The following is a 57671-nucleotide window of genomic DNA, read 5'->3' on the forward strand; positions in this document are numbered from 1 at the left end:
GTTTCGACGTGCTGCGCCGGACGGCAGTGCCCTCGCCTGTCATCTTCACCACCGCTTACGACGAGTATGCCATCCAGGCCTTCAAATACAACAGTTTCGATTATCTGCTGAAACCCGTCAAGGCCGACGAGCTTGCCGCCGCCATGGAAAAAGTGCGCCGCGCAAGTTCCCCGCAGACAAACGGCGAAGAGGTGCGCCAGCTATTGGAATATATGCGGCAAAGCAATTACCGTTATCGCGAGCGTTTTCTTCTGCCTTACCGCGACGGCTATATTTCCGTGCAGGTGAAAGATATCAGCCACATCGCTTTGGACGAACGCAATACGCTCCTTTGCCTGAACAACGGCACGTCCGAGACCGTGCCTTATTCTCTCGACGAGCTGGAATCCCAGCTCAACCCCGATGTCTTTTTCCGCGCCAACCGCCAGTACCTCATCCATATAGACAGTATCTTGAGTATCAATAACTGGTTCAACTCCCGACTGAAGATTCGTTTGAAGAAGTATCCCGATGTGGAAATCATCGTAAGCCGGGAAAGGGCGGCGGAGCTGAAAGGATGGTTAGACAGATAAGCTTATGAATACACCTATATTGGAAACCTCCCGCCTGATACTGCGGAAGTTCACGGAAAGAGACATGGAAGCCCTCTTCCTGATACTCAAAGACGAAGAAGCCAATAAATTCCTGCCTTGGTATCCGGTGAAAGACCTCGAAGAAACCCGGCGGTTTTATCAGGAAAGGTATGCGGCGAAATACGGACAGCCGCAAGCCTACGCCTATGCCATCTGCCTGAAAACGGACAATTTCCCGATAGGCTACGTGAAAGTCGATATGGAGGAACACCACGATTTCGGCTACGGGCTCCGCAAGGAGTTCTGGCATCGGGGGATTGCCACTGAAGCGGGCGGAGCCGTCATCGCCCAAGTGAGGAAAGACGGTCTGCCCTACATCACCGCCACGCACGACAGGAACAACCCGAGAAGCGGAAACGTGATGCGGAAGCTCGGCATGACGTACCGTTACTCATACGAAGAACTGTGGCAACCCAAGAACTTCCCCGTGATATTCAGAATGTACCAGTTAAACCTGAATGGCGACAACGAGTTCGTGTACAGGAAATATTGGGACGAGGCAACCAATCATTTCGTAGAAGACTTGTAGCCGGACACGAAGCCTGTTGTTCCGGCGGGACAAGCCATTGCTTTTTGTATGTTTATTCTGTATAACAAGGGGGCTGGCATCCAATCCACACCAACCCCACTCTTTTTTATCTATCGCCGCATAGGCATAAAGCGAAATATTGCTCCTGTTTCCGCTCAGATTAAATGATGTCCAGCTTCATACCGACGGGTCATACTGGGTTGCTCGCCTCACGGGAAACACCGTCAGGCTTGCCCGTAGCAGTCCCAACAACAAAACAAGATGAACAGTCCGACCGTGCAGAGAGAAACGGAGATAATGACGTGAAATATCAGTAGTTTGTTCAATATTGAGATATGCCGCCGAGAACAGCGTTTCGGAAGCGAAAATATTTTGATTCATACCGTGCGAAAATTTTATTTTTTTGATTATTCAATATATTCACCACGAACAGCTACACCTCGCTTTTCAGCCAAGTGTAGACATCAGTATAAACCATGAAAAACAAACTGCTAAATCAGAATCCGTCTCATCCCGAAAATATAATGCTCGCAGGCATTGTCCCAGTTCGGGCTACGGGAAGAGTCATGCACGAGGGTACAACAATAGGTCAGGTTGTTCATGCGGCAAATGAGATACCGCTGTAAAGTTCGGAGAAGATGGGCCGTTTCCACGGATATGTACCGAAGATGCACCCCATTTACCTATGCGCCGGCACGGCAAGCCACATCGGGGATTTCTCCGACTATGCCTGTTATGTCGCTGTCCTTTTTTTGCCGGATAGAGTTTCTGTCATGAAATTGCAGAAAAGAGGCGTTGTCCGTATTTCGGACACAACATTCCTGCGCAGCCGCCACACCGGCCGCCGGAACATGCTGCGCACCGGAACTGCATACCAAAGCCGTCAGTACCAACGATAGAACAACAACGGACCCTTTTATGCTTTAATTTTACTTTCCATAGGGTAAGCATAGCCCCCCTTTCTTACCATTTCCATAAAATAATTAACAAAAATAAACGAGAATTATCTGTATTTTTCATCTGCAAGACTTAATGAGGAAGTTTCTCTGGATTCGGCCAGTGCCGCCACGCACTCTTCGCGTATGGACTTGATGTAATCCAGTACCATTAACGGATCGACACTTTTGCCGTCGAGCTTGCAGGAAATATGCAGGTGTTCACCGGTGCTGCGTCCTGTAGAACCGGTAATGCCGACGACATCCCTCGGCCCGATAGCAGCCCCTTTCCGGGTAAGGATACGCGACAGGTGGCAATAGCTGACCGTGTAGTTTCCATGCCGGAGGGTTACATACTTGCCGGAGGATTTGTCCTGCCCGACTTTCACTACCACTCCCGCCATCATGGCCATTACCTCGTCGCCCCGCGCATGGAGGTCGATTCCGTTGTGAAACTTTCTTTTTCCGGTAAAAGGGTCTTTCCGATACCCATAAAGCGAGTTGATTTTCATCCGGCGCAGCGGATAGCTTACGCTAAGATAGCGTTCTATCCATACGTGCTTGCAGGTGTCGGCAGACAATGCCGGGGCAGCGTCTCCTGACGGTGGTAAGGTGTCTTGGACGGAAAGCGTGTATCCGGGCAAGGTTACCGCATTATCCCTACCGGCAGAAACGACTTCAACCCTGTATCGGAACGGCACGGTCGAAACCGTATTGAATTGTGCTTGAACGGGGCCTGCGACACTTGCAGCACCCGCCATCAAAAACAGTAGTTTCTTTCTCATGCGGCAAATATAACCAGCTCTGCCCAAGATGTCCCGTTTCCACGACCTTTTTCGACCAAAGTACAACAAAAAAAGCATTCAGAGTATGAATTTATGTGTAAAATCATACTTTGAACATAAAAATAAACACTCTTAATACACTAATATTATTCTATTATATACAGCGAAATGAAAAGAATCTATCTTTGCAAAGTATAATTCAAAATACAAAATCAATTATGAATACAGTACGATTTGAACTAATTGAATTGCCCTATCCGACACTGGCCCGATTCGGGCTTACACAGGAGATGATCGAGGACTTGCCGATGCGTGTCCTTGATGAGATTTGCGACGGTCGACACTCTCCCGTGCTTCCGGTGCGTGTCCGTGACGAGAAAGGAGAACTGATAGAGAGCCGCAGCCGCTTCGCCCTTGTCCGCAGGGACGACGGCCGACCGGACGTGGTGTTCTATCCCGTTCTGGAATCCTCGCCGCTGGAACGCTATGACGAGGCGCAACAGAAACAGCTTCTTGACGGCAAAGCCATCATTGCGGACGTGGGGACGGCGGACGGGCGGCACAGCAAGGCATTCGTGCAGATAGACGAGGGAACGAAGCAAGTGATGTATGTTCCCACGCCGATTATCGGGCGCAACCTGCAAGTGCTGGCCGAAATAATGCATCTCGGTCCGGTAGAGGTAAACGGAATGCAGAACGGCGAACCGCTGACGCTGGTCGTAGACGACGAACCCGTCACAGTGGGTATCGACCTGCACGACAAGACCGGCATCCGCTTCTGTTCGGGCGACAGCCAAAAATGGAAAGAACAACCCAAACGCGAGTGGGACAAATACACTTTCGGCGTGTACGGCTGCTGGGTGATGGACGACGACGGCAATCTCGACTACGTTCCCGAAGAGGAATATACCGAGGAACTGTGGAACGAACAGAAGAAAAGCGCCGAGCGTAACCGTGCGGCGGGACTTCACAAATAACATCTTAACATTCATCAAATATGGCAGAACACCAATATTATCCCGAAGAGGTACTTATCGAGAAGATGGAGCGCGGCCAGTACGGCTGGCTTGACTATGTGAATCATTTCTCACCCGAATGGCAGGAGGAATATACCCGCTATTGCAAGGAGCACGGTCTCATGGTGGGCAATGAATCGGCCGCCGAGTTCGTCCACTACAAGGACGAACAACTGGAAGCGGCGATGGAGAGCGGAGACGCATAACGGAAACCTTTTTAACAACGGATTATGGCGATACGAAAGAATACCAACCCCCGAATGATGGACCTGCAACCCGAAATGCAGGACATATTGAGGCGTAACGGTATGCAGGCCCACGTGGTCAGTGACGGCACGGGCTACCGGCTCGTGGTACAGGGCCACGACTCGCCGCTGCTGACCTACGACCTTACCGAGCGTCAGATGTTGGCCCTGACGGACTGGGGGACAAACTCGGCCAACAAGAAAGCCTACAACGTGTTCACGAGCATTGTAGGGAAAGACTTTTATATGCCCAAGAACTTCGTCCATACCCGTAACGCCAACGGCCGTGTCGCTATGGGATTGCACGGCTACCGTATCGGTATGGGCGAATACGGACGTGTGGGACGGCTGGGTATGCCGCCTCCGTTCCTCGGTTGGACGCCACGCCACCAGTGGGGTTTCCATCTGCGGCGGGTCGGCGGACAGCTGTTCTATCCGGGACCACCCATTGTCCCTGAACGGTGGGACGGGCGCATGAAGCCGGGCGAATTGCAATCGGGCGGCTACGGATTTTATTACAAGTACAAGGACGGGCAGCCTATACAGTCCGCACGACAGACCGATGTCCTGCAGGACTTGCAAACGGTCATCACGCCGATAGTCAGCCGTCCGCGCAGTACAGAACCGGCCCGTACCTACAAGGAGTTGATTGCTTCTCCGGTCTATTTTTCCAACGAGAAATGGCAGGAGTGTCTTGCCTCCCACGGTCTTATCGTCGATAAGGAGGCACGGACCCTGACCGTACAGTCCGAAAAGGTGGCCGCCGATATGGTCTATGACCTGACGAAAGAAGAAACGGCCGTCCTGACCTCCAACTCCATCGAGGAACAACCTGTCGAGAAACGACTGGAAGTCCTGAACGGGGTAATCAGGGCGGATTTCGCCGACAAGGTAACAATGGCGGATCTCGACAGCGAGCGGCGTATCGCCCTCGGCTTGCACCCCGAAGTGCAGGAGGAACTGACGCAACGCCAGCAACAGGAGCAGGAAATCCTCTCCCCTCTGGAAAACCAGCTCCGGCAGGAGATGCCGTATGGCGCAACCGCTTCCGTCGATGGACGGGATATTTCCGTGCTCGACGAGCGCAAGGGCTGGTATCGGGAAGAACGGCACGGCAGGGAGGTCGAGGTCGGCGAAATAGCCGTACATCCATCCCCCATAGAGGGCAAGTACAAGATGACGGCCGTCATCGACGGGCAAGTCATCACTCACGAGATCAGCCAGAAGGATTACGATAAATTCCTTGCGGTCGATGACTACCATCGCATGAAAATCTTTTCGAAGATATTCAGCGAGGTGGACATGAAGATGCGGCCGGAAGCGCAGCGCAGTCTCGGCGTGAAAATTTTCGCCGCCCTCACAGCGGGAACGGTCATCACGGCGGGCGTCGTCCACGGCTTGCGGCATCATCATCACGGTCCGGAGTTCTACGGCGAGCGTTTCGGTGGCCCGCCACACCCGTATTTCAAACCCGGTGTCGATACGCCGAGAGACGTGGCCATACGCAATTTCGAGGCACAGATGAATCAGGATATTAACGATATGAGAAGAGGGAGATAAAGACAACTATGAGAGAAGGAGACCTTACCTACGACGACTTCCTGCAAAGGCTGAACATTCAGGACGTGCTGATTGACGCGGGCTACCACCTGAACCGGCGCGACGGCCTGCGCTATCCCTCGTATGTTCGTATAGACAGCGAGGGACGGCGTATCCGCGGCGACAAGTTCATCGTGACGCAACAGGGAAAATGCTGCTTCCAAGCCCAGCAGCAGAAAGTCTATAACATCATCTCGTTCATCAAGGAGCACCCGCAGTTCTTCACGGAATACCGTGTGGGCATGTCCCCCGACCGACTGGTGAACCTCGTGTGCAACCGGCTGCTGAACCATCCTATCGAGGACCGGACAACGCGGATTATACAGCCCAAGCGGGACATCCGCCCGTTCGACATCGCAAACTACGACCTGCACAAGTTCAACCCGCAGGACCGGGAGACACAGAAGAAGTTCTATCCTTATTTCAAGAGCCGGGGTATCGACCTCTACACGCAATATGCCTTCCACCGCCACTTCTGTCTGGCGACGAAACATCGTGAGGACGGTGCGGCATACACCAATCTCGCTTTTCCGCTGACCTTGCCCAAAGGCGACGGTACGGTCGTGGGCTTCGAAGAACGGGGACGTGCAAGAATGGACGGAAGCGGCAGCTACAAAGGCAAGGCCGAGGGCAGCAATTCGAGCGAGGGGCTGTGGATTGCCAGCCCTGCCAAGACCCCACTTGCGGAAGCCAAGCGTATCTATTGGTTCGAGAGTGCCTACGACGCAATGGCTTATTACCAGCTTAACCAGAAATGGGACAAGGAACTTAGAAAGGGAGTGTTCGTCTCTACTGGCGGAGCACCGAGCCAGCAACAGTTCAAAGCCATGATAGAGGCCACTCCACACGCTTACCACCATCTCTGCTTCGACGGGGACCGTGCCGGGCAGATCTTCGCCATCAACTTCGCGCTCACCCATGCGGGCAAGACATTCACCAGTAACGTGACGAAAGACGACAAACTGCTGGTCCGTATCAGTGGCGAGGAGAACCAAAACTACGAAGTAAAACTCGAACCCTTCGACTTTCACAGGATAGTCGGCACGCTTTTACGTCCCAAAGAAATCTATCGGGAAGATGGTACGCTTGACTATCGGACAATCGGCGACGGATATTTGCAGGAGATGAGCATGGTGTGCCAAGATGAGTACGAGATGGCTCTTGCCGAGGGTTCGGCCAGTGAGGAAACGCTGGAGGGCATGAGACAAAATATCATGGCCATAGAGGATGCGATCCGTAATCTTCCCGCTCCCGGCGAGGACAGCACCGACCTTATCGTGTACGAGCCCGCTGACAAAGGCTATAAGGACTGGAACGAACAGCTCTTGGCAAAAGCCAAGCTGCAAGAATCAGTTCACGAAGAGCCGGCCAGAAGAGAAGAACCCGAACAGGAACGGCAAGCACGTTTCCACCGATGACAATGCGGCACACCCCACATGAAACAACAAAAGAGAAGACAATGAATGACAAAGAACTGACACATGACGATTTTTTGCAAAGGCTCGACATCCGGGATGTACTGCTCGATGCCGGTTATCGCCAGAACCGACGCTTCGGTTTGCGTCTCTCTTCGTTTATCCGCACGGACAGTGAGGGAAAGCGTATCCGGGGCGACAAGTTCGTCATCACACAGCATGGGAAGTGCTGTTGCCAGCCACCCCGGCAGAAGGAATACAACGTCGTTTCGTTCATCAAGGAACACCCGCATCTTTTTGCAGAATACCATGAGGGCATAAATCCGGATCGGCTGGTGGAACTCGTATGCTACCGCCTTCTGCATTACCCTATTCCCGAACAGGAAACCCGCACAGGACAACCCCAGCGGGACACCCGACCGTTCGACATTGCGGACTACAACATTCAGAAGTTCGATCCGCAGGACAGGGGTACGCAGGAGAAGTTTGCACCCTATTTCGAGAAAAGGGGTATCGACCTCTGTACGCAGCAAACCTTTCACCGGGACTTCTGTCTGGCGACCCGACACAGCGAGGACGGTCAGAGGCGCACTTGCCTCGCCTTTCCGATGACGTTACCCGAAGATGCGGATAAGATCGTAGGATTCGAGAAGCGAGGACACGCCTACACGGACGGTAACTCCAGCTACGACGACATGACCGAGGGCAACCATTCGGGGGAAGGTGTATGGATTGCCAGTCCTGCCCGGACAGCTCTTTCGGAAGCCAAGCATATCTACTGGTTCGAGAGTGCCAGCGAGGCAATGGCCTACTACCAGCTTCATCAGGCGAAAAACCAAGAGCTACGAAAGGCGGTCTTCGTCTCAACGGGCGGCGAACCTACCGAGAAACAGATGCGAGGCGTGCTTGAGCTTACGATCCCGGCCCGGCAGCATATCTGTTTCGACACCGGTCGGGAGGGGTGGAAGTTTGCCCAAACCCTGCAAAAGGAAATCTGCCGCACGATACGCTCCACCATCGAGGAGACACCGGAGCGGAAACCATATCTCGATTCCATACCGGACGGCAATGATCTGGACGAAGGAGAATTTTATCTGTTGCCCAAAGGCGGCTTGCAAGAGAGCTGCATACGATTCGATGCCGAACGGGAAGAAGCCATATCAATGAGTTCGAGCAGGTTGTGTGCCCCGGAAGATGTGCAGGACCAAATAGATACCATGAGGAAGTGTTACCGTGAGTTCCGTGAGAAATTACAGGATTTTCTCGGTATCGACAAGGAGCATGATGTCGCCATTTCCCGTGAAATGCCGGACTGTCGCTATACAGGCTGGAATGAACAATTGCTGGCAGAGCAACAGCAAGAATCGGTCCGTGAAGAGTCGGTCAGAGAGGAAGAACCTGAACAAGAACGACAAACACATTTTCGCCGATGACTATGCAGCATTCCATACAAGACGAGCGGAATATCCTTCTGCGGCCGCATACCGGGCAATTCGTCATCGACGAACTGCCGCTGATGTTCGTGTGCATGGCGGGGCTGGTGTACGGCGGCATGGAAGGTCTGCCGTTGAGCAGTATGGCGAGAATCGTTTCCTTATTTCTGCTCCTCGTGTTGCTGTATCGCTTCATCTACCTGCGTCGGATACGTTACAGGGTCGGCGAAGAACAGCTTGTCAGCGAACACGGCATTTTCATACGCAGGGTGGACTACATGGAACTGTACCGTATCGTGGACTTTCAAGAACACCAGAGCCTCCTGCAACAGATTTGCGGGTTAAAGACGGTTCGCATTCTCTCGATGGACCGGAACACGCCAAGGCTCGACCTTATCGGCGTCCGATGCGGAAACGACATCGTGGCGATTATCCGTGAACGTGTGGAAATCAATAAACGAAAAAAGGGAATCTATGAGATTACGAATCATTAGTATATGGGCGGTCTTGATACTTGCCGGTCTGCTTCCGCAACTGGCCAAGGCGCAGATTGCCGCCTCAAACCCGCTGGAATGGGCGGCGTTGGCCGAGGGCAATGAATTGATTAACGGCCAGATAGACAAACAAATCAAAGGACAGACGCAGACCGCCTTGATGCAAAACAGTATCGCAGCAGAGTTCAATCGCATACACGAGTGGGAGAAACAGTACAACAGCTACCTCAAGACGGCGAGCGGCTATGCCTCGTCGCTGAAAGCCTGCACGCACCTCTATAATGACGGTGTACGGATTTTCCTCACACTGGAAAAATTGGGCAAAGCGATACGGAACAACCCGCAGGGTATCGTCGCCAGCATGAACATGAACAACCTCTATATCGAGACAGCGACGGAACTGGTCTCCGTGTTCACGCTGCTGAACGATGCCGTGGCCAAAGGCGGCATGGAAAACATGCTCACGGGGGCGGAACGGAGCAAAACCCTGTGGGCTTTGAACGACCAGCTCGCGGCATTCAGCCGGAAACTGCATCTGCTCTATTTGAGCCTGCGCTATTATACCCTGAACGACGTGTGGAACAACATAACGGCGGGTATGATAGACCGCAGCAACGGCGAAGTGGCCCGTCTGGCCATGTCCCGCTGGCGCAGGGCGGCAGCCACCGCCCGTTGAAAAAAGGACAATAAAAAACGAAGAACGATGAAGCGGATAATCTCGATATGGATTCTGTTGCTGTGCGCCGGTATCTCGAAGGTACAGGCGCAGAACGATGCGACCCTTGCGGGAATGATTCTGGTTTATACCAACAAGGCCGAGAAGGAACTGAAAAACCAAGAGAAGGTCATGCTGATGCAAACCACAGGGCATGTGTGGACAAAAGAAGAAGTGGAAGGTACGACGGACTTGCAACGGGAGTTCAACAATTACCTGAACTCGTTCCGTTCGATTGTCTGCTATGCGGCGCAGATTTACGGTTTCTACCATGAAATATCGCAGCTTACGGACAACATGGGCGACTTCACCAAACAATTGAGCAGACATTCGACGGGTGCATTGGCTGTCGCCCTCTCCACGCGGCGCAACCAGATTTACCGGGAGATGATATTGAACAGCGTGGAGATTGTGAACGACATCCGCACGGCCTGCCTGTCGGACAACAAGATGACGGAAAGGGAACGTATGGAGATCGTGTTCGGCATACGTCCGAAACTCCGGTCGATGAACCGGACGCTGCAACGGCTGACTAAAGCCGTGAAATATACCAGGATGGGCGACATCTGGCGGGAAATCGACGAGGGTGCACGCCCTGTTGCGGACAAGTACGACATCGTGAAAGCCGCCCAAAGACGATGGCGGCAAAATGGAAGAAATGTTAGACCCTAAAAAAGAATAAAAATATGGGAGCTTGGGATACGATATTGAAATACGGCGGAAAGGCCATGAAAGGCATGGGCAAGGCCGCCAATGCGACGGGAAAAAGTGCCGGTCATGCGGTACTGCATCCCTCGCAGACCCTTCGGGGAGCCGGGCAGGCGGTCAAAATGGCCACTACCGGAGCTGCCGTCGGCTATGTGGGCTGGGAAAAACTGACCACCGACAAAAGTGTCGCACGGATCGTCAGTGAGGCCGTAGTCGGCAAATCCGCCACGGATGCCCTTGCAGGTACGACCGAAGACATGAAGGAACTGAAAGACAAAGCCGGAGAGACGGTCTCTGCCATAGGCGAGGCTGTGGGAGGCGCGGACTCGAAACTGAACGGGGTGTCGAACTTCCTGCGGGAAGCCTCCGGCGGTGGGTTGTTCAACATGCTCAGCGGCTTTTTGCGAAACCTCGGAGGAGGCAATGTGTCGGGGTTGAACATTGCAGGACTGATTGCGGCGGCGTACCTCGTGTTCGGACGTTCCGGCTGGCTGGGTAAAATCGCCGGTCTGTTCCTGGGCATGATGCTTATCGGCAACAATGCGGGCGTTGTCCGCACGGTTCCCTCGGAAACGGTATCGAGGACACAGACGCCGACACTCTCTCCGGAGGAACAAGCGCAAAGCGGAGGAATGAGAAGGTAGGAACACATAAAAAATATATATCACAATGAAATATACGGAAGAAATGATCCTGCACTCGGACAGCGGTTACTGTATGCCGTTCGAAGAGCCGCGGGGAAAAGACGTGGAACTGTCGCTCGGTTACGGCGAGCAGGTACACCCGACAACGGGAGAAAAGTTCTTTCATCACGGGATAGACTTCAAAGCGCGGTACTACATACTGTCGGCTGTGGCCAGTGGCATCGTGTCGGGCGTGGGAAACGACCCGGTACACGGCATTTGCCAGACAGTCCGTTACGGCGGGTACGAGGTGACATACGGTCTTCTGTCGAATGTGTTCGCACAATTCGGACAACGGGTGAAAGCCGGACAAACGGTGGCTTTGAGCGGTGAACGGCTGCATATAGAAGTCAAATTCAAGGGCGAGGAGCTGAACCCGATAGAGTTCCTGACCATGTTGTACGGCAACATCAAGGCTTTGCAGGAAACCGACGGCAACGGCCCTGCAGGTTTTTACGATGCGGAAACGGGAGTAAAAAACGACTACGAGAAGGACCAAAGGGAAATAGAAGAGCTGATGCTCCGCTTTCTGCCGCTTTACATGGAGGATTTGCAGCGGGGAGCGTACACGGTGCCCGCACATACGGAACAGTCGCTCCGCCACATCTTCACGATGGGAGCGATGAAAGAGTATTTCTACGAGCAGATGCCGAGCATAGCCAATCCCCTCGGACTGGGGCGCAAAGCCATGCCGCTTGCCTGCAAAGTTCAGAACCTGCTGATAGCGGATTTCCTGAACTACCTTGCCCTGCGGCATGAGGTGTACCTCTCCACAATGGGCGGCGAGGTAAAAAAAAACTTCATGACGAAGCTGTAGCGGGCTGCGGACTCATCGACCCGCTGGCGGAGTTGGACATCGACATCCAGAGTTTCGACATATCGAGGATTGTCTCCGTCTATCCCGACCGCGCCGGAGTCCGCTGGTGGACAAAAGCATGGTTCAACAACAGGGAAGAAGGGGAAGCCTCGGTGGAAATCGAACGGGAACAGGCGGTACGCTTCATTCAAGACCGTATCGAAAAAGATGCATGGCTCGAAGAGTTTTTCCCCAAGCAAATGGAAGTGTACCACAACGCCATCGAACAAACGAAGGAACAACTGCTGAAACAGATAAACATGATATAGAAAGATATTGATTATATGGACGAAATCAAACATAGCAGGAGGTTTGCGGAAATAGAGACCCTCATGGGCAGTTATTTCCGCCATCATCTCGTCCCCGTCATGACGCAGACGCAAACCTACCTGACCGAGAAGCAGGGCGAGGAAATGAAGGAGTATTCGACTTCCATAAGCGGCATACTCGGCATGATGGCGTCGGCGGGCCAACCGCTCTCCGACCCGTACCAAACACTCAAGGTAACGGGAGAATGGAACTCCAAAACGACAGAGGACTACATCGAGATGTGCAATAAACGGATTCTCTCGTCGGAAGAAATACAGCACGATCTCGCCTACATGGCCGGAGAGTGGCGCGATACCGTCGTGCAGGAAGTCGGACGCGAGCGTTACGACGAACTGTCGCAGGAATTGGGCTGTGACCTCGCCTACGTTTTCGTGGACTACCGCGTGGAGCAACTGATGATAGACCATCTGGTGAAGGAACGTATGCCCAAGTCCTCGGCGGACTACATCATCCGCAAAGCGGCTGAATCAAGCCTGTTGGGGTTGCCTCAGGCGTTGAGCCGCTCGCCGCTGGCCGAAGAGATAGAGAAACGCGGAGAGGCCGCCTATCGTCCGAGCAAGTTGGAAAAAGGAGCAGGTTGGGTGTTGGGGGCTTCAGCCGATACCGTCATGCTGGGCGGTGCAGGTTCGTGGGCGAGCTTCGCACGGTTCATCGGAGCGGATACAGCCATCTCGGCCGTTGCCGATCACTTCGGGGCAGAAGAGACACAGACGCTCTCTGCAGAGGAGTGTATCAGCAAGGGTGTGTTCGGCAGCGAAAGCAATGTGTTCGAGGGATTCCGTAAGGAAGCAGCGGCGATTCCACCCAAAGAGAACACACTCTTGGCCGAAGCCAACGGAGAGTTACAGAAAAAGATACCGATTATAACATTCGATTTTATGGATTGGTGGAAAACAGACAGTATAAATATGCCGTGGCGGGAAGAAACTGCCGGGGAAGAACGGAAGCGGGCGGAACGGTATAAAGATGTGCCGATGGTGGTCGCTCCCGGACAGGAGGAAGCCTATCTGCAAGACTTGGAAAGAGGGAATACCGAAACGGAACAAGCCGGTCAGGAATCCGAACAGAGGGAAAAAGAGGCGAAAGAAGTGCAGGTTTCCACAGTCTCCACCGAGAAAACGATACGGGAAGAGCCGTCCGGGCAAGAACCGCAGACCATACAGACCAACGAGAACGGTTGGGATGGACTGACCCGTTTCCTCGGACTGGAAGGTTTCAGCGAAGTCATGAGTAATCCGGGCAGTGTGTTGGCCATGCTGCCAGACATGCTATTGGGTATATTCACAGGCAAGACGCAATCACTGGGACTGAAAGAAAACCTGCTGCCGATAGCGAGTATCGTGGCGGGCATATTCGTCAAGAATCCGATGCTAAAGATGTTGCTTATCGGCTTGGGTGGTGCGAACCTGCTGAACAAGGCGGGGCACGAGGCACTGGGAAAAGAAAGGACGGAGAGAAACGGAAATGTGGCCACGACCGACAAAAAGGTGCAGTACAGACGCTATCCCGATGAGCCGCTCAATCCACGTATTGTGAATCCGGTACTGCAAGGCAATACCCTTATTGCCACGATAGACCACGTGCCCTGCACGGTGCAGCTTAATTCCACGGTGGCGGACGCCTACCGTGCCGGTGCCTTGCCGCTGAACACGCTGGCCAATGCCGTGCTCGTCCAAAGCGACCGACTTCGCCAGATGGCTTCGCAGAACTATGACAACGGACAACAGGAGACCATCGTGCGGACACGGGGCATTCAGTAATATCATTTCGTAACCGACAAAAATTTTGGAATATGAAAGAGAAATCGCAGATAGAAAAGAATGCCGAGGAGCGACAGATAGAGTTGCTCTCCACGGCTTTGAACGAAGCATCGAACGCTGGAGGCCACTGGCTCAACGCCGCTGGCAAAGGTTTTCCAAAATTCTACCCGCGCGGTGTCGCCGTCAGCCCGTTCAACGGGTTGTTTATGGCATTGCATTCGGACCGGAACGGGTGCAAGACCAACCTGTTTACCCTTTACAGCGATGCCAAGGCTCGCGGCACATCTGTCCGTGAGCACGAGCAGGGAGTCCCGTTCCTGTTCTATAACTGGAATAAGTACGTCCATCGCAACAATCCGGAGGACATCATCAGCCGAGACGCCTATCTGAAACTGGACGAGGAGGTGCAGAAACAGTACAAGGGCATACATAACCGGGAGATCCGCACACTTTTCAATATCGACCAAACGACACTGCCTTACGTGGATAAGGAGGAATACGATATGGTATTGCTGAAAGACGGCAGTGCCGTGGAACGGGGATATTCCGAGGCCGACGAACGGCGATTGCATATCCGTTTCAACGACTTCCTGCTGAAAATGCGGGACAATCTCGTGCCCGTGCGTTCGGACGGAAGCGGAATGCCCCATTACGAGACAGACCGCGATGCGGTCTATATGCCGCGCCAACGGGATTTCGGACACTACAACGATTATGTACAGGAGGCACTGCGGCAAATCGTAAGTGCCACGGGACACCAGCAACGGCTGGCCCGTGAAGGCATGGTGATGAAAAACGGTATGGGTCCCTCGGAAGATGCCCTCAAACAGGAACGGCTAATCGTGGAGGTGGCTTCGGGAATCAAAATGCTGGAATTGGGACTGCCCGCCCGTCTGTCCGACAAAAGCCTTGAACTGGTGGACTACTGGAACCGGGAACTCAAGGAGAACCCCAACCTGGTGGACGCCCTCGAAAGCGACGTGAACAACGCCCTCGAAGTAATCCATAAGGCAGAACGGGGCGAGAAAATCGAATATGCCACGATGCGCAACCGCCGGCAGACCTCGGACATGCAGGAGCAGTTACCCAAGCATTTCTATGTAGCTGACGAGATCCGGAAACACCCGAACAAGGAGGACAAGACCATTGTCATTGTCATCGACCCGTCCTCGAAATCGGCGGATGTGATACTCCCTGCCGGTGCGTCGCCGGAAGTGGACAATGAAGTGCCGGGCATGAACAAGGCCCGTATCGGCAGGGCTTTGCGAAGGGAAGGGATCGAAAACGTGCGTTTCTTCAATCCTGACGGCGCATGGGGGTATAGGCCCGATGATACTTATTTCGCCCAAAAACAGGTGTCACTGGCCCGGCTGAAGAACTGGGCGCTGGAGATGCTCTCCACATTGGACGTAACGCCTGCGGTCAAACGGGCGGACGAAATCGGCTTCGACCAAGTACAGATGATTCAGGACGACAAGAACCGCTGGGCACTGTATCTGAAGCCCGAACATCAGAGCGGGTACAGTATCTATCCCGACAAGGACGACCTGAACCGCTTCTTCTCCACCCTCAAACAGTCGATGGACAATATCGAAAATGTACGCATGGAGCTGGCGCACAAGTATTATGCGCTGGCGGAAACACAACCCGACCTGAAAGTGGACCTGTTCAGCAGCGGGGCGCAGGACATTGACCTGAACCGGATTCAGCGGGTGTCCGTGTTCAAGACCAAACAAGAAGGGACTCTGTGCGTGGCGACCATTGACGGAAAGAAATTACAACCCCGAAGCGTCACCCGGCAACAATGGCAACGCATGTGGGTGGCGGAGGACCGTGCCAAATACAAATGCCATCTGGCGGCCACGCTTTTCGCCGACGTACTGCGCAAAGGACAGACGCAGGAAGAGAGTGCCGGAAAGAAACAAGGAGAAGAGGATACCCAGCAGCAGGATAAAGACAAGAATCCTAAACAAACCGCCGGGGAAGCCCAGAAAGCCGGTTCATCCCTAAAAGAGTTGTCCATAAAAGATATGCCGGAACAACTGTATGGCAAGTATGAGCAAATCAAAGAAGAACAACCGGAAGCGGTCGTCCTTTTCAAACATGGGAACAACTATTATGCTTCCATGTATGATGCGGAGACCATTGCGAACGAACTGAACCTGCCTCCGAGCAAAGAACGCGTTCCGTATGATGCAAACAAAATCATATTGGTATTCGAGCATGACAATGAGGAAACAAGGCAGCAAATTCATGCGCTACGGGCATACGTGATGGATTGTGACGGTATGTCCAAGGCACAGCAAAACGGGCCTGCAGAAACAACCGACGAAGAGAACGAACAACGTCCAACCATGAGGAGGTAGAAATATGGCAAACAAGAATCAAGAATATACGGAACAATATGCAGACTATGCGATGGAACAGATGCGGCGGTACGGCATTCCGGCCTCCGTGACGCTGGCACAGGGCATACTGGAAAGTTCCAACGGACAGAGCCGTTTGGCGCAGAATGAGAACAACCACTTCGGTATCAAGGCCACGCCCGAATGGATTGCCGAGGGTGGCCGGTACAGCCTGTATTCCGATGACAAGCCGAACGAGAAGTTCTGCAGTTACGACAGTGTGGGCGATTCGTATGAGCATCACTCACGCTTCCTGAAAGAGAACAACCGCTATGCCCGTTGTTTCTCGCTCTCTCCCGACGACTACAAAGGCTGGACGCTGGGGCTCGAAAAGGCGGGCTATGCCACGGGCGGGCATTATGCCGACAGTCTGCAACGTATCATCGAGCAGAACGGGCTGCAAAAGTACGACCGTCAGGTCATGCAGGAGATGGAAGCGCAGGGAAAGCGGTTCGGTGTGGAAGAGAACCCGCTCCGGGAAGCCGGAAATGCAGTGGACTATTCGTTTCCGGTGGAACGGAAAGAGTTTCTTTTCGTCACCTCACCGTTCGGTATGCGGCAAGACACCAAGGACGGGACAAAACGAATGCACACAGGCATGGACATCCGATGTAACAACGGCGATGCAGTGCTGGCGACGGAACAAGGCGGCAAGGTCGTCGCTGTCGGAAACAAATCGCTCACGGTGGAATACCCCCGTGCGGACGGCTGCAAAATACAGTGTACCTACAAAAACCTCGGCGAGGTATTCGTGAGAACCGATGATACAGTACAGGCCGGAAATCGGCTCGGTAAATCGGGCAAGAGCGGGGAACACCTGCATTTCAGTGTCCGGCAAATTCATGCGGACGGTACGCAACGGGACGTCGATCCGGCAGCGTATCTGGCTGAAATCGCACAAAAGGGCAACATCAAACAACAAGTGTTGCATAACGGCAACGACCTGTTCGCCAAATATAAAAGTCCGGAGAATGCCAAGGAAAACCTTTCACCCGATGCATGGATGAAAAAACTGCTCTCCTCGGAGGACAGCGGCGTGGGACTGTCAGGGTGTAGCGACCCTATCGTGGAGATGGCCATGACCGCTTTTACCTCCCTGATGTTGCTGGCGACGCAAATCGACAGCAAAAACGAGGAAGAACAAAAGGCGGCCATTTCCGAGGCGATGGACCGCCGGGAAATCGACCTGACATCGCTGTTGCCCGGCATGAAAAGTTGCGACCTCGTGATCGGGGAAAACGGGCGGGCTGTCCTGCAAGCGGACAACGGAAGCGTCCAGGTATCGCGGGAACTGACCTCTGCCGAGTTAAGCCGCCTGTCGGTGACGCTTAACGACGGTTCTCTTTCGGAAGAAGCCAAACGACTGCGTGTGACTGGACTGTTGAACACGGTCATCCTCTCGGAGGCAGCCTCGCTGAATTTCGAGCAGGGAATGGCCGAGCAACGGGGACAGACGGAAATCCTGAAACGATAAAATCCGAAAGCCATGATAAAACGCGTGATGATACGGTTATGCGGGTATCTATTCGGACTATCCGTCTGCGTCCTGCACATTCTGCTCTGTTACCTGCTGCTGGGCTGGGTGACAACGCTCGTCGTCATGGGGGTGCAGTTGCTGATTGCAGCAGGATTCATCTACATAAGGATACGTGCTCCTGATTAGGGCCGCCACCAGTCTGTTCAACTTCAATTCATAGGACCCTGTTTGTCAGATGGTATATGTGTATCATTAAAAGACAAAAGCAAAATGATTAAATGTAATGTTACGGTATGCGGCACGATAGGCCGCAATGCTTCGGCGAGAACAAACAAGGAAGGAAATTCGTTTCTGTCTTTTCCGCTACGTGTCACGATTCCGGACCGAGACGGTCAAAACGAAGTTATCGAAATCAGTGTCAGCAAAGACGGCTCCCAAGAGGAGGCATCAGGTTATCGGAACGGTTCGCACGTGGAGATTACAGGAACGCTGTTTCTGAAACGCAGGGGTGACAAACTCTATTTCAACCTTTTTGCAGACCGTATCGATCCGGTTGCCTCAGACACGGCGGATTTTCTCAAAGGAGATATGGCATTTCGCGGTAAAGTGGGCAAAAATATCGAGGAACGGAAAGACAGGAACGACAAACCCTACACGATGTTCTCGGCATTCAGCATCAAGAAGGTCGATGAGAATTTCGAGTACCAGTGGGTGCGCTTCTTCTGCTTCGACAGGCAACGCGAAGAGTGGTTGCAACCGGGTGTCAAGGTAGAGGCCAAGGGCGAACTGACGGTCTCGGTACATAACGGGAAGCCGGACATCTCCTGCCGAGTGGAAGAATTGATGCAATATGTTCCCGAATCGGATAACTCCAATCAGTAGCAGTCATGGCCGGTTATAGAAAGCGAAATACAGAGGGACCGAACAGCGAGGATAAGGCGCTGGACCTCTTTGCCGAGATGATGATCGAGAAAATCGAAAGCATCCAGAAAGATTGGCACAAGCCGTGGTTTACCGAGGGTGTACTGCAATGGCCGCGTAACCTGTCGGGGCGCGAGTACAACGGTATGAACGCCCTGATGCTGCTCCTGCATTGTGAGAACGAAGGGTACAAGATTCCCCGTTTCTGTACGTTCGACTGCGTGCAGCGGCTCAACAAACCCGGTAAGGACGGACAAGAACTGCCAAGGGTATCTGTGCTGAAAGGCGAGAAATCCTTTCCCGTGATGCTGACCACATTCACCTGCATACACAAGGAGACAAAGGAAAAAATCAAGTATGACGATTACAAGAAGCTCTCCGACGAGGAGAAGGCGCAATACAACGTCTATCCCAAAATGCAGGTGTTCCGGGTGTTCAATGTCGCCCAGACCAACTTGCGGGAGGCACGACCGGAGTTGTGGGAGCAGTTGGAGGTAGAGAACGGGAAAAGGATCGAAAACGGCGAACATTTCAGTTTCGCGCCCGTCGATACGATGATTCGGGATAACCTTTGGATTTGTCCTATCAAACCGAGACATCAGGACGAAGCATACTACTCGATTACGAGAAACGAGATAATCGTGCCCGAAAAAGAACAGTTCCAGTCCGGAGAAGCCTTTTACGGAACGCTGTTTCATGAAATGGTCCACTCCACCGGCGCCGAGGGTGTTCTCGACCGCCTCCAGCCGACATCTTTCGGCTCGAAAGAGTATGCCCGCGAGGAACTGGTGGCCGAACTCGGCAGTGCACTGATCGCACAACGCTATGGCATGACCAAGCATATCAAGGAAGACAGTTGCGCATACCTCAAAGGGTGGCTCGATGAATTGAAGGAATCGCCACAGTTTATCAAGACGACGCTTCTGGACGTGAAAAGGGCTTCGTCAATCGTTACTCAAAAGGTGGATAAGATTGCACAGGAGTTGGAACAAAATGTTACTGAAGAGCAAGAGAACAAACACTCGACCAAGGAACGTATCTTTTACGCATCGGTGGCTTATCTCCAATCCACCGATGACACGACGCAACTGGACGAATTGAAGGACAAAGGCGACTACAAGGGATTGCTGGCACTCGCCAAGGAGTATTACGACGGCAACGGTATGGACGAGCAGCATACATTCGCTTCTCCCCTCCAGAACCGGGGAGATGATCTGCTAATCGAGGATAAAGACTTTGCCGTAGTGTACAACGGAAGTGTCGGGGGCACTTACGACATCATGCTGAAGTACACGGAACAGGAGGTGCGAGACCATATCCGGCGTTACGGAACCGACCGCGCCAGCGATGATGTGAAAGAGGTGGCCAAGGATATGGCGGCGGAAGAGTTTGATGTCCTGAAACATCAGAAACTCCCGATGTTCGAGATGCCGAACGGAAAACATCTGTTCGTCTGGTATAACAGGGAAACCGACACGCTCAATGCCGGACCGTTTACCGGTACGGATATACCCGACAGACACCGCTTCGCTTACAACCATTGTCTGTCGATGGAAGCCAACCTGCAAAGCGTGAACGAGAAACTGGAGGGTATGGAAGAATACCAGGCCGAAGTGCAAGAGGAAAGCTACATCAGCGGTCTGCACCGATAACGGAAACGAGTGTGAGGTGGCGTTGAAGTGAAGCCACCTCACATTCTTATACATTACATTAAGACAACAGTTTGTCAATCATTGACTGTAGCTGTGACATATCGCAATATTGATTGATACCACCAGTATAATCCTTTACGTGCCGGGCAGTCCGTATCAGGAACGAATCAAGTTCTATCTTTACCCCACCGTCCATCCGCGCATCCGAAGAATGGCTTATGTACACGAATTTACCGTTACGCTCAATAAAGCAACTTGTAAGGTAATGCCCCTTGCTCTCGGCTACAACTGCCGCATCCACGGCTTTTGCATATTTGGATATTTCACTCAACAACGCCGTTTGGAAGTTATTGTATTCCTTTGATACATAATTCCCTGCATCTGCAAGGACAGAAGATTGCCATTTGGTATAAAAAGTCTGTGTCATATTCTTTCAATTCTAATTCTGTAAATAAATTAGGCACATAGCAATAAAAGCATTGAATTTATAGTATTCAATTAACGACATTTAAGCAATTACCATGATGTTTTCAGAGACCAAAGTTACGGAGATTTATCGTATAGCAGATGATTTTTGCAAAGAAATTGCTCAATTTCAGGGAAAATATATGGTTGAATGAATATTCCATGCCCCGCTCCTTTAATACAACTTTATTTCCAACTCCCTTTCTACCATAACAACATACTGTTTTTTGAAAGAAGCCCGCCATTGATGTATGTTTTTCAAAGACGGGCAACTGGCTATATTTGAATTATACTCACGTTAAATAGCTTTCCCAGTTCTCTTTGTCGATAGTTAATTTGTTCATTTCCCAATCGTATTCCACTTCCGGCATATCAGCATAAGGGAAATACACGGTATAGCCTATCTGTCCGTAGGAGCAATGTAATGGTATGACGCAAATATCCTGACCACAGTAAGGTTGTGGCGTACAATATTTCTTCCAATCAAAACGGCCTGCAATTATATTGCAGCAGAGTAATTTTAGAGCCATTATACCTTTCCAACTCTGAAAATCCGTCTTACAACTTGTCCTTTCCATAATGAATATCATTTAATGTGCTATGTTATAATAAATTTCGGGTTCGCTCGATACATTGTAGATGTAATTGCCACAACGTACCAAAAGGGCGTTTTTGCCATAATACAGTTCTTTCATTCCGGTGATGCTTCCTGTCTTGTGGAAATTTGGAAAGCGGCTTATTCCTGTCCTTTCCGCATCTTTTGTGTAAAGTGTTTTCATTCTCATGCTATTGCTTTTTTTAATGTTTCATACAGGGTTTCTATCATTTTCTCGGCTTCTTCCATATCGGTTACGATGTCTTTGATGTGGTAGGGCGCACCGTTTTTGCCGTGCCCGTCATTGCCTATCCACAGGTAGGTTTCATAGTCGGGGTCGAAGCCTTCGTAGAAATTTTCCAATTCACACAGAAACCTGTCGAAATCCCCGTCTTTCATTTCAACAGAGACGTTGAAATCCTGCCCTTTGGGCGTATATTGCTGAAAATCGAACACCACTCTATTTTCGTACTTCGTTGTCGATGCTTGCCAGCCCAATCCTGTGGCTACTGCGATAATTTGTTCTGTTGTTGTCATCGTTTCGTTTTTTTATTTCCCTTTGTTCCGAGCTTTTCAGCCCGCCGCAGGGTCGGTTTTTATGTGCGATACCCGACGGCGGAAGCAAGAACCGCAAACAAGGAACCGCCGATGAAATTTTATGAAATACCGGGATCTGTGATTTCGGAAAGTTTTCGTCAAATTTCAGCAAGGTAGCTCTGCGATACTTGGTCAGCCGTTCGTCCGCCGTACCTTTGCACGGTAAAAACAGCCTGTGGCGGTGACGGGCTTCGAGGAAATGATAATCCGACGGTATAAAAGGGAGAAGCAAACTATAAACGTCCTGCCTGCTCATGGCATATAAATGGCTGATTGGGCTATTCAAGTGAAGATAGCTGCCTACAAAAGTATGCGGCAACGGCCGGAATATAAACAACCACCTGTCCCGATTGGCAGGTGGTTGACCGACAGCAGCCGGTATCAGGCGGTCATACGTTTTCGGACAAGTGCGATGTTCTTATGCACAAGGTTCATAATCCGTTTATGGTATTTCGTATTTTTGTTACACAGCCCTCTCGACTGCAGCACCTTGAATGTTTCGAGGCTCAACTCTACGGTCTCGACCCTCTTGTTTTCTATCCGTGCGGAGAATACCAGCGTATTCGGCTTGAGGTAATACTCGCACTGTCCTACGCAGTGATGCAACGCATTGCCCTCGTCGTAGTAGGCTTCCACGCTGTCCAGCACACGGACGACTATCGTCCCGTCCGTGAACTCCAGACCGAAGAACTTGCCTTTCAACTCCCTGAAACGTGCCTCGTTTTCCCTTGCCCGTTTCATCTGCTCCATGCGTTTTTTCTGCTCTTGGAGAATACGCACCTTGTTCTGGTACTTGTCGTGTTCGGCTTTCAAATCGGCAGGGCAAACATAGTGGGCGTTGTGCAAGTCTTTGCCGCACCTGTCGAGCATACGGAGATAATCTGTCCATATTCCCATGTCTTTTATCCGATACTTCTGGCGTAACACGATTTTGTAGGACGGCCAACAGAAATCCAAATCCTGCGGGTGGTCTATAAAATACTTGAGGTCGCGTTTGCGTCCGCTTTTGAGTATCGTTTCCACACGGCTGTCAGACAGCAGAGCTTTCATCAGCTTTTGCGGGGCGATGTCGGCGAACGAACCTTTCAAACCATTGCGTCGTAATTTCGGAATAGATGTATATCTCGGATAAACGTAACAATCCGCAATATATTTATAAACATAGTTGTCGTTCCGCAGTTCCAATCCCGACCCGTACAGAAAACAATCCAAGTAACGTCCCATTGCCCGTTGTAAGGCCGTCAGAGCAGTTTTACCGTTCTCGTCCAACCAATACCTGGCCACTTCGCACACGTCCGTCCGAGCTTTCCGGCTCTTGTGATAATAAACGGTCATTCTGAAAATCCGCTGTACCTGAAATCCGTCCTGTGTGGTGATGACGGAAAAATAACTTTTCTCGTCCGTCTTGCGGCAAAGCGTGTCTTTGAGCGTCAGTTTGGCATGGCAGTTCGGACAATGGCAATGTTTAGTTTTCGTCTCGTTCCACCGATACCCGCAATCGAGGCAGGTCGTTTGTCCGCTGGGCGTGCGAAAAGCGTAATGTCCGACGGTATGACGGAACGCCCATTCTGTTTGCTTCTCCGTGATAGGCAGTAACCGCCTGTTGGCGGCTACTACCTTATGTTGGAATTTCGTTCGTGCTTTCATGGTCAGAAATCGAAAAGTGAAAGTTCTGTTTGGTTGCTCTGTGCGGCTTTGGCAGTCGGCTTCGGCTTGCTGTGGCGTTGCTGTATCTTGCGCATTTCTTCCTCCTGATAGGCTTTCAGCGCCTCCTTTCGTGCCTGTGCCTTTTCTTCTTCGGTCAGTTCTACTTTGTGGTTGACCACGACACCGCAGCTAATGGGGTTTCCTACGTCGATGTTGTCTTCATCATAGTAATGAATGGCGAGCGACCACACCTCGTCGTCAGTCATTCCGCAACAGCCGCTTGCCTTTACTTGATTGAGAATAAACGTGATACAATCGTCCAAGTTCTTGTTTTCTTTGGCATAGGAGACAGCAAAAAGTTCGTCTGTCTGCGCCCTGCCGTCCAAGTATTCCTTGATAGTCTGTTTGAAATGTTCCGTACCTTTCATCGTTTTGCATTTTGAGGTTAAAAATGATAGTCGATAACACCGCCGATATAGAGTAGCGTGCCGGGTTCAAATTCGCATACCTGCCGCAGGAACTCGTAGGATTGCTCGGCGTGGGATTGCAATCCCTCTTCGTCCATGTAGAACCAGTAGGCGGTATCGAGCGGGTTTTTCAGAAATTTTTCAAGCTGATAGACCGGGCCAATCCATTCCTGTACGCTTTCGGGGGTAATGGCTTCCGCCCTGCTTCGAATGTCTGCGACAAACTCTTCTCTCCATTGTGCCGCACCGCCATTGTAGCGTATGGTATCGTCGGAAACAAGTTCGAACATGCCTTTGGGCAGAATGTTGTTTACCAAGTTGTCGATATGGTACTGGCGTTCTTCGTCGTCAATCTCGGCACAATAATCGAAAAAGCTGTCATCGCCTTGCATGAGGGTGTCCTCGTTCATGTAGTCGTCCTTGTCCACTCGTGTTCGAGTAATTTGAAAAATCTTGCTGTGCATAACCTTGAATTTTAATTTGTTGAACTTGCTTTTCTTTTCCCTCCCTTCGGAAGCCTTTCGGCTTTCCTTGCCGGGAGAGATTTTACATGCAAGCCAGACAGCGGGGAAAGGACGGAAAGGCAAGCAAACGGCCGGGAATTTCACGGAATACCCAACCCGACAGGCACGGCATGTCGGGGAACTGAAAGGCCATCTTTGATTTGCGGAAGGCTGCCGGGCAAATTCAAGAGCCGTTAGCACAGTGGTGCTTGACGCCGGACGACCGCTGTACCTTTGCATGGGAAAATCTAACCGGCGAGGGAGCGACGACAGGATAGTAAGAGGAATGTAATATGGTTAGAATAACCACATAAAAAAGTGGCAAATTGTTTGTGAATTGATATAACCCTGTTATTGTTAAATTCTGCGTACCATTTTGTTGTATGGTAATAAAGTAGTATTTGCATAAAATTAATGATTATGGTTATAACGATTAAGAATATTCCGGTTTTGGAAGGTGCTACGGCAGAAGATTTCGTGCGTAATGCAGAAAAGAATGCCGTAAAGGTAACTCCACAGTTGTCCGTGGCGGCCAAGAAACGGCTACAAAAGGTATTGGAGAAATCCCGTTCATTCCGATTCAACTAACAATGGACGGGATTTCTTTATACGATGATTGCGTCATGCCTGCCTATATAGGGAAGTGCGGGAAAAGTGTCTCCCTTTCACTTGCGGCGAGGATGATCTTGATGATTTTTTCCTTCATGATGCCGATTTATATGCGGATGAACTTTTAGGGAAAACTTATTGTTGGGTGACGACTGAATTTCCGCACCGTATTGTAGCGTTGTTTACCTTGGCTAATGACAGCATCAAGACCAAATTAATCTCTTCCAATGACAAAAATCGTTTGTAACGTAATATCGTAAACCCAAAACGTGGGCGTAGCTACCCGGCTGTACTGATAGGAAGACTGGGGGTAAACCGGGAATATCAGGGCACACCGAGCCATGTAGGACAGCAACTGATGACCTTTATAAAAGACTGGTTCCGTCACGAGGACAATAAAACGGGATGCCGCTTTATCGTAGTGGATGCGTACAACGAGGAAAGGGTGCTTAAGTATTACGACAAAAACGGCTTTCTTCCTCTATACAAGACAGAAGAGATAGAAAAGCAATATTTATGACATTCCACAAGACGCACCTTTGAAAACGCGCTTGCCATATAAAGGACTGATATAACTTGAATTTGACAGAAACGGTCTCGGAATAATCATTCGAGGCCGTTTTTTATGTGCATATTATGCAGTCGCCAAATGCGGTCATAAGGTTCAAGTTATATAATTTACTGAATAGCAATTTCTTTTCTAATCAGGAAAAGAGTTTATTGATAGTTTTTTCGTATATTTGATGCAGTTAGAATATATTTAACTGGCTATTAGTAGATTGGGAAGAACTCACACGAGAACGGGCAACGGATAAGAAATTGGAAAGTGTTTAGAACCACTATATTTCTCAATACTGTCAAATAACTCTTAATCTGAGGCAAAAATAAGTAATTCAAACGGAAGAACCAAGAGTACAAGCGGTAAAAACGAAAAAAAGTAATTACTTCATGAAAGACTTAATCGGAACTATTCGAGGAAAGGGTATTAGAGGGAGAATGGGAGGTAAGTAACTGTAAATGAGTGTGATTATCGCTATATTTCGGTGGTTTGCACAGAGGGGTAAATTAGAATTTCAGAACTACTGTTTTATCTCACACACCCGTTTTTGTAGAAATCATACCATTTGTCAATCTGCTCGGGGTTGTCGGCTCCCAGTAACAGAAGCATCTCACGGGTAAATTCCAAGTGTCCTACACCGTTTGCCGTAACGATGTTCTTATCACTGACAGCTTGTGCTTCCACATAATTTTCTACGTTAGTATAAACTGTACACCCCATTTTTTGAGTTGGTCAATACCGTTGCCCGTATGCTTTACATGGTTCAGAAAACCGTGCGAACACAAGAACGAAGCACCGTTGCATATCGCCCCGACGATTTTGTCTTTATCCAAAGCCTCTTTTACCAATGGGGCGACAAGTTCCGCTTCGGGAGAATCCCAACGGTTGCCGCCGATAAGCACCAAGGCTGCATAGTCTTTCGGCATATTCTCAAAAGAATAATCGGGCAAAGTTCTGAAACCGCCGATAGGACGGACAGTGTCCAATGTCGGTGCAACGGTATGCACTTCGTACTTGATTTCACCATCCGGTATCACGGCCACATGAAGGGCCGTGGAGAGAAAAGCCCCCCAGTCTGCGTACCCATTTAACAAGACAAATAAAACTTTCTGTTTCATTGATGTATCTATCTTCTTAGTTTAATAACTTCGCCGCAAGTTTGTAGGTAAAGAGAATTCGGGGATTGGACAACTCCCATCGCTGAACCTCATCCCGTATCAATTCTGCGTGCTCCTTGCTTATGTCTCTCAAGGCATTTCCCACGGATTTCCTTAAATACTTGCTTTCATGTGCCTTGTGCTTACCGATCAACGCAATGGCAATTGACGGATTCTCCTTGAAGAACGGACGAGTTGTCCAAATCCTCAACCCTTCAGTTACGGCACGGATAACATTCGGATTGTCGTCATTCAGCCACTCTTCGATGAGCGGTAAAGACGCTTCATATCCTCTATACTTGCAAACTTCATCGAAAGCCATTGCAAGCATTTCCTGTACACGCCAATTCTTGTCTATACTGACCGTCTCTTTCAGAAAACAAAGAGCATTATTATTCTCTGTTGCCAATCTACCCAATAGCGTTGTCGCCAGCATCCTGAATTGGTAGGCTTCATGCCTGAACAGTTCGAGGGCAAGTTCAAAAAATTGTTTCCTCGGGTATGCGGAAAGGATTTCATTAGCCCCATCAAGGATGTGGTGAAAACCATGCTCTATTTGCCGTATCTTGTTTAATAAGTTATCGATATTCATTTGTTGAGTGTAAAATTCTTCATTCTTCCATTTTTCTTATCGGGTGCCGGATCACAGTCCTTCGCTTTTCGGGAGCGACTTTCCGGGCGTCACTGAGATAGATTTCATGATGCATGCGCTTATCCGTAATGTCGAGGACGTAGCCCCGGCTCTTCATGTATTCGTGCATAAGTGCGACAGTAACCGGCTCGTCATCATAAGAACCGACATGCATGCATTGGACGCATAAGCCCTCATCACAGGAGAGAAACTCAACCTTGGCAAAATCGGTTTTCTTTTTCTTCGTTGCTTCCCGGATTGCCCACTCGAAATCTGCTTTTGTCACAAAGTCCGGAAGACGGATGACCGATATCCACTTGAAGCTTTCCTTTCGGGCATAGTCGATCCCTTTTACGCCATCCTGCCACCAGAAGCCTTCGAGCGGCGGCACGACATAATCGAAATACCCTTCGATCCGATGATCGCCTTTTTGGCTCATTTTGATGGTAAACGCGATTCCATACAAAAGCCCGATCGACTGTTTGTATTCTCCCTCCTCTGCATTCGGGTCTCCCTGTCCTCGAACGGCTATGTAGTTCATGCTTGGCACGGTAATGATACCGGGCTTGCTGGGGGGCATATAGAATTCCCTGTATTCTTTTTTGTAGTCAAAAGCCATTGGTTTATTCCTCCATCTTATCTATTTGTTGCTTGTTTTGATATGCATCCTTATCTTCCTCATCGCCCAGTCGTAATGGCTTGCCGTTGTCGAAACACAGTAAGCACCGAGTGTGGAAGTGGAAGTGGAAGTGCCAGGCCAATCGAACGCCCCCTTGACAAAGAGTTCATCGTTGGAGAATTGCCCTATCAGAGTCATTACCTCCTTGTGACTCTCTTTTAAGTTCGCTTTTGCTTGTGTCAATGGCGTGCTTTGATGCTTCTTCCAAAACTCCACGTTCATTGCCGGGTATGTGTTCCAGTTGTACGGTTCGGGCAGGACGGTTTTGTACCCGCCGTCAAGCTTGGCTTTTATCCACCTTAGTAGCAGTTGATGCCACTCGTACAGATATACAAGCACATCACGCAGGTTCCTGTCCCTGCTCCAATGTGTTTCTTTCCCGGCCGTTGCCATTTCGTCGGCAAAGGCTGCCTTCTGCCGTTCTTCGCTCATACTGTCGATGAGTTTCCACATCTTGTCGAATTGTCCGTTGGCAGATGTTATCAAATCCCCTTTTGTCGTTGCTCTTGCCATAGTCGTTATTATTTATCATAGAGTTCCTTGCTAAAACTCCGGCAATGCCCGTTGGGGGCTTCAAAAGTCAGCAATTCGCCGTATAGCTCTTCTCTGATGTTGCCGATGATCTTCACATTTTTGCTTCTCAACTCATCCCGGACAAGTTCGATATCCTCCGCCTCCAACATAATCCTTGTCTTGCCGGCAACAACTTCACCTTTTCTCTCCGGTTCTTTTCAGGATGGCAAACGATGTCTCGCCCAAATCGAACTCTATCCGGTCGCCATCAATGGCTTTTATCTCAAACCCTATATTGCGATAGAATTTTTTCGACCGTTGCAAATCACTGACATAAATCCAACAGGCATATATTTTTTAATCTTCATTCTTATCGTGTTCTTTTTCCGTACTCCGTGCAAACCTTGTCGTGCAATGAGACAATGCCGCCACATTCCGTGCAGGTGTATCGAGCGGGGTGTGTTTCCATGAAATGAAATAAAATACCCCGTTTCCCTTTACAATCTCACTATTTTCGACCGGACTTTCCTTGTAACGGCTGTTGTAACTTCTTTCGAGGTTTCTTATAAGTCTACAAGGGAAGTCGCCACACTGATAGTAATAAGTAATCTCTTTCAGCAGCACGCAGTCCTTTATCCTGCCTTGCGACAATGTTCCGGTCTCCCTTTGCCTTCCCGCGTACAGCCGACGCAAGTTTTTTGCGTTTTCCGTGTATGACAATGCTTATGGCAGACCATACAGTTCATACCGCAGGGAGCGAGCATTTCTATGTCAATGCAGTCAATTCGCATATCTCTTTCCCCATTTATTCTATGCTGCAAAAATAATAATTTTCTTTGTACCGTCGTGCTTTTATTGTTCTATTAATTCCTGTATCTCGTTAAGATGCAACTCAATATGTCCCAAATATCCATCAATCACTTGGCGAAGAGTTACAGCAATACCCTCGAAATTCTGCCATGAATTTTCAAGCTTAGTATGGTCAACCGATTTTATCACTTGAATCATGTGCAGATTGTAATACTTCTACAACTGAATCGTAATATTCCAATCAGCATTTTGATAATCCTGTAAAGCGATCCACAAGTCATTATCCTGTTGATAATCGGGAAAGTCAAGTTTATCGTTGTACTGTAATCGAACCACGCGTTGGTGATTATTTGCAGCAGAATCAACCAAATGATCCAGTATCTGTTTGATAGTCCTGTTTTGTTTATTCCTCTTTTTTGTAATTGTATCAACTGGTAAATCAATCAATTTTTGCTCCCAAGTATCAATATACCGTAGAATCCCATTTGTAACATTTGAAAAATCCATTTTTATTATTTGTTTTATTGAGTCAAAAACAGTAAAACATTCAACTCCTCAACGTCAGGCAAATCAGATGAGTTTGTACTTTACTCTTTGCGATGATTATTAGAATCGTCTTCATCCTAATTTCGTTGCACTTCGGTTTCTTTGCATACGAGACAACATGAGCTAGGCACAGTTTTCACCTTATATCCAATTCGCTTGATTAAAAATCACAAATCTTTTAGCAGACCATTCTCATCGTATTCGAACATAGGCCCCCACACCACCTCCCAATAATACCCGTCAAGATCGGAGAAGTAGGCATGATAACCGCCCCAGAAAGTTTCCGCGGGTTCTTTCGCGATTCTGCCTCCTGCTTTGCATACTTTTTCTATAACCACATCCACCTCTTCACGTCTTTCCACATTGTAGGCGAGTGTAATTCCCGCAAAGCCCTCGGCAATTTTCGGTGGATTCGTTTCACTGATGTCTTTGGCGAGCAGCCCCAGCGGATAAAGCTCAAACTTCGTACCTGGTGTATTGAAGAATATAACCTGTGGTTCATCTCCTTTCTCGCAGGTTTCGAAACCGAGTCCATCACGATAAAATCTTATTGCAAGGCTCATGTTGCGGACACCAAGGCAAATACAAGTAATTTTATTCATATTCACATGATATTTTAGTTATTGTGTGTCGAATCTATACTCCTGGAGTTAACAGTATTTCACTTGTTTATCCGTATATCAGGATCGAAACTGTAGTTTCGCTTGCCCTCTATAACCGTGGCTTGCAGAAATAGTGCCCTGAAACGGTCGAATGTGTTTCTTGCGACGCCGTACCTCCCGCATATCATGGCGATCGTCCGCCCGTCATTTAACAAGCCGGCTATTTCTTCTCCCGCGTCGATCAGGCGTTGGAGCTTGGTATAGCTTCCCCTCCTGCGACCCAGTATGACGCCTTGTTCCCGTCGTGCCGCCAGGGCCTCTTTGGTGCGGGCGGATATGAGGTTTCGCTCGATCTCGGCCACCAGGCCGAACGCAAAGCATAACACCTTGCTGTTGATGGTATCGTCAAAAGAATAGCGATCCTTGGTACTGTACAGGAACACGCCTTTTTCGAGCAGTTCCCCCACGATCGTCATAATATCGGTAAGCGTGCGGCTTAACCTGGAAAGTTCTGTCACGATCAACGTGTCCCCGGCTTTTAACCGCTTTACCGTTGCCCCGAGTTTCCGGTCGCGTCTTTTCTTGCTGCCGCTCACGACTTCCGTGACCCAGCAATCCACCACCATGTTTCTACTACCGGCAAATCTCGTGATCTCGTGTCGTTGGTTAGTCAGCGTCTGCCTTCCCGTGCTGACCCTTAAATAAGCTACTACCATAGTCGGAAAAATTAAAAAAGCACGAAATTGCCTTTTCCCGACAATTAAACTGGTGGATATCCTTTTTCAACATGCGCTGTTTGCGAAGTCCGGTAGCTATCTTAACGGCATTCTTCTTCAGGCAAAATCCTATCTTATCCTTAATCTCTTGTGTGAGCCGGCGAGGACGGCGTCTGGAACTGTCATACCTGGGCTGGATGGTAAGCAAATCACTCAAAGCCTCTTCTGGATTGTCCGTGCGGATGGCTGATTCGTACTTTGAAAGAATATTGTCAACGGTATGACGGCTGACATGAAGTTCACGAGAGATACGCCGTTTGCTATAACCGCATACTCTATACATGTGTATTATTGATTGTCTTTCTACCATAGTCTTCATTTTACCTTTGCATTTGGATTATACAAAGGTCATTATACTTATCCTATGGTGGCGCAATTTTCAACTGGAATATTGGCGCACTTTTCAATTAGTATCTACAGGCATAACCTTTAGGGGTACATTCTAAAAGGTGAAGATTTAACCTTTTTATTATTTCTTAACACTCAAAGAGCGGTGGTAGAGGGTATTTTCCCTCTTTTCGGTACTTTATTGATGGTTCGATGTTCCCATCTTTCCACATTGCTTGGCTCGTTCGCACAAGCCACTACAAAGGTACTACAATTTCCAATAAAGGCAAGAGGACAGCAATTCAAATCTATTATTTTTGAGGGAGTGAAATCTGCCGCTTGCCAAATTTCTCTCTGTCGAAAATAATAGTCCTCTGAAAAGAATGAAAACAGCATTGATAAAATTGCCTTATTAAGGGGGGGCTATGCTGTTTTATGCTATTATTTCGTCAGTCGTTTATCTCCGTTGCCGGATGCAGTTTTCAGCCAAGCCGATGAATAAGAAAAGGTTTTGGAGCTGTTTACTCTCCAACGGAGGACGAAACTGCTCCAAATGGTTTACCGCTTGAACTTTTCGTTTTCTAAAAGAGGTTTGGCAACCTTTGCATCCGACAAAAGGAGATAAATGACCAGATATATAACAGTAGTATTACATTAAGGTAAAGAACAACCATGGTATAGTATTATTGCAATTTAACTATTTAAAGTTTGTTTATAATCAAATCATTTAAAGATTTTTGTCCTTCTATGATTTTTTGTATTTGATAAATGTCGTAATTAAATAAAAAATATCACGCATAATGACTTTTTCTTTTTTCTAAATTTCTTCAAATGACAAATTATTGTTACATTTGTAATGTAATATAGTTAATGGTTGCGCTTATAAAGTCCTTGGAAAGGATTTATGTATAAAAGAGGTAGATGTTTACTCTGTTCTTGCCTGGATTATCAGCATCACTGATATGAAATAACAGAAAAAAATATACAATGGCTAAGCGGACGGACAGGCAGGGAAATAGTACAGATTCCCAATCCCCCTCTTTATAATACATTGCGTATAAGATTTATTAACTGTCTGGTCTGGGGAATCTACAGAGATTTAACGAATCAAGATGGGAAGAGTCAGTCTTTGTCTTGTCATAATGTTCTTCATCTGTAGTGCTCAAAAAATTGATGCACAAGTACAGAATATCAGAGAGAAACAAGATACCATTTCGGCGACTAAATCATTAGAGCATATCAGGCCCGAGAATATCAAGAAGGGACCATTGAATAATGCTTTGGATGTATTGAGTGGTCAGTCTGCCGGTGTGAACGTCACCACTAATGGGACTGACAGGCTCGCTATGCTGAATAGTATCCGTGTGCGTGGTACCACATCCATTATGGGTGGCAATGACCCGTTAGTAATTATTGACGGAGTGACATCTGACATCGCTACGCTATCTACCATATATCCCGCAGACATCGAGAGTTTCACTATTTTGAAGAATGCTACCGAAACGGCAATGTACGGTTCCCGTGGTGCTTCAGGTGTAATTGAGATTAAGACCAAGAAAGGAACGGGGCGAGGTTTCGAAATATCATATGATGGCAACTACGGATTCGAGTCAATGTATAAACATCTGCAAATGCTCAACGGCCCGGAGTATATAGCTACAGCAGAGGCACTTGGATTAGATTACAATAATGGTGGCTACAACACCAATTTTCACGATGTAATTACTCGTACGGGCTTGATACATCAGCATCACTTGGCTTTTAGCGGTGGTTCGGAAAACTCAAACTATCGAGCATCGTTCGGTTTTATGGATCATAATACAATTGTCAAAGTTAACGATTACCGAAATTTAGTGGTAAAACTTGATGCTACACAAAAGGCTTTCGATGGTCGCTTAGTTGGCGATTTTGGTGTATATGGCTACTCGTCAAAGATACACGACATTTTCGATACACGAATGCTGTTTTACTCGGCAGCTGCACAGAATCCTACATATCCAGCAGGAACTGATGTTAATGGCAACTGGGTGAAGAACTCGGCTGCATCACACATCAACCACCCCGGAGCACTCCTCTATGAGAAAAATGACTCCGAAGAACGGAATTTCAATACACATTTGGGGATGAAATTTAATATCCTTGACAATTTGATATTGTCGGCTTTCGGCTCTTATTCATATTCATCTACGGGAAATGCTCAATTTTGTCCTACATGGGTGTGGGCGCAAGGCAATGTTTATCGTGGAGAGTTCAAGGGTGAAGACTACTTTACAAATGTGTCCCTCTCATATAACAATGCTTGGGGAGACTCACACCTTGATGCTGTTGTTGGCGCAGAATATCTTAAACAGGTAAGGACTGGTTTATGGGTGCAGGCAAAAGGAATAACAACAAATGATTTCTCCTATAATAACATCGGAGCAACATCATCGCGTCCTTTCGGTGGTACGAGCAGTAGCTATGAAGACCCGTCACTTGCTTCAATAATGGGTAGTGTCACATATAGTTACAAGGATAGATATTCTATTGCGGCAGCACTCCGTGGAGATGGCTCTTCAATGGTAAGCGATAACAATACTTTCGGATTCTTCCCATCAGTATCACTGGGTTGGGATGTAAAAAAAGAAGGCTTCCTCTCTGATACTGACTTTATAACAATGTTGAAACTAAGAACCGGATATGGTCGGTCAGGAAATCTTGGAGGTATAACATCCTATACAACACTTAATACCGTAAAGGAGAATGGTATCGTATCCATCAACGGTGCACCTACCGTAACAATGGGAAGTATACGCAACACGAATCCGGACCTTAAGTGGGAGACTCGTTCAACATTTAATATCGGTTTTGACTTAGGTATATGGGATAATCGGTTGATGCTTACCTCGGAATTATATTACTCAAAGACAACGGATATGCTCTATGAGTATGATGTTCCCGTTCCGACCTTTGCGTTCGATAAACTGATGGCAAATATCGGCTCGATGTCTAACCAGGGTGTCGAACTAGGAATCTCGGTAGTTCCCATTCAACGAAAGGATATGGAGATGAATATCAACTTCAATATGTCCTACCAGAAGAATAAGTTACTTTCGCTTAGTGGAGAGTATAATGGTATGCATATGACAGCTTCAGATATTACTCCGATTGGCTCGCTTTATGGTGCAGGTCAGAACGGTGGAGACAATAATGTAGTATATCAGATTGTAGGTCAGCCATTGGGGGTATTCTATCTACCTCACTGCAAAGGGCTTAAAGAAAATGAACTTGGTGGCTACAGTTACGATATTGAAGATTTGAATGATGATGGCGAGATTGATTTTAGCGATGGCGGAGACAGGTATATAGCAGGTCAGGCAACCCCCAAGGTAACTATTGGATCAAACATCAGTTTCCGTTACAAGTCCTTTGATATTGCCATGCAGATAAATGGTGCTTTCGGTCATAAGATATTCAATGGCACGGGCTTGGCTTATACCAATATGTCTATATTCCCTGACTACAATGTATTGAAGGGTGCTCCTGAAAAAAATATTATTGATCAGAATGTTTCAGACTATTGGTTGGAAAAAGGTGACTATGTAAATATTGAACATATTACCATAGGCTACAATATTCCAATGAAATCCAAGGCTGTGAAGTCATTGCGTCTTTCGGCAGGCATTAGCAACCTTGCAACAATCACAGGCTATAGCGGTCTTACTCCAATGATAAACAGTTATGTAGTAAGCAACACTTTGGGCATTGACGACAAACGCACCTATCCTTTATATCGTACCTATTCGTTAGGTCTTAGTATTCAATTCTAACCGCTTACAGTTATGAAAAGATATATAAACATATTGATGGTTGCTTTGGCAACGATGATGACCTCTTGTCTTACTGAAGACCCTAGAGATCAACTTTATGAAGAAGACATTTACAACAATGCCAACAACATATATATTAATGCAGTGGCTGTGCTCTACAATTACATTGGTGGCAGTGCAGACAGTGAGGGTTTACAGGGGACCTGTCGTGGGATTTATGACTATAACACACTTACTACAGACGAAGCCATGATACCTATTCGTGGTGGCGACTGGTACGATGGAGGTTTGTGGACGAATATGTATCAGCATAAGTGGAGTCCTAATGATTTACCACTCTACAATACTTGGAAATACCTCTACAAGGTTGTTGTGTTATCGAACAAATCTCTGCATATCATCGATAAGTATAGCCATAACCTATCTGAGGAGCAGAGAGTGGCCTACGAAGCTGAGGTGCGAGCTCTGAGAGCACTTTTCTACTACTACATTATGGATATGTATGGCAGAGTGCCCATCGTAACATCCTATGAACAACCGCAGGATGAAGTTGTGCAGAGCGAGCGTAGCGAGGTTTTCCGTTTTATCGTGAATGAGTTGCAGGAGGTTGCCGAGTTGTTGCCAAATGAGCGTAGTAATAAGATGGGTAACTACTATGGTCGTATAACAACACCTGTAGCTAATTTCCTTTTGGCTAAGTTGGCTCTTAATGCCGAGATATATTGTGATGATAATTGGACTGATGGCGTTCCACGGAACGGTAAAGAGATATTTTTCACCGTCGATGGTGAGAAACTCAACGCTTGGCAGACCTGTATCAAATATTGCAATAAACTTGCCGAGGTAGGTTATCGGTTGGAGGACGATTATAGCTATAATTTCTCTGTGCATAACGAGAACTCCAACGAAAACATATTCACCATTCCGTTGGATAAGAACCTCTATGCTGCGCAGTTCTGGTATCTCTTCCGATCACGACACTACAACCATGGCGGTGCGTTGGGGGGCTCATCGGAAAATGGTACCAGTGCCAATATCTCAACAGTCTTAGCCAACGGATACGGCACAGATGATGTAGATGCTCGCTTTGAAAAGAACTTCTATGCCGGCATCGTAGAGGTTGATGGAAAGCCTGTAATGATGGACAATGGACAGCAGTTGGAGTATTTCCCATTGGAGCTAAAGTTGAATCTTACGGGAAGCTCCTATGTCAAGACAGCTGGTGCTCGTATGGCAAAATATGAGGTTGATAGGACCTCACATTCCGACGGTAGACAACCGGATAACGACATCGTGCTATTCCGCTATGCCGATGCTCTCCTGATGAAGTCCGAGGCAAAGGTACGTAATGGTGAGGATGGCTCGTTGGAGTTGAACGAAGTCCGAGGTCGTGTTGGTATGCCATATCGAGAAGCTACGCTTGAGAACATATTGAAAGAGCGTTTGTTGGAGTTAGTATGGGAAGGCTGGCGACGACAAGATATGGTGCGTTTTGGAGTTTATCACAAATCATACGATCAGCGAGTCCAACTGGCTGATGAGAAAAATGGGTATACCACAGTTTTTCCTATTCCACAAAAAAGTATAGACTTGAACCCAAAATTGAAACAAAATGTTGGATATAAATAACTTTAGCCTATGAGTATTCAATTTGACATTGCAAAACAGATTATAGCTGAAACATGCCCTAATCGCAAACTTAAGTTGGAGAATATTCGCCTTTTTGCAGATATTATTCAGCCTAAGAAATATCAAAAAGGTGATATAATTCTAAATGAAGGTGATATCTGTAATTGCCTATTTTATATAGAAAAGGGATTTATTAGACAGCACTACCTAAAGCATGATAAGGATGTGATAGAACATTTAGCATGTGAAAAAGATGTTGTCTGGTGTATTGACAGCTATTTTAACCGAGAGCCAACACATCTTATGATGGATGCTGTAGAAAACAGTGTTTTATGGGAAATTCCGCGTGATATAATGGAAGAACTTTCTGATGCTAATGGTGATATAGCTTATCTATATCGGAGTTTTTTTGAAAATTCCTTAATGTTATCACAATTAAAGGCTGACATTTTACGTTTCGAATCAGCAAATGACAGATACGCTAGATTACAGCAACATTTTCCTGAAATAACTAGAAGAGCACCTTTGACAATGATTGCTTCATATCTTCAGATGACATTGGAAACATTAAGCAGAGTACGTGCATCAATAGCTAATGCTGAGAGCAAATAAAGCAAACTAACTATTAGGACTTAACTAACATCAAAAACAGGTCAGGATATAGCGTCCTGACCTGTTTCTTTAATAAACTTAAAAGCTATGGATTAATGAGATGTTAGTCATCGTCATCATCATCGAATTCATCCTCATCGTCGTCATCATCATATTCTATTGCTTCACTTTCTTCAATAATGTTACTAAAAGCTCCTGTTAAATCAAAATGATAGTTCTTTTTATTGTTAAAAAATTCATACGTGATAGAGCCGAAAGTATTCATAATATGTAACTGATGTTTATGACTCACTCATCTTATTCGAAAAATAAGGGCAAACTAAAAAGTGTATGTTTACTATATTGAAGTCATATCTTTTGAACGACAAAAAGTAAATACTTATATAGAACAACTTCCAACATAATAATCACTTTTTAGCATGCCGCATACATTGTTAACCTTAAAAATCTTTTTACCTGTTGCAAGTAAATCTTACATTTACTATGCATAAACTAAACCCTATTTACTTTCCTCTCTTGCTTGACTTTAAATTATAAAAGACAGGGATCATACCAGTGGGGCACACATGTACCTTGCAAATTTACACACCTCATTTTTATGTAATTTAATATATCCCACTTTTAGCAGGATATTACTTTACAGTTGTTAACTCTTTTAAAGTGTCTGTATCTTCACTCCGATTGCTAAAAATTGTTTTCCTGTTTTCCATCCGATAGCTGTTTCTTGACAGTTGTATAATCTCACAACAGTAGAGCAGTCTGTCAAGCAATGCCGCTGCGACAGCTTCCTCTCCCGGTATTGCCAGCCACTCTGTAAGGGAGTAGTTGGCTGTAACGATAAGCGATGTCTTTTCCTGAAACTCATTCACCAGTTTGAACAGCAACATGATATCTTCTCTTTTCAAGGGAAAGAGTGTGGCATTGTCAATGGCCAGCAGCTGTGCCTTCATGATCCGTTTGTAGGTTTTCATCGCATGCCTGGAAACATCCCTTGTCTTCAGACAGGTCAGAAGGTCCTCCAGCGTAACCATATATGCCCTGTATCCGGCTTTCACCGCCTCATGGACAAGTCCGGCGGCAATATAGGTCTTTCCTGTTCCGGAACCGCCTGCCAGAAGCAGGTTGTATGCCTGTCCCACCCATACCAGCTCGCGCAGTTCGCGCAGCTTTCTGGAGTCGATTCCTTCCGTCCGGGTAAAGTCGTAACGGTCCAGATCATGCCTTGCAGGAAGCCCGGCCGCTTTCAAACGACACAAATATTTCCGGTTCTCCCTGGTCCGGACCTCCTCCCTGAGGCAGGCGAGTAGAAACTCCGGATAGGTCAGCTGCTTTTCCTGGGCCTGATGCAGCAGTTCCTCCAGATGTTCGGTCAGATTGCCCAGCTTGAGCATACGTGCACATTCCATGAGTTCCTTCTTATGTCTTGTCATAATCCCTGAGTATTTCGTTATAAGACTGTATCAATCCGCCTTGTCGGGGCAGGTGATCCTCCAGTCCGTATATTTCTGTTCCATTTTCCTTTCCCCTGCACACATATTCACACAGGCTTTTAACCGAGTCCCCGTTATAGATGCCTTTGTCCAGACATATCCGTATGGCCTCTATCAGTGTATTCTTGTCATATCCGGGAATTATGCGCAGGATCACCTCCAGATTATCCCTGTAATAAACGTGAGTTCGAAATAAAATCAAAAAATAGCAAGTTGTCCGTCATTGACAAACTTTACGTCAATGGCGGGCTTTTTTTCAAAAAAGCAGTATGCCGCGATAGCCGACAAGGAGTTGGCTATAAAGTTACTGAATGAACGATGTCTTGAGTGTTCAATCTGTGCGATGTTCTTCAGTTCGTCATTGACCGTTTCAATCAAGGCTCTTTTTCTTAGCAAAATCTTGTCGGCAATACTCATCAGTGAGTTCCTCATATTATTTTTAACTTTAGTAACAAGTTGTATGCCATTAAGGAAAAGGTTTTCAAACAGAGCCTGACCTATATATCCCTTGTCTGCACATAGTTTTCCTTTGATGTTTTCCAGAAACCTACCCTGTTTCAACGGTTCCCGGTCATCCACGTTTCCAGGCGTGAACATGAAATTGAGGATTTCACCCTTGTCATTGATTATCAGATGCAGCTTGAATCCGAAGAACCATCCCATAGAACATCTTCCACGCTCGGCAAGCCCTTCAAATGTCTTATGAATCAAGATTCTTTGGTTACGACATACACATAAGGGAGTGGAATCAACGAAACTGATGCCGGTACAAGTTCCCAGCAGTACTCTTTTGATGAATATGGTCATGGGAAGCAATACTTCCTTCTCCAGTTCCACAAAACGGTTATAAGAAACCTGACGAGGAAAAAGGTGTTTCAGATGTTTACAGACATACTCCTTGTAGTAATGCTTGAAACAACGGAAACCACCGGAGTGAAACAGGATTAGAATAACCATAATCTCTGCATCACTCATACGGTTGGGTTTGTTACGATGCATGGTCTTCATATCCTTAATCATATATTTTTCCTGTTGCAATGTAAATTCCTTGCAAAAATCATCGGCCATACAATAAATCTCTGTAACTTTAGACTCTGGAAACATAGTGGTAATCGTTTAAATGTTATAATTCAGCACTATAAATTTAATACTTTTATCGCTATGTTTCTAATTATAAGTGAAATATATTTATTCTTATTTCGAACTCACGTTAATAACGTTCCTTCCTCCTTTTCAGATTATCCATCCACATGGCTACCTCCCTGTTGCCCGACACATGGACAAGGATGCGTTCGGCTATCTTCACTCCGGCGTTTCTCGGTTTTCTGTGGGAGTCGTCATAAACGGTCCTTCCCTTTCTGGTACAGAGCGCATGCCGGCAGATGAGTTTCCCCGTATCCTTGTTGTACAGCTCCACATTCCCTTCCGTTTCCTGCAGCCAGACGGTTGTCTGCCCGCTCCGGTAAGTTCCGTATGGCAGGCTGTAATAATTCCCCCTGTACTGCACTGTATTGTCCTTGCGTACATGGTATTCCCTCATCTCCTCCTGCGGTGGTTGTGGCGTCCCATGATAGGGCATGAGAAAGCCTTTTTCCACGGCAAACTCTTCCCGGGGAAAAAGACGGGTGGTCCCGTGCACCTTCCCGTTCCCCGTCCTTTCAAGCCATTCGAGGGCCTCCCTGTTCAGACTGTTCCTGCATGATTGATGCAGTACTCCCCGATTTGTCTGTGAGCAAGCATGTTGTACTCTATGGATTTGTCAATCTTCGAACGGCTATGATGTTGTGGACTTTTCTTTCTCCTTTGTTGTCGAATTTCTTGTTGTCGCTTGGGTGGTTGACCACTTGACCATTCACCCATAAGGTGGTAGAACCGCCTCCATCCAGATTAAGTGCGCAATGTGCCTTCAGAATTCGCAAAAGATAGGCAAGTTCTGCAATGGACATTCCATCTGCGTGCCCTTCTGTCCTTCCATCTACCGCTACCAGCATTATGTCACCTTCTTTTGTGAGTGCAATGGCACTTCTGGGATGTCTGGTCTCTGAGAATTCCCGATCTATCGTCGTGAAGTCACACGTCTTGCCGTCCTGCATCAAGAGCGGTCCGGACGCAAGTATATCCCCATCCAGCGGGAACCCTTTCTTCTCATTTTCGTCGTTCCATGGTATGATCCGGATATTGTTATCCACCATGTGTACGGCACCATTGACACGCAAATGCCTTTCTTCGGTAGTTGTCGTATCTATTACCGCTTCATTTTTACGGAGGTAACAGGTAGAGAAGCCTTCCTTGATACTGAAGTACGACCCGTTTATGGCTGCAGAAGAACGGCTTTGTTCAGCCAATTGGCTAGTGGTGGTCAGCGAGTCCGTCGTAGCAATAAAGGCTGTATAGCCTTCCGCTCTTCCAATGGTCAGGATGCTGATGGATTGCTTGCCTCCAAACAGGCCTTCTATCGAAGCTTGTTTCAACTGGATGCCTTGCAGTGAAGATGTTCTCTCCCATTTGGCCGATACGATGGCCAGGGAATCCGATGGATTGCTGGCTTTGGAAAGCTGTACGCCCGTGAGTGTGAGCACTGAAGCAAAGATGAAACTGAGATATTTATTCATGGTTTTCAGATGATTTGATGACAATGAACGAGGTTACTCTGCGTTGTCCCGCATGGTCGAATTTCTTGTTGTCAGTCGGATGGTTCACGACCCCTCCTACTCGCTGCTCTGAAGAGGCAATCCACATGGTAGTGGACCCTCCACCATCCAGGTTCAAGGCTGATTGGGGGCAGAAGTAAGTAAGTAGAAATCGGGTCAGTTCGTTTGCAGACATTCCTGCCGCCTGGGTACTTCTTCCGTCAACGGTTATCAAAAGCAGTTTCTTATGCTCTGTAAGTGCTACCGCTGTCCGCGGGTGTCTCACTCCCTGGTGCCTTCTGAAGTCTTCGTAATCAAGCTTGTTCAGGTCCATTCCTTCTACGTTTCCGGTAAAATTCAGCCCTACAGGATCGTTGTTGTCTATCAACATGGGAGCACCGGATAAAATGTTTGCTGCGGGGTGTGAAAGAAAAGTCGAGTCGCTGGCAAATCGGATGTCGATGTTCTTGTTGTCGTCATCGAACAGGAAGGCACCTTCGTGTTTCCAGTATCGAATGTGTGTGCTGTCCAAACGGTTTTGGGCAAGGAGTCTACCTCCGATTTTGATGAACGATGCTTCGGCCTCGTAGGTTCCGTTGATGGCGGCAGCCGCATTGTTGCGTTCCGCTACAGAAGATAGGGAATCCCCATGCTCTTCGTAAACAAGCTGTATATCATAACTTGGGGAGGTCAGGTCGACCTCGAGAACGTCTACATTTTGGTGCGCTTGGCTGATGGAGTCATATCCGGCGAATCGGTAATGTATCAGTGCCGGCGCAATGGTGTCTGCCACCCACCCGTCCGAAATACGCAGTACCGGGTTTGAAGCTGATCCCTTGTTGGATATTGTCATGCAAGACAAGCACAGTAGGGAAATAAAGGCGGTTTTCAGTTTTTTCATGAGAATCCATTAAAAGTTGGGCGTTGGGGTATTCCCAACGCCCGATAGTGACTATTTCCGTTGCCCTTCACATTCCAATCGAAACAGAGGTTGGCAGGCTGTCCCAACAGAAACCAACAGTATCCCGACCGAGCAGGGCAACGATGAATAACAGGGATTGGTTTATCAGTTATATTCGTTGAGGTTGGGATTGTATTGCACCTCTGATTCCGGCAAGGGAAGATAAAGGTTTGTCTTTCCGTTCATGGACACTACCTCTTCGGAAATCTTGTTGGTACGAATCAGGTCAAAAAACAGGAAGCCCTCACAGTAAAGTTCCTTTCTGCGTTCCAGGGCTACTTTCTTCTGGTAGTCTTCCTCCGAAGCAATATCCGAGTTGTTGTACGGATTCAATCCTCTTGAACGGCGCAGCTCGTTCAGTCTATTCAGTCCGTTCCGTCCTTGTGCTTCCGCACTAATCAGGTACATTTCTGCAATACGTGAAACGATGAGCGGCGTAAAATCTCTGAACTTGTTCATGATGATATAGGTTTCGGAAACGCTCTCCAGCGTAGTGATGCAGGTGTTGTTGCGCGTATCAGCCGGATCCTCGAACAGTTTCTCCGATTCGGGAGACGGGCAGAGAAACCAGCTTCCTTTCATCGGTGAGTTGTAGGTGGTGAACAGGGCGTACAAGTTCTGGCCTCCTTCGCTAGTGTTGTTGCGGAAACTGAAGATTATCTCGCTGTTGTTGGTTGTCGTGAAGATGTTGTCGTAGTTTTCGCTGAGTTTGAATTTGGGATTTGCGATCAGCGTTTCAGCCATATTTTTGGCCGTTTCCATATCTCCGGTTGTCAGGGCCAAGCGTGCCATCAGAGCTTGGGCTGCTTCGAGGCTTACCGTGAAGGGTGCGCCCGAAGTTTCACCAAAAGGTTTCAAATGTCCTTCATCGATACAAAAACTTAACTCTTCCTTGATGAAGTTGAACACAGCGGACTGTTTGTCACGCTTTACGTTCTCCAGGGTATTGTCCTTGATGATGGGAACACCATCCCAGCGTGTGGCCAGACAGTAATAGGCGTATGCCCGGAGGAAACGAGCCTGTGCCTCTATATGGGTGTTCTTTTCACTGGGCTCCAAATTGGAAAGGATGGAAAGGGTGGTATTGGCATTGTAAATGGCCTTGTAGTAACCACGCCACATCGTAAGCAGCGTACCGTTATTGGAGGGTATCTCGTTGTTTACAAAGTCATTGGAACCGCTCAGGTAGGTATTGATCAGATTCTCGCCCCGCATGTCAAAGAGTACCCAGGTGTCGCGACCCGGGTCGTTCTGTAACGAGCGGTAGGTACCGGTTAGCAGTTGTTCCACTTCACCTTGTCCGAGAATGGAGGGTGAGACGGCCGTTGCAGGTTCCAGATCCAACCAGGAGCAGGAACTGGTACCCAACGCGGTGCCCAGCATTAATGTATATATCAGATGATTTAGTTTCATGATGAATATCGATTATAAATGAATTATATTTAGAAAGTAAGATTGAAGCCGCAGACAAACGTACGCAACTGAGGAACGGTCATGGCATCCTCGCCCATTGTCTTGGAATTGTTGACTGAGTAGCTGACTTCAGGGTCATATCCAGGATAAGAGCTGATGGTCCACAGATTCTGTGCGGACAGGTACACACGCATATTGCTGATGTTCAGCTTCTGGGTCAGGTTTGACGGAAGGGTATACCCCAGTGTCACATCCTTGAATTTGAAGTATGAGCCATCATGAAGCAGGTAGGTAGATGCCTGTGTGTTGTGCGTGCTGATCATGGCACGAGGTATCGAGTTGTTTGTGCCGGGGCCGGTCCATCGGTTGGCAGCAATGTCCTTACGCATGCCGTAGTTGTTGTGTCCAACGGCATCAATACCACCCATACCGGTAGCATAGACATCGTTGCCAACGGAGAAAGTGTTGAAGATGGTCAGGTCGAAATTGCCGTATCTGAACCGGTTGGTGAGACCACCGAAGAAATCCGGAAGGGGCTTTCCGACGATTTCCTTGTCGGCGGGTGTCAAATCACCATCATTGTCCTTGTCTGCATACTTGATGTCACCGGCACGAACCCCCTTGGCATAAAGTTTTTCAGGAACCTCTTGATTATCTTGATAGATACCATCCATTTTATACATGTAGAAGGATCCGATGGGTTGTCCCACCTGAAGGACATGGTTGCCTACAGGAATGGGCTTTTCATCAATCAGTGAGGTCAGCTTGTTCTTGATCGTTGAGATGTTGAACTGTGTATCCCAGCTGAACCGGTCGTTCATGATGTTGTGACTCTCTACATTGAATTCGAAACCGGTGTTTCGCATGCTGCCGATGTTTTGGGTAATGGATGAGAATCCAGTTGTAGTATGCAGCGGGCGGTCATAAAGCAAGTCTTTCGTGTTCTTGATGAAATAGTCCATACCGACAGTGACTCTGTCATTGAACAGCGACAGGTCCAGACCGATGTTTGTCTGGTCGGACTTTTCCCATTTCAAGTCCGGATTGGCCAGGGTGGTGATAGCAATGCCGTCCTGGCCGTTGTAGTTGTGTCCGCCATTTGCCAGTGAACGGGAGTCATAGTTTCCAATTCCTTCCTGGTTACCGGTCATACCCCAGCTGGCACGCAGCTTCAGGTCCGAGATGATTCCGTCTTTTGGAAAAAAGGATTCGTTGCTGATGCGCCAAGCACCTGACACCGATGGGAAGGTACCCCATTGGTTACCGTCAGCGAACTTGGATGAACCGTCTGCACGGATAGAGAAGGTGAAAAGGTATCTGTCCGCATAACCCATGTTCAATCGGAAGAAGGTAGAGATGAGTCGATTCTTTCCTCCGGTGGTAGAAGCGCTGTTGATTCTACCTGCCGCGTTGATGTAGTCAAATTGTGAAGACGGGAAGTCCTTGCCGACAATAGAACTGGCATCTGTGTTGATTTCTTGCATGGAGTACCCTCCCAATGCCGTGAAATTGAAGTCCTTGATCTGTTTGGTATAAGTCAATGTATTATCGATCAGATAATTCTGCATCATCGAACGATAGTCTGTAATCTCACCTTTCGGACTGCCGTAGGGATGGTCCTTAGTCAGCTTCAGATAGTCGTTTGAATAGCGGATGTCTCCGCTCAGGCTGAGCTTGTATTCCAGTCCTTCCAACAGTTTGATGGTCAGGTAGGCGTTGGCCAGCACTCTGTACCATTCGTTTTTGGACTTTTGTTCATTTAGGACCTGGATCCCGTTGTGTCGTGGAATATCCACGCCTCCAATCATGTATCTTCCATCTTCTTTGAACGGCACATCAAACGGCCGCTGCTCGATGGAGCGTGTAAAGATGCCGTTGCCGACGTTGTCATTGGGAACGCGGTTGTTAATGGTTTTGCTGAGTGCAATGGACACCCCAGTCTGGAAGGCGTTGGAGATGTCGTGGTCGACATTGGTGCGGAGTGAATATCTCCGGAATCGGTTCGTAAGGATAATACCTTCCTGGTCGAAGTATCCCAAAGAAGAGTAGAAACGCGTCTTTTCGCTACCGCTGGAAACCGAAACCTCGTAGTTTTGTACGGCTGCTTGGTCGTGAGTAATGAGATCGATCCAGTCTGTATCGGGTTGTCCCGGACGGGGGTTGACTTCCAGAGTCTTGTAGAGGTTGTCTCCCGGTTTCAGGTTGTTTTGGGTATTGTAGTTGTTGACGGCTTCGTTACGAACAGTAAGGTAAAGATCCGAGTCAGCCATTTCGATTTCCTTGGGAAGTGACTGCAAACCGTATGAAGCACTAAGATTTACGGTTGTCCGTTGGCCTTTCTTTCCTCTCTTGGTGGTGACCATCACAACACCGTTGGTAGCTCTCGAACCATAGATGGCCGTTGCCGCTGCATCCTTCAGTACGTCTATTGACTCGATGTCGTTGGGATTGAGCATGGACAGCGGATTCTGCACGCTACCACCAAAGCGTCCGTTGACGCCTGAATTGTCCGAGTTGCTTACAGGTATACCGTCAATGACGAACAATGGTTCGTTTGAGCCGTTGATAGACCCTACACCACGGATGCTGACACGGACAGCTCCACCGGGCATACCTGATGCGTTCGTAATGTTTACACCGCTCAGGTTACCTTGCATCATCTGGTCCAAGCTGGTTGTTACCGAAAGCTTTTTGTCGCTGGCCTTGAGTGAGGAGGTTGAACCGGTCAGTTCTTTCTTTTTCTGGACGGCGTATCCGACAACGACCAACTCATCCAGCGCAACTGCATCTTCTTCGAGCACAATTTTCTCGACCAGCTGGTCTCCTTTCAGTTCCTGTGTCTTGTATCCAACGTAGGAGATGACAATGACAGCATCCCGATTGGATAGCGAGAGCTGGTATTGGCCGTTGAAATCTGTGATACATCCGTTGTCTGTACCTTTCTCAAAGATGGTTACTCCAATCAGTGGGTTTCCATCCTTGTCAACAATGGTACCGTTGACATTCTTCTTTGTCACAACATACTCTTTGGTCAACATCTTGCTGTAAGTCTGTGATGCAAGAGCAGGATGAGACATCCCTAAGTGACAGCATGTAATACAGATAGACGATGCAATCTGTAAGTAACGTAATTTCATATAACAATATTTAATAACTAAAAATCCTTTGTTGACAAGTAGTCAATAACTCTTAAAAACGGTCGCAAAGTAAGGCATATCCGTATTACAGGGAAAGCGAAACTGGTTAAGTTCCAAATTCGAAAGCGTCAAGAAAATGTTACATAAAAAAACCGGTAAGTCAAAGATGACCGCTCGTATATATTAAGGTATCGTTGCCAAGTATGAGGAGTTCGGGGAGAGGTTCCGGGTAGGTGGATTGTAATCGATTAATGTAAAAAAACGTACTTTATTTTGTCATTGAAACGTTTCTGCCACTTAACTGCTATGTAATATGATGCCGGTATTTTTGCCACCATATCAATAACAGGCATATATCATCAAATACATGAATCATAGAGCAAAAGTCCTTTCCGGCATGGGTAGTGTGCCACTTTTATCCGTCGCTGCGCCAATGTCTTTTTGGAGAGGATGTGGATTGATGGAGCATTCAGTAATCAGCCAAATGGAACTTTGTCGGTATGCGGATAATCCTGCTTTATTGCCTCTAAACCCTGCTTGGAAATAGTAAATTCATCATTTAAATTAATAGATTATATGGAAGTAAAGAAAGTATTGGTGAGTGCATTCCTTTTGACCACTTGCTTGATGAGTGGACAGGCGCAACGCCGGAATGAAATTCAGGTTCCTGATTTGGACGGATATACCACGTTGAAGTGTGACTTTCACATGCACTCTGTGTTCTCCGATGGTCTGGTTTGGCCTACCGTGCGTGTAGATGAAGCCTACCGGGATGGACTGGATGCCATTTCACTGACAGAACATATTGAGTACCGCCCTCACAAACAGGATGTTGTTTCGGATCATAACCGTTCGTTCGACCTTTGTCGGGAACAAGCTGAGAAGTTGGGGATACTTTTGATTAAGGGCAGTGAGATTACGCGAGCCATGGCACCCGGACACTTTAATGCCATCTTCTTGTCTGATTCCAATCCATTGGAACAAAAAGACTACAAGGATGCTTTTCGTGAAGCCAAAAAGCAGGGCGCTTTTATGTTTTGGAACCATCCCGGATGGGATAGTCAACAACCGGATACGACCAAGTGGTGGCCAGAACATACAGCACTCTATCAAGAAGGCTGTATGCACGGTATCGAAGTGGCAAACGGTCATTTGTATATGCCTGAAGCCATTCAGTGGTGTTTGGATAAAAACCTTACGATGATCGGTACTTCCGATATTCATCAGCCGATTCAGACTGATTACGACTTTGAGAAAGGAGAACACCGTACCATGACGTTTGTCTTTGCGAAGGAACGCTCTTTGCAAGGTATCCGCGAAGCTTTAGACAATCGCCGTACTGCTGCTTATTTTCATGAGTTGCTGATAGGACGAGAAGACTTGCTTCGTCCCTTTTTTGAAAAGTGCGTGAAGATTGAAGAGGTAAGTCGTAATGAGCAAGGAGTGACGCTCTCTATCACCAATGTGACGGATCTTGTTTTGAAACTGAAAAAGACAGCGCATGACACTTTATTGGTGTATTTCCGGGATATGACCTTAAAGCCACATACGCGTTACACTGTCCGTATCGGGTTTAAACAGGGTATCAAAGGTGGCGATGTAAATTTCGAGGTAACGAACTTTATTGTGGCTCCCGATAAAGGACTGAAATATACCATTTCTCTGTGAGATGCTATCGATAGTAATTCATGGACTGATCTTTTGCCTGCACGCTGTTCCTACTCTTTTGAAGAGTTAGAATAAGCAATAACGGTGGCATGAATAGCCAAATAGATTGTGATGGCCATGAGTCAATTTATTGAATTTGAGGATTCATCAGACTTGTTCTTTATATTTTATCTACATTCAATCAAATTGATATCAAAAGTTTGAATATCTAATTTAAATTATAGGTTTATATAGATATAAATCAACAAGAAGGTGTGTCGTAATGCACGATGCACCTCTTTTTTGTTCATCACTATACAAATCTGTTCATTTTCTTTAAGCTGCGATCTTTTGAAGATTTCTTTGATTTATGCAGCGGGTGGAGAGAATAAGACTTTTATCGGTTCGGCGGACTGGATGCCGCGCAACTTGGATAACAGGGTGGAAGTAATCACTCCCGTTTATGATTCTCGAATCAAGGAGGATTTATGGAAAGTCATTGATTTTGGACTCCGGGGTAATTGTCAGGGTAGCGTTGTCGACGGAAGCGGTAAGAACTGCCTTTGGACAACGGATACCGAAGAATCTTTTCGCTCGCAAGAAGAACTATATAAGTATTACAAATCACATATAACGAATGACTGATAGTAAATGTTACGCAGCTATTGACATCGGCTCTAACGCAGTGCGGTTGTTAATCAAAAAGGTGAAGAATAATGAGAATCTAGCCAATAAGCGCCTTTCCAAAGTGATGCTCCTGCGTGTACCTCTACGTTTAGGCTTTGATGTTTTTTCCTTGGGAGAAGTGTCGGATGCAAAGGTGATGAAATTGCGCAGGTTGATGAAGGCTTTCCGACAATTGATGAAAATTTATGAAGTGACAAACTATAGGGCTTGTGCCACTTCTGCCATGCGTGATGCCCAAAATGGCAAGTCTGTAATCAAAAAGGTATGGAAAGATACGGGAATCAACATTGAAGTGATTAACGGTCAAGAGGAAGCACGTATGATTTATAACAATCATATCGAGTGTTTGGAAGACCGTGCCGGAAACTATATATATGTAGACGTCGGTGGGGGAAGTACGGAAATAAATTTTCTCATCAACGGAGAGTTGGTACAGTCTCTATCATATAATATAGGTACCGTCCGAATGTTGAGCAATTCTGTAAGAGAAGGTAGTTGGGAACAGATGAAAAGTGACTTGACTCGTTTAACTGCTGATTTTCAAGGTGTCAATATTATAGGTTCGGGTGGAAATATTAATAAACTTTATCGTCTTGCTGATAAAAAGGATAAGAAACAATCACGTTTGCCAATCACTTCTTTGCAGGAGCTGTATGATAAGTTAAAAGTTCTAACTCTTGAACAGCGCATGGAAGAATTTAATCTGAAAACTGACCGTGCAGATGTTATTGTTCCCGCCGCTGGGATATTTCTGATAATTGCAGGTATTGTCAAAGCTGAGTATATCCATGTTCCGGTCATTGGCTTAGCAGATGGTATTATTGACAATTTGTATGCCATAGACCTGAAAACGGAATAAAAGGAATTGTGCATAGCTGTTTTAACTAGGGATATTCAGTAAATCCTATAAAATTAGCCAACTAATTCATACTAAAAGTATTGCGAATTAGTTGGCTTTTTTGTATCTTTAGGTATTTCCCCTAAAATTTTGAAGAACGATTGACAAATGCTTCAGCGGAGTCGTTCAATGCTAAAATCAAAGCTCTTCGAAGCCAGTTAAGAGGGGTGGCTGATCTGAAATTCTTCATGTTCAGACTGGCTAGGCTATACGCTTAAAGGAAAGCTTGCCAACCGGAAAAATCCGCTGCCCCCAAGTTTGTGTTTCGGGCATACCGAAACGGCTTGCTCCCATACTACTTTAAGTAGTGTGGAGGCATATCATCCCGTTGGTCTTAATAAAACAATCTCGCTCTGCAATAATAAACTTTTTCATATTTCTTTCTTGATTTAAGACGCAATTGGTTATCTTTGCAACAGTCCTCGACTTCTTTCTAAGCTCATCCTTTCAAAAGAGGTTGTGTATAGAAAGGCTGCTCACGCCGGGCTGTCATCCCCCTAAATGGATAACAGTGGGCTATGATGGGTCGGGATTGAGGACAGACAAAATGTGAAGGCGTTTACTTGACGCTTTGTTCTTGACACATAGAAATCTGGCAGTTTCGAATTGTTAGTCAAATTCAAAGCAACGGTAGATGTCCATGGGTATGTTATATCCGATTGATTGTATGCAGGCAGACCTTGTCGGTTGTTTGCATCATATTCGTTTATATACATATCGGCGTGGGCTTCGGCGTTGCTCGTTTCGACTAACAGGGCGATGCCAGAGCCTCTATGTGTGGGACGAGTAACAAGCATGATTCCCACGCTTTTCTTTTGTCTAAATCTTTTTGTGTAACAGCAGGCTTGCCGGGAATCAAGTCCGCACTTTGACTCGGCAATGAAGCAGAATGAACGTGCTGGTATTATGCGGATAGTTTCAGACATTGTGAAAGCTGATTCTATTATCGACTTACGAGAAATTGATTACTTGGATGGAATCAAAGACAAGTACCGCATAACGAAAGATGATGAAGCTATGGGCGATTCCATGACTTTGTCCGATGCTGTTTGCCTGTTAAAGAATTTATCTCCAGGTCTAATCCATGACATTATTGGAGATTTTTACAATTTGGCCTTGTCAGACAACGCTTTTAGTCGAGAAGAGGGGCTTATTGTACTTGCCATCATAGCTTGTTTGTCTGAAAAATATTTCACACAAGCTGAAATATATTCGACAGTTTTACCCAATAACACGTTAGCCGAAAAATCACAGATACTTTATATTGAAGGGGAATATTACAAGGAGGCAAATAAAGAAATCTCTGATGCTTACAGGGAAATATCCAATGAATTCCGATTGATAGGTTTGAATTTTGTCTATCTCCCAAAGGTATGCGAGCATTATAAGTCATTGCCACAAAGCAAATTATTATCATTGCTTTCATTTCTGTATCCTAAAATTTCAGAAAAACAGATGGGAGATATGATACGGCAGTTAACCTCGTTGAATACTTCTGATTTCTGCAAGGAAGGCATTGTCGGGAAAATGAATCTCAAAGACTTGAACGAATCGTTACCGTCGATGCTTTTGTGTATAAACGATTCGCTTGTTGAAGGTAAGATATACTCAAATTTTCTTTCGATAACTCTCGAAAAGGACGCTCTCAATATAGCAAGGGATTTTACAGACTTGTTCATGAAATTGTATAAGCCAAGAGTATTGAATCCTTCTTTTGAAGGTAAGGAAAGATTTGTTTATCGCGGTTACTACAAGCAGGTATTTGACATATTTACAGATAGAAAAGGCGTCAGAAGCAGTGTTGTTATAGACCTGCTTCATGGAGAGATTCTCTTGCCTGAGGCCGAAATAAAGTTATCAAAACTTCATAGAAGAGAGAAAGCCTTGTATGCCTTATTTTTGTTGGAATCAGGAAGTGGTGGAATAAATTTCAGTAAACCAGAAAATGTAAAAGCTCTAAAAAGATTTGACCACCGTATGCAACTCATACAGCTAAAGTATGAGATGATTTATGAAGGTTTTGGCGGCGATAAATCTCGTGCACCGAAAATATATCTTTCGGAAAACAGGTTGCCAATGTTAAGTTTGATTAAACAACAAATTCGCCAAATCGGAGAATTATTAAGCAATGCCGATGACTACTTGGTTCAACGAAATCTTTTTGGCAATTACTGTGTAGCCATTCCTCCGGAACTGTGTCTATGTTACGATATGCAAGCAAAGCAAATTTGCCGTTTTGAGGATTCTGCTTTTTGGAGCCGGGTATTGGCCTTATAACCTTGCAACTTTTTGCAGACGATTTTTTCCTTTATCGGGTGTAATATTGCAGATTTCTGTAAATCAAATACTTATTGCCTAATTTTGCGTAAAAATTTAAGCAAATACGATTATGGCAATTACATTGGAAAAAGGACAGCGGATAGGCATAGGTCTATCTAAAGTTAGTGTAGGTCTCGGATGGGACCCGAATGAAGGTACAGGTTTTGATTTCGATTTGGATGCCTCTGCATTTATGTTGGGAAGCAACAAGAAAATTCCCAATGACAATTATTTCATATTCTACAATAATCCGAAATCTCCAGACGGAGCGGTGGAATCTACAGGTGATGACACTACTGGAGGCAATAGTGACGGAGGGGATGATGAAACATTGAATGTTGACCTGCAAAAAGTTGACCCTTCCATTCAGGAGATTCTGTTTGTTGCTACAATTTATAAGGCAGACGAAAGGAAACAGAATTTTGGGCAGGTTAGAAACTCTTACATCCGCATCTACAATTCAATCACCAACGAAGAAATAGCACGCTATGATTTGGACGAGGATTTCTCTATTGAAACAGCCGTTGAGTTCGGGCGTTTGTATCGCCGTGGCGGAGAATGGAAGTTCGAAGCTATGGGTATAGGTAACAAAGGTGGATTGCAAGCATTGGTCAACAAATATCAATAAACCATGCCTATAAATCTTGTAAAAGGACAGAATCACGTGCTCAACATGAATATTTTTCATGTTGGGCTTGGATGGGACGTGAATGAAGGGGCATCACCATATCCATTTGACCTTGATGTGTCTGCATTCATGATTGGAGCCAATAAGAAAATACTCAATGATGATTTCTTGGTATATTATAATAGTGAACATAGAGTTCTGCCATCTAATTTGACACGGTTCGAACCTTTTTCTGCAAGTAAATATCCACCTTATACTGATACTCAAGGCTGCTATCATTCGGCTGATATGCATTGGAAAGAGGAGACAAGACCCGTTTCACCGGAATTTTCAGTTATAGGGTCAATAGATGACCAAGATGGTTCTACCTCAGAAGATGGCGATGATGAAATTATGGATATAGATTTATCAAAAGTGTCAAATGACATTCAAGAAATTGTAATCACAGTAAGCATATATGACTACCAAAACCGTAAACAAAACTTTGGTCAGGTAGAACGTGCTTATGTCCGTCTTTATAAGCAGGGGCAAGAAACCGAAGGTCAGGAAGACTTCAGATATGATCTAAATGAGGATTTCTCAATATGTGCTTCCATTGAATTTTGCAGGTTATATCGCTACAAAGGGGGATGGAAAATTCAAGCGACAGGCATTGGGCATCATGGCGGTCTTGAGGAATTAGTTGAAAAATACAGATAACTTCATTTCTATGGCTATAGTTCTTGAAAAAAGTGGCGACCAACATCGCATAAACCTTGAAAAAGGTGGGGCTTCCTCTATGGGAGAAATCATTATAAATCTCAATTGGAGTAAGGGAAGTTTGATGAAACAAATTTTTGGAAAGCCCATAGACCTTGACCTCGGATGCTTTTATGAGCTTCGGGATGGAAAGAAAATGTTGATTGATGGATTGCAATTCTCTCATAACAGAGGAGGAAACCGCCATCAGCAAACAAGGCAGGGATGTTACGATTACGCGCCTTACATTTGGCATCAAGGTGATGACAGAGGTGGTAGCTCTTCTTCTGGGGAAACAATCTATGTAAACCCTAAGGGGGTCAATGTGATAAAGCGTATAATCGTCTATACTTTCATATATGAAGGCGTGGCAAAATGGTCTGAAACAAATGCCGTTGTTACGATTAAAGTACCAGGGCATGAAGATGTAATCGTTGAAATGGGAAAACAATTTTCAAATAAAACATTCTGCGCCATAGCTCAATTGGATTTTGGTGGTGATGATTCCATTACGGTTAAAAGACTGATTACGTTCCATGATGGACATAAGGATTGTGACATGATGTATGGATGGGGATTTAACTACTCGCCAGGAAGCAAGGACTAATGTTGAATAATTTATAAAGAAAATATTTTATGGCAATACGATTAGAAAAAGGACAACGCATTAATCTTGAAAAAGATAATGGTGCGAAGCTACAAAGCATCTGTGTAGGTGTCAATTGGGGTGCAATTAAGAAAAAGAATTGGTTGGGTTTTACTACAACTGAAGCGGTAGATTTAGATGCCAGTTGTGCTCAGTTTGATGCTCAAGGTAATATCATTGACAAAGTTTGGTTTAGACATCTCGCTTCTAATGATGGGGCAATCAAACATAGTGGCGATGATTTAACAGGAGATATGGATGGAGACGATGGGTTGGACAATGAAGTTATAACTGTTGATTTGCACAAAGTTAATCCACGAACAGATAAGATTGCCTTTGTATTGAACAGCTTTCGTGGTCAAGATTTTAAACTAATTCCTTTTGCGTCTATTAGAATTTATGAAGGAACTCCTACAAAGGTACGGGAAGTATTTGCTACTTATGATATTGCGAATGACCCAACTTTTGCGGGGAGTGTATCAATGGTAATGGGAATTTTCTATAAACGTAATGGGGAATGGAAATTCAACGCCATTGGTGAACCGACAAGAGATAGAGATTTCGAAAGCACTTTACAAACTGTCAAACAAAAATATTTATGAGAAGATTACCCGTTTACTTGTTATTGGATACATCTGGCTCTATGTACGGGGAACCGATAGAGGCGGTCAAAAATGGAGTCCAGACACTTATTTCAACCTTACGAGGAGACCCTTATGCCCTTGAAACAGCATATATTAGTATCATAACTTTCAATTCTGTGGCTCAACAGGTAACACCTCTTACAGAATTGTCGGCTTTTCAACAACCCCAAATTGAAGCAAGCGGATGTACTGCTTTGGGCGAAGCACTGACCTTGCTTGCACAAAAGGTTGATACCGAAATTGTCAAAACCACACAAGAAGTCAAAGGAGATTGGAAGCCTTTGGTTTTTCTTATGACAGATGGCGAACCTACAGATGATTTGCAGAAGGGGCTTGACGAGTTCAAGAAAAGAAAATTCGGTATGGTCGTAGCTTGTGCCGCAGGGCAAGGTGCTAACACGAATACGTTAAAGAAGATTACAGAAAATGTCGTTCAGCTTGATACAGCCGACAGCGCAACAATTAAGGCGTTCTTCAAATGGGTAAGCGCAAGCATCAGTACAGGCAGCCAAAAAGTTGAGGATACTCACGGCGATGTTGCATCGATGAGCGAGCTACCTCCTCCACCTCCAGAAGTAAATATCGTTGTGTAAAGAAACAAAGCAAAGTGGCACGAAACAGTTTGTGCCACTTATGCTATAAAGTTTATCAAGAATGAGACATTTACCTGTATATATTTTGATTGATACCAGCGGGTCTATGAAGGGTGAACCGATAGAAAGTGTCAAGGTTGGCTTGTCTGATATGATTGCAACTCTCCGTCAAGACCCGTATGCGTTGGAAACTGTTTGTATAAGCATAATAACTTTTGACAGGGAAGTAAATCAGATTTTACCTTTGACCGAACTTGCCGATTTACAGATACCCAATATCATCACGCCGGATTCAGGCCCGACATTTCTTGGAAAGGCATTGGAAATGCTTTGCAATCGGATTGAAGTTGAAGTTCAAAAGGGTACACCTGAACAAAAAGGCGATTGGCGTCCATTACTCTTCGTGTTAACAGATGGCAAGCCTTCCGACATTCAGGTTTATGAGAATATCATCCCCAAAGTAAAAAATAAAAATTTTGCAAGTATAATCGCTTGTGCAGCCGGTCCCAAAGCAAAGATAGAACCGCTAAAAAAGCTCACAGACCAAGTGTTTACACTTGATACAATGGATGCCACATCGTTTAAGAAATTCTTTGTGTGGGTTTCTGATGTTATAGGTGTAGGAGGAAAAAGTGTGGGAACAACGGATTCTTTGGAATTGCCAGGACCACCTGCGGAAGTGAATATAGTAATATAATTGTTTATGAGAAGATTACCGATATATTTTCTGATTGATGTTTCAGAATCAATGGTTGGAGAACCAATCATTCAGGTAGAGAAAGGCATGAGGAATATCATACAAGAGCTAAGGACTGACCCGTATGCTCTTGAAACAGTATTTGTGTCTGTCATCGTTTTTGCAGGAAAGGAAAAGGTCTTGTCTCCTTTAACTGAGTTGTACAAGTTCTATCCACCGCAGTTTCCTATAGGCGGAGGAACATCGTTAGGCACTGCTTTGGACTGCCTGATGAACGATATTGACAAGTCCGTAAAGAAAACAACTGTTGAAATGAAAGGCGATTGGAAGCCTATCATTTTCCTTTTTACTGACGGGATGCCAACCGACAATCCACAGCAAGCCTTCAACCGATGGAACGCACATTATAAGAGAAAAGCG

Annotated in this window: 53 protein-coding genes and 8 pseudogenes (2 of these 61 only partly in view); 35 read left to right on the plus strand and 26 right to left on the minus strand. The window is 46.7% G+C overall.

Going from position 1 to position 57671, the window contains the following annotated elements:
* Both CI959_RS00485 and CI959_RS00490 read left to right on the plus strand, forming a co-directional pair.
* Positions 1–572, plus strand: the 3' portion of a protein-coding gene (locus CI959_RS00485; protein ID WP_004289379.1) for a LytTR family DNA-binding domain-containing protein. Its footprint begins 187 nt before the window's first position; the window shows 572 of its 759 coding nt (coding positions 188–759); its start codon lies off the left edge, out of view; it ends in the stop codon at positions 570–572.
* Positions 573–576: 4 nt separating this feature from the next.
* A complete protein-coding gene (locus tag CI959_RS00490) occupies positions 577–1161 on the plus strand; it encodes a GNAT family N-acetyltransferase (protein ID WP_004289380.1) in 585 nt (194 codons plus the stop codon).
* Positions 1162–2164: 1003 nt separating this feature from the next.
* Here the strand turns inward: CI959_RS00490 and CI959_RS00505 are convergent.
* Positions 2165–2959, minus strand: a complete 795-nt coding sequence (locus tag CI959_RS00505; protein ID WP_004289384.1) for a M23 family metallopeptidase — start codon at positions 2957–2959, stop codon at positions 2165–2167.
* 140 nt (positions 2960–3099) lie between these two features.
* On the opposite strand from CI959_RS00505, the gene CI959_RS00510 reads away from it, so the two are divergent.
* The 16 genes from CI959_RS00510 (at position 3100) to CI959_RS00590 (ending at position 20590) form a co-directional block, all read left to right on the plus strand.
* A complete protein-coding gene (locus tag CI959_RS00510) occupies positions 3100–3858 on the plus strand; it encodes a DUF4099 domain-containing protein (RefSeq protein WP_005776166.1) in 759 nt (252 codons plus the stop codon).
* Between the two features lie 20 nt (positions 3859–3878).
* A complete protein-coding gene (locus tag CI959_RS00515) occupies positions 3879–4103 on the plus strand; it encodes a hypothetical protein (protein WP_004289386.1) in 225 nt (74 codons plus the stop codon).
* A gap of 24 nt (positions 4104–4127) precedes the next feature.
* Positions 4128–5702 (plus strand): hypothetical protein, encoded by a 1575-nt coding sequence (locus CI959_RS00520; RefSeq protein ID WP_004289387.1) that lies wholly within the window; start codon positions 4128–4130, stop codon positions 5700–5702.
* 8 nt (positions 5703–5710) lie between these two features.
* Complete coding sequence (locus CI959_RS00525; RefSeq protein ID WP_004289388.1) at positions 5711–7159, plus strand: toprim domain-containing protein; 1449 nt, start codon at positions 5711–5713, stop codon at positions 7157–7159.
* 41 nt (positions 7160–7200) lie between these two features.
* Entirely contained in the window at positions 7201–8589 is a 1389-nt protein-coding gene (locus CI959_RS00530; protein WP_005776169.1) for a toprim domain-containing protein, read from the plus strand.
* Entirely contained in the window at positions 8586–9083 is a 498-nt protein-coding gene (locus tag CI959_RS00535; protein WP_004289391.1) for a PH domain-containing protein, read from the plus strand. The genes CI959_RS00530 and CI959_RS00535 overlap by 4 nt, the downstream gene beginning before the upstream one ends.
* The gene (locus CI959_RS00540; protein ID WP_004289392.1) at positions 9064–9759 is read left to right on the plus strand and encodes a hypothetical protein; all 696 of its coding nucleotides are present in this window, start codon (positions 9064–9066) and stop codon (positions 9757–9759) included. Before CI959_RS00535 ends, CI959_RS00540 begins: the two co-directional genes overlap by 20 nt.
* A 27-nt stretch (positions 9760–9786) precedes the next feature.
* Complete coding sequence (locus tag CI959_RS00545; RefSeq protein WP_004289393.1) at positions 9787–10470, plus strand: hypothetical protein; 684 nt, start codon at positions 9787–9789, stop codon at positions 10468–10470.
* Between the two features lie 14 nt (positions 10471–10484).
* Positions 10485–11150, plus strand: coding sequence for a hypothetical protein (locus tag CI959_RS00550; RefSeq protein ID WP_004289394.1), 666 nt, complete (start codon positions 10485–10487; stop codon positions 11148–11150).
* A gap of 25 nt (positions 11151–11175) precedes the next feature.
* Positions 11176–12006 carry a M23 family metallopeptidase gene (locus tag CI959_RS00555; RefSeq protein WP_004289395.1) on the plus strand — a complete coding sequence of 277 codons (831 nt, stop codon included), beginning with the start codon at positions 11176–11178 and terminating at the stop codon, positions 12004–12006.
* A 23-nt stretch (positions 12007–12029) separates the two neighbouring features.
* On the plus strand, positions 12030–12314 hold the full coding sequence (locus CI959_RS00560; RefSeq protein WP_029429260.1) for a hypothetical protein: 285 nt from the start codon (positions 12030–12032) through the stop codon (positions 12312–12314).
* Positions 12315–12329: 15 nt separating this feature from the next.
* Positions 12330–14135 carry a hypothetical protein gene (locus CI959_RS00565; protein WP_004289397.1) on the plus strand — a complete coding sequence of 602 codons (1806 nt, stop codon included), beginning with the start codon at positions 12330–12332 and terminating at the stop codon, positions 14133–14135.
* A gap of 32 nt (positions 14136–14167) precedes the next feature.
* The gene (locus CI959_RS00570; RefSeq protein ID WP_004289398.1) at positions 14168–16501 is read left to right on the plus strand and encodes an ArdC-like ssDNA-binding domain-containing protein; all 2334 of its coding nucleotides are present in this window, start codon (positions 14168–14170) and stop codon (positions 16499–16501) included.
* Positions 16502–16505: 4 nt separating this feature from the next.
* Positions 16506–18014, plus strand: coding sequence for a glucosaminidase domain-containing protein (locus CI959_RS00575; RefSeq protein WP_004289399.1), 1509 nt, complete (start codon positions 16506–16508; stop codon positions 18012–18014).
* A gap of 273 nt (positions 18015–18287) precedes the next feature.
* Positions 18288–18899, plus strand: coding sequence for an OB-fold nucleic acid binding domain-containing protein (locus CI959_RS00585; protein WP_004289401.1), 612 nt, complete (start codon positions 18288–18290; stop codon positions 18897–18899).
* 5 nt (positions 18900–18904) lie between these two features.
* Positions 18905–20590: a zincin-like metallopeptidase domain-containing protein gene (locus tag CI959_RS00590; protein ID WP_004289402.1), complete on the plus strand. Its 1686-nt coding sequence runs from the start codon at positions 18905–18907 to the stop codon at positions 20588–20590.
* A 58-nt stretch (positions 20591–20648) separates the two neighbouring features.
* Here the strand turns inward: CI959_RS00590 and CI959_RS00595 are convergent, their stop codons facing one another.
* The 7 genes from CI959_RS00595 to CI959_RS00630 form a co-directional block, all read right to left on the minus strand.
* Positions 20649–21017: a hypothetical protein gene (locus CI959_RS00595; RefSeq protein ID WP_004289403.1), complete on the minus strand. Its 369-nt coding sequence runs from the start codon at positions 21015–21017 to the stop codon at positions 20649–20651.
* 331 nt (positions 21018–21348) lie between these two features.
* On the minus strand, positions 21349–21633 hold the full coding sequence (locus CI959_RS00600) for a hypothetical protein (protein WP_005776176.1): 285 nt from the start codon (positions 21631–21633) through the stop codon (positions 21349–21351).
* A 12-nt stretch (positions 21634–21645) separates the two neighbouring features.
* A complete protein-coding gene (locus CI959_RS00605) occupies positions 21646–21840 on the minus strand; it encodes a hypothetical protein (RefSeq protein WP_004289406.1) in 195 nt (64 codons plus the stop codon).
* Entirely contained in the window at positions 21837–22187 is a 351-nt protein-coding gene (locus CI959_RS00610; RefSeq protein ID WP_004289407.1) for a hypothetical protein, read from the minus strand. The genes CI959_RS00605 and CI959_RS00610 overlap by 4 nt, the downstream gene beginning before the upstream one ends.
* A 441-nt stretch (positions 22188–22628) precedes the next feature.
* Positions 22629–23894, minus strand: a complete 1266-nt coding sequence (locus CI959_RS00620; RefSeq protein WP_004289409.1) for a PcfJ domain-containing protein — start codon at positions 23892–23894, stop codon at positions 22629–22631.
* Between the two features lie 2 nt (positions 23895–23896).
* Entirely contained in the window at positions 23897–24322 is a 426-nt protein-coding gene (locus tag CI959_RS00625; RefSeq protein WP_004289410.1) for a PcfK-like family protein, read from the minus strand.
* 17 nt (positions 24323–24339) lie between these two features.
* Complete coding sequence (locus CI959_RS00630; RefSeq protein ID WP_007219816.1) at positions 24340–24825, minus strand: hypothetical protein; 486 nt, start codon at positions 24823–24825, stop codon at positions 24340–24342.
* Positions 24826–25284: 459 nt separating this feature from the next.
* Here CI959_RS00630 and CI959_RS21405 point away from each other — a divergent pair, with 459 nt between their 5' ends.
* Positions 25285–25452: a hypothetical protein gene (locus CI959_RS21405; RefSeq protein ID WP_007219681.1), complete on the plus strand. Its 168-nt coding sequence runs from the start codon at positions 25285–25287 to the stop codon at positions 25450–25452.
* Positions 25453–25454: 2 nt separating this feature from the next.
* Positions 25455–26048: pseudogene (locus CI959_RS22045) on the plus strand (N-acetyltransferase).
* A gap of 512 nt (positions 26049–26560) precedes the next feature.
* On the opposite strand, the pseudogene CI959_RS00645 reads toward CI959_RS22045, so the two are convergent.
* The 9 genes and pseudogenes from CI959_RS00645 to CI959_RS00690 form a co-directional block, all read right to left on the minus strand.
* Positions 26561–27150, minus strand: a pseudogene (locus CI959_RS00645) (type 1 glutamine amidotransferase family protein).
* 16 nt (positions 27151–27166) lie between these two features.
* Positions 27167–27781: a DNA alkylation repair protein gene (locus CI959_RS00650; RefSeq protein ID WP_032596683.1), complete on the minus strand. Its 615-nt coding sequence runs from the start codon at positions 27779–27781 to the stop codon at positions 27167–27169.
* A 19-nt stretch (positions 27782–27800) separates the two neighbouring features.
* On the minus strand, positions 27801–28439 hold the full coding sequence (locus tag CI959_RS00655) for a GyrI-like domain-containing protein (protein WP_004289418.1): 639 nt from the start codon (positions 28437–28439) through the stop codon (positions 27801–27803).
* 21 nt (positions 28440–28460) lie between these two features.
* Positions 28461–29012 (minus strand): ClbS/DfsB family four-helix bundle protein, encoded by a 552-nt coding sequence (locus tag CI959_RS00660; protein WP_004289419.1) that lies wholly within the window; start codon positions 29010–29012, stop codon positions 28461–28463.
* Between the two features lie 8 nt (positions 29013–29020).
* On the minus strand, positions 29021–29182 hold the full coding sequence (locus CI959_RS21725; RefSeq protein ID WP_004289420.1) for a VOC family protein: 162 nt from the start codon (positions 29180–29182) through the stop codon (positions 29021–29023).
* A 682-nt stretch (positions 29183–29864) separates the two neighbouring features.
* Positions 29865–30338: pseudogene (locus CI959_RS00675) on the minus strand (DinB family protein).
* Between the two features lie 197 nt (positions 30339–30535).
* On the minus strand, positions 30536–30970 hold the full coding sequence (locus CI959_RS00680; RefSeq protein ID WP_039953112.1) for a VOC family protein: 435 nt from the start codon (positions 30968–30970) through the stop codon (positions 30536–30538).
* Between the two features lie 59 nt (positions 30971–31029).
* Positions 31030–31686: a recombinase family protein gene (locus CI959_RS00685; protein WP_004289426.1), complete on the minus strand. Its 657-nt coding sequence runs from the start codon at positions 31684–31686 to the stop codon at positions 31030–31032.
* 46 nt (positions 31687–31732) lie between these two features.
* Positions 31733–32065, minus strand: a pseudogene (locus tag CI959_RS00690) (helix-turn-helix domain-containing protein); the annotation flags it as partial.
* 1120 nt (positions 32066–33185) lie between these two features.
* On the opposite strand from CI959_RS00690, the gene CI959_RS00700 reads away from it, so the two are divergent.
* Genes CI959_RS00700 through CI959_RS00710 form a run of 3 tightly spaced genes read left to right on the plus strand, consistent with a single transcriptional unit; the run spans position 33186 to position 38123 of the window.
* Positions 33186–35882, plus strand: a complete 2697-nt coding sequence (locus tag CI959_RS00700; RefSeq protein ID WP_095231392.1) for a SusC/RagA family TonB-linked outer membrane protein — start codon at positions 33186–33188, stop codon at positions 35880–35882.
* Positions 35883–35894: 12 nt separating this feature from the next.
* On the plus strand, positions 35895–37511 hold the full coding sequence (locus CI959_RS00705; protein WP_005641955.1) for a RagB/SusD family nutrient uptake outer membrane protein: 1617 nt from the start codon (positions 35895–35897) through the stop codon (positions 37509–37511).
* A 9-nt stretch (positions 37512–37520) separates the two neighbouring features.
* Positions 37521–38123 carry a Crp/Fnr family transcriptional regulator gene (locus CI959_RS00710; protein WP_005835699.1) on the plus strand — a complete coding sequence of 201 codons (603 nt, stop codon included), beginning with the start codon at positions 37521–37523 and terminating at the stop codon, positions 38121–38123.
* Between the two features lie 103 nt (positions 38124–38226).
* Here the strand turns inward: CI959_RS00710 and CI959_RS21410 are convergent, their stop codons facing one another.
* The 9 genes and pseudogenes from CI959_RS21410 to CI959_RS00750 all read right to left on the minus strand — a co-directional run bounded on the left by CI959_RS21410 (position 38227) and on the right by CI959_RS00750 (position 47754).
* Positions 38227–38388 (minus strand): hypothetical protein, encoded by a 162-nt coding sequence (locus CI959_RS21410; protein ID WP_005835698.1) that lies wholly within the window; start codon positions 38386–38388, stop codon positions 38227–38229.
* A 367-nt stretch (positions 38389–38755) separates the two neighbouring features.
* The gene (gene istB / locus CI959_RS00715) at positions 38756–39553 is read right to left on the minus strand and encodes an IS21-like element helper ATPase IstB (protein ID WP_012055745.1); all 798 of its coding nucleotides are present in this window, start codon (positions 39551–39553) and stop codon (positions 38756–38758) included.
* A pseudogene (locus CI959_RS00720) lies at positions 39540–39791 on the minus strand (IS21 family transposase); the annotation flags it as partial. The pseudogene CI959_RS00720 and the gene istB, both read right to left, overlap by 14 nt.
* Positions 39792–39811: 20 nt before the next feature.
* Positions 39812–40717 (minus strand): IS982 family transposase, encoded by a 906-nt coding sequence (locus CI959_RS00725; RefSeq protein ID WP_016270147.1) that lies wholly within the window; start codon positions 40715–40717, stop codon positions 39812–39814.
* Between the two features lie 109 nt (positions 40718–40826).
* A pseudogene (locus CI959_RS00730) lies at positions 40827–41300 on the minus strand (IS21 family transposase); the annotation flags it as partial.
* A 61-nt stretch (positions 41301–41361) separates the two neighbouring features.
* Positions 41362–42225: a phosphodiester glycosidase family protein gene (locus CI959_RS00735; protein ID WP_095231393.1), complete on the minus strand. Its 864-nt coding sequence runs from the start codon at positions 42223–42225 to the stop codon at positions 41362–41364.
* Positions 42218–43144 (minus strand): phosphodiester glycosidase family protein, encoded by a 927-nt coding sequence (locus CI959_RS00740; RefSeq protein WP_012055748.1) that lies wholly within the window; start codon positions 43142–43144, stop codon positions 42218–42220. The genes CI959_RS00735 and CI959_RS00740 overlap by 8 nt, the downstream gene beginning before the upstream one ends.
* 165 nt (positions 43145–43309) lie before the next feature.
* Positions 43310–44617, minus strand: a complete 1308-nt coding sequence (locus CI959_RS00745) for a RagB/SusD family nutrient uptake outer membrane protein (protein ID WP_005842468.1) — start codon at positions 44615–44617, stop codon at positions 43310–43312.
* A gap of 29 nt (positions 44618–44646) precedes the next feature.
* Positions 44647–47754 carry a TonB-dependent receptor gene (locus CI959_RS00750; protein WP_080552604.1) on the minus strand — a complete coding sequence of 1036 codons (3108 nt, stop codon included), beginning with the start codon at positions 47752–47754 and terminating at the stop codon, positions 44647–44649.
* A gap of 576 nt (positions 47755–48330) precedes the next feature.
* On the opposite strand from CI959_RS00750, the gene CI959_RS00755 reads away from it, so the two are divergent.
* From CI959_RS00755 to CI959_RS00810, 12 genes and pseudogenes are all read left to right on the plus strand, one after another.
* A complete protein-coding gene (locus tag CI959_RS00755; protein WP_005842464.1) occupies positions 48331–49422 on the plus strand; it encodes an Sb-PDE family phosphodiesterase in 1092 nt (363 codons plus the stop codon).
* A gap of 345 nt (positions 49423–49767) precedes the next feature.
* Positions 49768–50046 (plus strand): annotated as a pseudogene (locus CI959_RS00760) (polyphosphate kinase); the annotation flags it as partial.
* Positions 50039–50947, plus strand: coding sequence for an exopolyphosphatase (locus tag CI959_RS00765; RefSeq protein ID WP_057250691.1), 909 nt, complete (start codon positions 50039–50041; stop codon positions 50945–50947). The pseudogene CI959_RS00760 and the gene CI959_RS00765, both read left to right, overlap by 8 nt.
* Positions 50948–51075: 128 nt before the next feature.
* Positions 51076–51204 (plus strand): annotated as a pseudogene (locus CI959_RS00770) (transposase); the annotation flags it as partial.
* A gap of 661 nt (positions 51205–51865) precedes the next feature.
* Complete coding sequence (locus tag CI959_RS00775) at positions 51866–53263, plus strand: hypothetical protein (protein WP_004289452.1); 1398 nt, start codon at positions 51866–51868, stop codon at positions 53261–53263.
* A 109-nt stretch (positions 53264–53372) separates the two neighbouring features.
* Entirely contained in the window at positions 53373–53933 is a 561-nt protein-coding gene (locus CI959_RS00780; protein ID WP_342982428.1) for a TerD family protein, read from the plus strand.
* Between the two features lie 3 nt (positions 53934–53936).
* Positions 53937–54632 carry a TerD family protein gene (locus CI959_RS00785; protein ID WP_032597362.1) on the plus strand — a complete coding sequence of 232 codons (696 nt, stop codon included), beginning with the start codon at positions 53937–53939 and terminating at the stop codon, positions 54630–54632.
* Positions 54633–54642: 10 nt separating this feature from the next.
* Positions 54643–55278 (plus strand): hypothetical protein, encoded by a 636-nt coding sequence (locus CI959_RS00790; RefSeq protein WP_004289455.1) that lies wholly within the window; start codon positions 54643–54645, stop codon positions 55276–55278.
* 29 nt (positions 55279–55307) lie between these two features.
* Positions 55308–55919, plus strand: a complete 612-nt coding sequence (locus tag CI959_RS00795; protein ID WP_004289456.1) for a TerD family protein — start codon at positions 55308–55310, stop codon at positions 55917–55919.
* Positions 55916–56554 carry a VWA domain-containing protein gene (locus CI959_RS00800; RefSeq protein ID WP_004289457.1) on the plus strand — a complete coding sequence of 213 codons (639 nt, stop codon included), beginning with the start codon at positions 55916–55918 and terminating at the stop codon, positions 56552–56554. The genes CI959_RS00795 and CI959_RS00800 overlap by 4 nt, the downstream gene beginning before the upstream one ends.
* Positions 56555–56615: 61 nt before the next feature.
* Positions 56616–57251, plus strand: coding sequence for a VWA domain-containing protein (locus CI959_RS00805; RefSeq protein ID WP_032597360.1), 636 nt, complete (start codon positions 56616–56618; stop codon positions 57249–57251).
* A 6-nt stretch (positions 57252–57257) separates the two neighbouring features.
* On the plus strand, positions 57258–57671 hold the start of the coding sequence (locus CI959_RS00810) for a TerY-C metal binding domain-containing protein (RefSeq protein WP_032597359.1). It continues 633 nt past the right edge of the window; 414 of the gene's 1047 nt are visible here — the first part of the coding sequence; it begins with the start codon at positions 57258–57260; the stop codon falls past the right edge of the window.

This window comes from Parabacteroides sp. AT13, assembly GCF_002272965.1.
Taxonomy (GTDB): Bacteria; Bacteroidota; Bacteroidia; order Bacteroidales; family Tannerellaceae; genus Parabacteroides; species Parabacteroides distasonis.

Coding starts and splice junctions, on each gene's coding strand:
- CI959_RS00775 (WP_004289452.1), top strand. CDS start 51,866: ATGAAGCAGAATGAACGTGCTGGTATTATGCGGATAGTTTCAGACATT.
- CI959_RS00505 (WP_004289384.1), bottom strand. CDS start 2,959: ATGCTTTTTTTGTTGTACTTTGGTCGAAAAAGGTCGTGGAAACGGGAC.
- CI959_RS00600 (WP_005776176.1), bottom strand. CDS start 21,633: ATGGAAAGGACAAGTTGTAAGACGGATTTTCAGAGTTGGAAAGGTATA.
- CI959_RS00610 (WP_004289407.1), bottom strand. CDS start 22,187: ATGACAACAACAGAACAAATTATCGCAGTAGCCACAGGATTGGGCTGG.
- istB (WP_012055745.1), bottom strand. CDS start 39,553: ATGACAAGACATAAGAAGGAACTCATGGAATGTGCACGTATGCTCAAG.
- CI959_RS00805 (WP_032597360.1), top strand. CDS start 56,616: ATGAGACATTTACCTGTATATATTTTGATTGATACCAGCGGGTCTATG.
- CI959_RS00490 (WP_004289380.1), top strand. CDS start 577: ATGAATACACCTATATTGGAAACCTCCCGCCTGATACTGCGGAAGTTC.
- CI959_RS00750 (WP_080552604.1), bottom strand. CDS start 47,754: ATGAAATTACGTTACTTACAGATTGCATCGTCTATCTGTATTACATGC.
- CI959_RS00590 (WP_004289402.1), top strand. CDS start 18,905: ATGGCCGGTTATAGAAAGCGAAATACAGAGGGACCGAACAGCGAGGAT.
- CI959_RS00545 (WP_004289393.1), top strand. CDS start 9,787: ATGAAGCGGATAATCTCGATATGGATTCTGTTGCTGTGCGCCGGTATC.
- CI959_RS00800 (WP_004289457.1), top strand. CDS start 55,916: ATGAGAAGATTACCCGTTTACTTGTTATTGGATACATCTGGCTCTATG.
- CI959_RS00725 (WP_016270147.1), bottom strand. CDS start 40,717: ATGTTTCCAGAGTCTAAAGTTACAGAGATTTATTGTATGGCCGATGAT.
- CI959_RS00550 (WP_004289394.1), top strand. CDS start 10,485: ATGGGAGCTTGGGATACGATATTGAAATACGGCGGAAAGGCCATGAAA.
- CI959_RS00680 (WP_039953112.1), bottom strand. CDS start 30,970: ATGAATAAAATTACTTGTATTTGCCTTGGTGTCCGCAACATGAGCCTT.
- CI959_RS00540 (WP_004289392.1), top strand. CDS start 9,064: ATGAGATTACGAATCATTAGTATATGGGCGGTCTTGATACTTGCCGGT.
- CI959_RS00700 (WP_095231392.1), top strand. CDS start 33,186: ATGGGAAGAGTCAGTCTTTGTCTTGTCATAATGTTCTTCATCTGTAGT.
- CI959_RS00790 (WP_004289455.1), top strand. CDS start 54,643: ATGGCTATAGTTCTTGAAAAAAGTGGCGACCAACATCGCATAAACCTT.
- CI959_RS00685 (WP_004289426.1), bottom strand. CDS start 31,686: ATGGTAGTAGCTTATTTAAGGGTCAGCACGGGAAGGCAGACGCTGACT.
- CI959_RS00595 (WP_004289403.1), bottom strand. CDS start 21,017: ATGACACAGACTTTTTATACCAAATGGCAATCTTCTGTCCTTGCAGAT.
- CI959_RS21725 (WP_004289420.1), bottom strand. CDS start 29,182: ATGTTGGAGGCGGAGGATATCGAACTTGTCCGGGATGAGTTGAGAAGC.
- CI959_RS00525 (WP_004289388.1), top strand. CDS start 5,711: ATGAGAGAAGGAGACCTTACCTACGACGACTTCCTGCAAAGGCTGAAC.
- CI959_RS00755 (WP_005842464.1), top strand. CDS start 48,331: ATGGAAGTAAAGAAAGTATTGGTGAGTGCATTCCTTTTGACCACTTGC.
- CI959_RS00650 (WP_032596683.1), bottom strand. CDS start 27,781: ATGAATATCGATAACTTATTAAACAAGATACGGCAAATAGAGCATGGT.
- CI959_RS00520 (WP_004289387.1), top strand. CDS start 4,128: ATGGCGATACGAAAGAATACCAACCCCCGAATGATGGACCTGCAACCC.
- CI959_RS00570 (WP_004289398.1), top strand. CDS start 14,168: ATGAAAGAGAAATCGCAGATAGAAAAGAATGCCGAGGAGCGACAGATA.
- CI959_RS00535 (WP_004289391.1), top strand. CDS start 8,586: ATGACTATGCAGCATTCCATACAAGACGAGCGGAATATCCTTCTGCGG.
- CI959_RS00625 (WP_004289410.1), bottom strand. CDS start 24,322: ATGAAAGGTACGGAACATTTCAAACAGACTATCAAGGAATACTTGGAC.
- CI959_RS00510 (WP_005776166.1), top strand. CDS start 3,100: ATGAATACAGTACGATTTGAACTAATTGAATTGCCCTATCCGACACTG.
- CI959_RS00515 (WP_004289386.1), top strand. CDS start 3,879: ATGGCAGAACACCAATATTATCCCGAAGAGGTACTTATCGAGAAGATG.
- CI959_RS00585 (WP_004289401.1), top strand. CDS start 18,288: ATGATTAAATGTAATGTTACGGTATGCGGCACGATAGGCCGCAATGCT.
- CI959_RS00740 (WP_012055748.1), bottom strand. CDS start 43,144: ATGAAAAAACTGAAAACCGCCTTTATTTCCCTACTGTGCTTGTCTTGC.
- CI959_RS00735 (WP_095231393.1), bottom strand. CDS start 42,225: ATGAATAAATATCTCAGTTTCATCTTTGCTTCAGTGCTCACACTCACG.
- CI959_RS00565 (WP_004289397.1), top strand. CDS start 12,330: ATGGACGAAATCAAACATAGCAGGAGGTTTGCGGAAATAGAGACCCTC.
- CI959_RS00605 (WP_004289406.1), bottom strand. CDS start 21,840: ATGAGAATGAAAACACTTTACACAAAAGATGCGGAAAGGACAGGAATA.
- CI959_RS00745 (WP_005842468.1), bottom strand. CDS start 44,617: ATGAAACTAAATCATCTGATATATACATTAATGCTGGGCACCGCGTTG.
- CI959_RS00660 (WP_004289419.1), bottom strand. CDS start 29,012: ATGGCAAGAGCAACGACAAAAGGGGATTTGATAACATCTGCCAACGGA.
- CI959_RS00705 (WP_005641955.1), top strand. CDS start 35,895: ATGAAAAGATATATAAACATATTGATGGTTGCTTTGGCAACGATGATG.
- CI959_RS00620 (WP_004289409.1), bottom strand. CDS start 23,894: ATGAAAGCACGAACGAAATTCCAACATAAGGTAGTAGCCGCCAACAGG.
- CI959_RS00785 (WP_032597362.1), top strand. CDS start 53,937: ATGCCTATAAATCTTGTAAAAGGACAGAATCACGTGCTCAACATGAAT.
- CI959_RS21410 (WP_005835698.1), bottom strand. CDS start 38,388: ATGAATACTTTCGGCTCTATCACGTATGAATTTTTTAACAATAAAAAG.
- CI959_RS00575 (WP_004289399.1), top strand. CDS start 16,506: ATGGCAAACAAGAATCAAGAATATACGGAACAATATGCAGACTATGCG.
- CI959_RS21405 (WP_007219681.1), top strand. CDS start 25,285: ATGGTTATAACGATTAAGAATATTCCGGTTTTGGAAGGTGCTACGGCA.
- CI959_RS00795 (WP_004289456.1), top strand. CDS start 55,308: ATGGCAATACGATTAGAAAAAGGACAACGCATTAATCTTGAAAAAGAT.
- CI959_RS00765 (WP_057250691.1), top strand. CDS start 50,039: ATGACTGATAGTAAATGTTACGCAGCTATTGACATCGGCTCTAACGCA.
- CI959_RS00710 (WP_005835699.1), top strand. CDS start 37,521: ATGAGTATTCAATTTGACATTGCAAAACAGATTATAGCTGAAACATGC.
- CI959_RS00630 (WP_007219816.1), bottom strand. CDS start 24,825: ATGCACAGCAAGATTTTTCAAATTACTCGAACACGAGTGGACAAGGAC.
- CI959_RS00530 (WP_005776169.1), top strand. CDS start 7,201: ATGAATGACAAAGAACTGACACATGACGATTTTTTGCAAAGGCTCGAC.
- CI959_RS00655 (WP_004289418.1), bottom strand. CDS start 28,439: ATGGCTTTTGACTACAAAAAAGAATACAGGGAATTCTATATGCCCCCC.
- CI959_RS00555 (WP_004289395.1), top strand. CDS start 11,176: ATGAAATATACGGAAGAAATGATCCTGCACTCGGACAGCGGTTACTGT.